Raw genomic sequence first — 55403 nt, 5'->3', positions numbered from 1 at the left:
ATGACAAGGACGTCGGGTCCGCCAACGGAAGTCTGGATAACGGCACGCATGGGAGGTCTCCTGCTTGGTTGCTGCCGCTATCATTTGGATAGTAATATTCTCTTGTCCAGTATGTACCTTCTTGATATATAGGTACCTTATGGATAGTGAAGATAACTCCCCCTTCGGTTATGACGCGTTCCGGCGGACATGTCCGTCGCACACCGTGCTGGAGATGCTGGCCAGCAAATGGGTCTACTTGGTGGTGTGCGCGCTGCGCAAAGGCCGGCTGCGCAATGGCGAGCTTGCCCGCAAGCTCGAAGGCATCACGCCCAAGATGCTGACGCAGACGTTGCGCGTGCTGGAGCGTGACGGGCTGGTGCGGCGTGAAATCTTCCCGGTCATTCCGCCGCGCGTCGAATATGAATTGACCGAACTCGGCCAGAACCTGGCGGGACTGCTCACCCAGATCAGGGCCTGGGCGGAACAGCATGCGCCAGACATCAAGGATGCGCGAGCCAAGGCGATTGCTGTAAATGCAGGGGAATGGGCCGCCTAGGCAGCTCGCCGTTTCCCGGAAACCGCATTCTTTCTGCTTTTACGCAATTCCGGACGGAAAGCCGCCAGACACTTTCCTGGAATTGCTCCAGCTACACGCCGACAGTCCCGGCTTGTTCAACCGATCATGGCGCTGCGGCCGCCGGTCTCGGCTTCGCGAATCTTGGTGTCACGCGATTCCAGCATTTCGGCCTTGGAAAGCTCCGCTTCAGCTTCGCCGAGTAGTGATTCGGCAGCGCTTCGCTGTTGTGCGAGGTCGCTTTGCGAATTTCTGAGGTTGTCGCGGCGCAAGCGCGCCGCCTTGGCGAAGGTCGGATAGGCGAAATGATTGATGTCGGTGATGCCGGCTTTCTTTTCCTCGGCGGTGATTTGAAGCTCCAGTTCGACGGCCATGCGTTCGAACTCGGCGATCATCATGTCGAGTTGCAGCAACTGCCGCCGCTTCTCATTCACCTGAAACTGTTTCAGCCGAACGAGGTTTTCACGTGACTTCATGATTCGGTACTCCCGGAAACGCACACCCGCACATATCGTCCAAACCACCTGGAAACGCCCAGGCGTTGCCCGTGTCCACCGGCTTTCCCCGGACTATAGGAAACAAAACCCTAAAGTTTTTTGCCGGCGGTAACCATTCGTTTACGGGCATTGTTAATCATACGGGTCAGGGCTTAAGGCCGGGTAAAAATTCCGGTCGCCGAAGCGAAGGCGCGTCGATGAGTCCCTGGAGTCGCTTAGTCCAGGTTATTAATGTGTTGCATTAGGAATTTGGGTCTAGGATTCGTTATTAGATTCAAGAGGGTGTAGAAAGGGGTTAAAAAATCTGATACCGTCATGGACGGGAAATTAGGTTTTGTTAACCATTCGATGGCAGCCTCTGCACAAGGCAACCACTGCTCCGGGGCAGGACGGGTCGTGAAATGGTCCGGCAGCAGAAAAGGGGAATGAAATGCGTGTTCTGCTGATAGAAGATGACAGTGCAACCGCACAAAGCATCGAACTGATGCTGAAATCGGAAAGTTTCAATGTCTATACGACGGACCTCGGCGAAGAGGGTGTCGATCTGGGCAAACTTTACGATTACGACATCATCCTTCTCGATCTCAACCTGCCCGACATGTCCGGCTACGAGGTCTTGAGAACGCTTCGTCTCTCCAAGGTGAAGACGCCTATCCTCATCCTCTCCGGCATGGCCGGCATCGAGGACAAGGTCCGCGGCCTGGGCTTCGGTGCCGACGACTACATGACCAAGCCGTTCCACAAGGACGAGCTGGTGGCGCGCATCCACGCCATCGTGCGGCGCTCCAAGGGCCACGCCCAGTCGGTCATCACCACCGGTGACCTGGTGGTCAACCTCGACGCCAAGACCGTTGAGGTCGGCGGCCAGCGCGTGCACCTGACCGGCAAGGAATACCAGATGCTGGAACTGCTCTCGCTGCGCAAGGGCACCACGCTCACCAAGGAAATGTTCCTCAACCATCTCTATGGCGGCATGGACGAGCCGGAGCTGAAGATCATCGACGTCTTCATCTGCAAGCTGCGCAAGAAGCTCGACGCCGCGTCCGGCGGCCAGAACTACATCGAGACGGTCTGGGGCCGCGGCTATGTGCTGCGCGAACCCGAGGACATCCGCGTCAGCGCGTGAGCCGCCCGACTATTGTCATCTTCAATAAAAACCCGGCTTCAGCCGGGTTTTTGCGTCAGCGGTCGCAATGACGGTGGGCTGCCAGAGCAATTCCAGGAAAAGCGTGACACGGTTTTCCGTCCAGAACTTCGCGCAAAAAATGAGATAGGGCGGTTCGGCGTTTCCGTGAAACGGCGAAACGTTCCGGCGTCTCAGGCTGCGATCTTCAGGGTGCGAAAGCGCTCGAGCAGCTGCGGGCGATTGAACGGCTTCAGGAGATAACCCTGGGCGCCCGCGCGCTTGGCCCGCATGATCGACGCGATGTCGAGTTCGACCAGCGAGATCAGGATCTGCGGCTTTATCGGGCTCTCCATGGCGCGTACGCGGCGGATGAGGTCGACCGCCTGGACGTCCGGCAGGGCGCCGTCGACGACGATGATGTCGGGCATGTCGGCGGCGCACATCTCCAGCGCATCAAGCCCGCTGGCCGCTTCGATGACCATCATGTCGGAACCGCCCAGGATGCGTTTTGCAACTTTCCTGATGACGCTTGAATCGTCGACGAACATGCAGCGTTTCATTCCGGGTCCTCTTTGCCCTTGGGCAATCCGGTCGTGCGGGCATCTGCTGCGCACCCTAGACCAATCTGGTAAAGAACCCGGAAAGCCATTGGGTAAAATTTTTGCAAAGATGCGGATGAGGCGCTTTTCTTTGCGGATGCTTCGCTGGCGCTCCCAGCCGAGCCATCACGACAATATTACGGTGCTGAAATACTTTGCTCTGCCGGCAAGTCGGGCGGCTCAGGCAGCCGAAAGTACGATTTCTTCCGCCGTCGCGTGGATCGATATCGTCATGCCGGCCTCGCGGGCCAGAAGCAGCGTGTAGTAGGGCTGCACCGAATGCGCATCGATCGGCTCTTCCGGCTTGTGGCCGGAATGCAGTTCGAGGAATTTCGGCGGCACGCGCAGCATCGGGCCGCTTGCCGATAGGGAAATGCGCGGCTCGGTTTCGAGATTCTCGAGGGTGACGACCAGCTTGCCGCCACGCGGAATGGCGGCGTTGGCGACCAGGATCAGGTTGAGCAGCAGCTTGACCTTGTTCTTGGGCAGCAGCGCCCGCGCCCCGTTCCAGGTCAGCTCCGGCTTTTCATTCTTGAGGAAGGCGATCGCCACCGCTTCGGCATCGCCGGTGTCGATCAGCATGCCGGCCGAACCGGCCGCGCCGAAGGCGATGCGGGCGAACTGCAGCCGGGCCGAGGCGTTCTTGGCGCTCTGGCGAATGAGCCGCATGGCGTCTTCGTCGGCGCCGCCCTCGTCAAGCAGTTCAAGCCCGTTGTTGATCGCGCCGACCGGCGAGATGATGTCGTGGCAGACGCGGCTGCACAGAAGCGCCGCCAGGTCAGGCGCGGAAAGGGTGAACAGATCGGCCATCGGTGAAAATCCCTGCAAAAATCCACAATTCATGGCCGAGCGATTGATTACCGCGCCTGCGCACACGAATCATGCTCCAACCCGAGGCTTTCTGAATACACAGCACTCGTAGGTACAGCAACAAACCCAAAATTTTCGTCTGGCAAGTGGCGTGTTCGCGCAGGCCGCAGCGCCGCGCGACCCCAAAGCCAGCCTTCGAACCGCCATCTTCCTGTGGGAGTTAATGGTTGAAAAAGAATTACGGCATAGTTTGCCCTAACTGTCATCCTTAACGGCCGCCTAAAGAGCCGGACCGGATGCGAGGCGTCGGCGAAAGTGCTCCATGACGGAGATTGGAAGCATGTTTTCCCGATTCTATGACCGGAGTGTCCTCCGTGTCCTCTCAATGGCGATCACGCTCATGGGCGTCCTCGTCTTCTCGACTTCAGCCCTGCGGGCCCAGGAATATACCGCTCAGGAGATTATCGATTCCGGTCACAAGTTCTTCGGCGCGACATCGGGTGGACTCGCCACGGTCGTGGAGAAGATCTTTGCCTCCTACGGCTTGCCCAATGGCTATCTCCTCGGTGAGGAGGGGTCGGGTGCGCTGATCGGCGGCCTGACCTATGGCGAAGGCACGCTCTACACCAAGAATGCCGGCGACCACAAAGTGTTCTGGCAAGGCCCGTCGCTGGGCTGGGATTTCGGCGGCGAGGGGTCCCGGGTGATGATGCTGGTCTACAATCTCGACGATGTCGGCAACCTCTACAACCGCTATGGCGGTGTGGCCGGTTCGGCCTATGTGGTGGCGGGTGTCGGCTTCAATGTGCTGAAGAACAACAATGTGCTTCTGGTACCGATCCGCACCGGTGTCGGCGCCCGGCTCGGCGTCAATCTCGGCTACCTGAAGCTGACCGAACGGGCGACCTGGAATCCATTCTGATTCCAGCCGTCGTCGCCGCAAAGCCGGCTTTTCCGTGGGAATTGTAGGCCTGCGACGCTCCATGCGCCGCGGCAGGCTCTTGCCGCAGCGCCGGATTTCCGCCATGCCAGTATGATGCGGTCCAGTCCAGGTGGTCGCCGCCGATAGCGGGTTGTCTTTTGGTTCAGTCGGTCCTGTTCTTTGCCCTCGGCTTTCTCTGCGCCGGCTTTCTGGCGCTGATCGTGGCCCCGGCCGTCTGGCGGCGTGCGGTCTCCCTGACCCGCCGGCGCATCGAGGCCTCTATCCCGTTGACGCAGGCCGAGATCCAGGCCGACAAGGACCGGATCCGGGCCGAGTACGCCATGTCGACGCGCCGCCTCGAGATGAACGTCAAGGCGTTGCGCGAAAAGGTGGCCGAACAACTCGTCGAGATCACTCGCGGCCACGAGGCGTTGAAGGGGCTGGCGGTCGAACGCACGGACAAGAATCACGCGCTCGCGGAACTCGGCGCCAAAAGCGAAGCATTGCGGCAGCGCGAAGAGGAACTGCACCAGCTTTCGGAGCGGCTCAAGGAAACCGAGCGCAAGTTGGAGAAGCGGGCGCTCGAACTCGAAAAGCTGGAGCATATGTACGACGATGCCAGTTTTGCCTCCAGCAGCCGGCAAATCGAACTCGTGGCGCGTGAGTCCGAATTGCAGAAGCTTGCCAGCGACATCTCGCTGCTGCGCGGCCAGCGCAAGGAAGCGGATCGGCGCAATCAGGAAATCGCGGCCGAAAGCAAGGCCGCGCGCGATGCCCTGAAGGTGGAGAAGAAAAGGTTGGCTGAACTCGACAAGAAGGTCGAACGGCTGCTGGCGACGCTCGCCGACCGCGAGGACAAGCTCGACCGCCGCGAGAAGGAACTGGCGCGGCTGCGCGAAAAGCCGAAGGCCGAGGAGGGCGGACCGGCCTTGCGCCTGGTCGGCAGGCCGGATGAAGCGGGAGGGGACGACGAGGCCAAGAGGCGCGACGACCTGGACCAGGCGATCGCCAAGCTCGACAGCGATCGCGAACGGCTGGAGGCCAGGCTAACGGCGCTGGCGCGCGAGAACAAGCTGCTCAAGGCGGATCTCGGCGCCTTGGCATCGTCGGGTTCGGCGAATGGCAGTGCCGCGCTGCGCGAGCAGATGAACGAGTTGGCGGCTGAAGTCGTCCACCTGACGGCCAAGCTGGAGGGGCCCGATTCGCCGATCGCAAAAGCGCTGGCGGGCCCGCAGGACAGCCGATCCGATGGCGGCAATCTCAGTCTCGCCGACCGCGTGCGGGCCTTGCAGAAGGCGGCCGCGAACTAAGGTGTGTCGAGATTCAGGTGATGCCGGCCTGCAAACGGCGGCTTTCTGCGCTTCCGGTGCTCACGTACCCAAAAGTACGCTCCGCTCCGGTTCTCGAAAGCCACCATTTTAGGCTCGGCCTGACCTGAATCTCAACGCACCTTAAGCGGTGGTGCCGCCGTCACGCTTGTTCAACGATGCGAGAAATGATGCAGGGCGATGGCCGAAGCAGCGGCGACGTTCAGGCTGTCGAAGCCTTTCGACATTGTGATCCGCACTGTCCGCAGGCTGGCTAGCAGGTTTTCGGGCAGGCCTTCGCCCTCGGTGCCGAGATAGAGCGCCAAGCGTTCGGCCGGCCTTGCATCGCGTATGTCGGTTCGTCCGCGCGGCGACAGGGCGAATTGTTCAAAACTCCGTTCGGCGAGCGTTGCGACAAAGCCAGGGGCGTTGCTGAAGGATGCGAACGGGATCTTGAGCGCGGCGCCGACGGAAACGCGAATCGCCTTGCGGTACAGCGGATCGCAGCATGTCGCGTCCATCAGTACCGCATCGGCGCCGAAGGCAGCGGCATTGCGAAAAATCGAACCCATATTGTCGTGGTTGGCGATGCCGACCAGCACCACCACCAGGGCTCGGTCGGGCAAGGCATCCAGCAATGGCCCGGCCGCTTGCGGCGTCTCCTTGCGGCCGATGGCCAGGATGCCGCGATGCATGTGGAAGCCGGCGATCGCGTCCATCACCGCGCTGGTGACGACGTAGACCGGCAGGTCCGCCGGTGCCTTGTACAGGATGTTCCTCAGGCCGCCGAGCCGGTTTTCCAGGACCAGAACGGATTCGGCACCGAAGCGGCCGGACGACAGAAGCAGGTCGAGCACCACCTTGCCTTCGGCGACGAAACGCCCTTGCCGGCCGGCGAGATCGCGTTCGCGGATATCAAGATAGGTGGCGACCCTGGGATCGCCTGGGTCTTCGATGCGAATTGGGTCCATATCCTCCGCCCAAACATCGAGAGCGTGGTTCGTGCGTCGATGACCGCGCGCAAGCCACGTTCCGGAAATCGTCAGCGAGGTAGACGGCCGAGGCCGCGTTCGGTCAAGTGCCGGCGCGGCGCAATCTCTGTGCCATCTGGGACAGATCTTCCTTGCCACCACCGAAAATACCATCCAGCACGACAAGCAACTCCCGCACCGCGTCGGAGTTGCAGGAGTAGTAGATCATCTGGCGGTCGCGGCGGGTTTCCACGAGGTCGAGCGCCCGCAACTTGGCCAGATGCTGCGAGAGGGCGGATTGGCTGAGCATCACCTTTTCGGCGATAGCGCCGACCGACATTTCACCGTCGATCAGATGGCTCATGATCAACAGCCGTTTTTCGTTGCCCATCAGCATCAGAAATTCGGCAGCCGATTCGGCGTTGGCGATTAGCTTTGTCGAGACCATGAATGCCCCATGCTGTTTGTTCATCGAGGCGCCATGGGGGCAATGGTGCCTGAATCCATAAATTCACTAGCGAAAGGCCGCCGACGATTCAGCGCCCTTCGCAAAGGGTAGAACATTTCTTTCAAATCTCAAGTGTTGCTTTCGATCAAATGCAATTAAGTTTCGTTGGTTGCCTGCCCGGCAGCACGGCCGCTCCTGGCCATGGCGACCAGAACGGGTCGCAGGTCCTGTGCCGCCACCAGGGGTTGCGGAAAGAATACCCGGCAAACATTGTCTTTCGACACCAGATCCATGCCATCGGCGTCCAAACCCGCGATGCTCCAGCCGTCGCCGGATGCCCCGGCATAATGGTGCGCATAAACCGCGATCGCGTCGAGATGGTCCGCGTTCATGTGCTCGACGGCGGATTGTTCGCTCGTCGCAAGTTCTTCGACGATAGGCCCGCCGGTGACGAGATCGGAGCGATCGAGCAGATAGGCCTTGCCGAAACCGCCATTGAGGCTGGCGCGCTCCGGCTCGAGGCGAAAGATCGAGAAGTCGCCGAGCCCGGCATAAAGGCTCGCCTTGGGATTGCGGTTGAGATAGCGGCGCTCGGCACGAGCATGCGCGTCAGAGCCACGCTCCAGCCGCGACGCCCGGCAGATCAGGGTCAGGCGCGGATGCGCCAACGGGTCGCCCTTGCCAGGCTCGCCGAGCAGCAGGGAACAGCGTGGATCGGCAAGGATGGCAGGCGTATGCGCCGAGAGCATCGAGACCAGGATCAGCGGCGCGCCGTCGATGTCGGTGGCGACGCCGACCCGGCTTGCCAGCGGCGACCCGGTCTGTACCTCCAGCACCGCCAGTGCGCCGAAGCGGGCACTGCGCAGAAGCGTTTTCGCCAATCGGATTGCCTCGGCGTCGGTCTCGCGGATCACATCCTTCTTTCGGTCGTCCAAAATTCTCGCCCTGCTAAGTTGATTTTTCTATTCCACTTATCGGACGATGATGGCGGTCTTGGCAAGCGTTCCATGCATGTCGCCATCCCATAACTCCCTCGCATTGGTGACTCGAGGCGTGGGCAGGCTCATGGGCGGCATTGCATTACCTCGGCGCCATGCGGATGGCGCCGTCGAGGCGGATGGTTTCGCCGTTCAGCATCTGGTTTTCCACAATGTGGAGGGCAAGGGCGGCATATTCGGATGGTTCGCCGAGGCGGGAGGGGAAGGGCACGGCGGCGCCCAGCGAATCCTGCACGTCCTGCGGCATGCCGGCCATCATCGGGGTCTTGAAGATGCCGGGCGCGATGGTGCAGACCCGAATGCCGGAACGGGCAAGGTCGCGCGCCACCGGCAGTGTCATGCCCACCACGCCGCCCTTGGAGGCGGAGTACGCGGCCTGGCCGATCTGGCCGTCATAGGCGGCGACCGAAGCGGTGTTGACGATGACGCCACGCTCGCCGCCCTGCAGAGGCTCGAGCCTGGCGGCGCGGTCCGCAACGAGGCGGATCATATTGAAGGTGCCGATCAGGTTGACCTCGATCACCTTGCGGTACTGGTCGAGCGGATGGGGGCCATCCTTGCCGATCGTCTTCACGCCAATGGCGATGCCGGCGCAATTGACCAGGATGCGCGGCTCGCCCAGCTTGCTCGCCGTCTCGGCGAGGGCCGCGGTGCCGCTGTCGGCGCTGCTGACGTCGCATTGCACGGCAATGCCGGCGATGTCGGCCGCGACCTTGGCAGCGCGATCGATGCCGACGTCGAAGATGGCGACGCGAGCGCCCTTGGCGGCAAGCGCACGCGCGGTTGCCTCGCCAAGGCCGGAGCCGCCACCGGTCACGATCGCGATCTGGCCGTTCGGATTCATGGCGTCATCCTTTCCTAAAGCGGTTCCAATTCCCGTGGGAAACCGTTTCACACTTTTCCTGGAATTGCTCCAGGAGAACAGGACGGATCAGGCCCGGATCGACAGGCCAGGTCAAGCCACCGCCTAGGCGTGCTCGGCGACCCTGGCCTGGCTGGCATGACCGACCTCGCCCGTGAGCCTGGCAACCGCGCCCGGCGTGATCTCGTGCGACAAAAGGCGGTCGAGGTCGACAGGACGCGGCATCGAGATCTGGCCGCGCGGGATGCGCTTGAAGCCGAGCGGCCCGTAATAGGGCTCGTCGCCGACCAGTATGACGGCCGGCGCGCCGGACTTTGCGGCGGCCTCCAGTGCGATCGCCACCAGCCGGCGGCCGATGCCGAGATTCTTGAAGGCCGGCCGCACGGCAAGCGGCCCGAGCATCAGCGCGCGGCCGGCACCGGCGGCGATGCGGGTCATGCGCACCGAGGCGACGACAATATCGCCGTCGACCGCGACAAAGGACAAGCCACGCTCGTGGCCGCCGGCTTCACGGATCTTGTAGGCGGCAAGCACGAAACGGCCAGGCCCGAAGGCCTCGTCATTGATGGCTTCGATTTCAGGGTCGTGCGCCGGAGTTTCCGGCAGGTATTTCACGTCGGCAAGGCTCATGGTCTTTGCGTTCCGGTAGGGGAGGAAAGGTTGCTGCAAACGGCAGCATTCGCCAGTCAGCGCTTCAAGCGCGGGCGCCCTTTCGTCGTCGGTCAAACCGGATCAAAGCAAAGTCGAACATGCGGAGTGTCCGCTAGCATCAATTTTCGGCCGCCGCAATCGGCGCCTTCGCTGGCCCTACCGATTGACAATCTGTTCAGCCCCGAATGATTTCCGGCCTGCCGCATCGCGCTCTACATCAGGTGGAAACGCGAAAGGACATCTCATGGGATTGCTGGTCGACGGCAAATGGCAGGACCGCTGGTACGGCACCAAGGATAGCGGCGGCAAGTTCGTGCGGCCGCAATCGCAATGGCGCGACTGGATCACGCGCGACGGAACGCCCGCCGGAGACCGCGGCCGCGGTTTCAAGGCCGAGCCCGGCCGTTATCACCTGTATGTCTCGCTCGCCTGTCCGTGGGCGCACCGGACGCTGATCTTTCGCGCGCTGAAGAAGCTCGAAGGCATCATCTCGGTCTCGGTTGTGCATCATTTCATGGGCGCGAATGGCTGGACGTTTCTCGCCGAGGACGGCGCCACCGGCGACACGCTCTACGGCCTCGATTTCCTGCACCAGATCTATACCAGGGCAGATCCGGCCTATTCCGGCCGGGTGACGGTGCCGGTGCTGTGGGACAAGAAGGAGCGGACCATCGTTTCCAATGAGTCTTCCGAAATCATCCGGATGCTCAATTCAGCCTTCGACGAATGGGGGGACGCCAGCCTCGATTTCTATCCTGAAGCGTTGCGGGGTGAGATCGATGCGGTCAACGCGCTGGTCTATCCCGCCATCAACAACGGCGTCTACCGCGCGGGCTTCGCCACCACGCAGGCGGCGTACGAGGAAGCCTTCGGCGAGCTGTTTTCGGCGCTCGACACCCTGGAGGATCGCCTATCCAGGCAACGCTATCTGGTGGGCGATCGCATCACCGAGGCCGACTGGCGGCTGTTCACCACGCTGGTGCGTTTCGACCCGGTCTATGTCGGCCATTTCAAGTGCAATTTGCGCCGCATCGCCGACTATCCGAACCTGTCGAACTATTTGCGCGACCTCTATCAGGTGCCTGGTGTCGCGGGGACGGTGAACCTGCATCACATCAAGGCGCATTATTACGGCAGTCATGAAACGATCAATCCCACACGGATCGTGCCGGTGGGGCCGGAACTGGACTATGGCGCGCCGCATGACCGCGCCCGGTTCGGGGGGCGGGCCTGATCTACCAGTAGGGCGATGTCGGCTCATCCCGAAAAACCTCGGCGATGCGCCGCAGCGTCGCCGGCGTCGTGCCTTCCGGCAAGCGATCCAGCGGGAAGAAGCCGGCCTCGGCGATCTCATGGTCCGGCTGCTTCGGTGCCGTCTGGCTGAAGTGCTCGATCAGGTAGAGGCCGACATGGTCGCGGCGGCTGGAGCGGCGGTTGAAATGCATCGATTTGAGAACCGGCGGTGCTGCCAGCGCGATGTTGCCTTCCTCGGCCAGTTCGCGCGCCAGCGCCTCGGCAAGCGTTTCGCCCGTTTCGACGCCGCCGCCGGGAAGCTGCCAGCCCGGCACATAGGTATGCCGGATGAGGAACACCGAATTGTTGGCGGCATCATGGATGAGGCCGCGCACGCCGAGCGTCATTGGCCGCCGCAGCACGAAATAGAGATGGAACAGTCTGGCGCGCAGCCCCGACCAACCGGTCTGGCGGAAGGCATCTTCCGGATTTGCCATCAGGTGCGAAACCGTGGGTGATAAGGAAACCTTGAGTGGAAAGCGGGACGCTGGTCGCCTATGAGGGATGGATGTTCAGGCTCGCGCATATTTCCGATGTCCATCTGGGGCCGCTCCCCGATGTATCCTATCGCGATCTCGCCTCCAAGCGCGTGCTCGGCTACGTAAACTGGCAGCGCAACCGCCGCCGCCACATGCATGACGCCGTCATCGATGCCATCACCGCCGATATCAAGGCGCAGAACCCCGACCATCTCGCCGTCACAGGCGACCTGGTCAATCTGGCGCTCGACGGCGAGATCGAGATGGCCAAGCACTGGCTGGAGACGTTGGGATCGCCGCATGATGTTTCGGTGGTTCCGGGAAACCACGACGCCTATGTGCCGGGCGCCTTCGACAAGGTCTGCCGCGCATGGGCGGCCTGGATGAGCGGCGACGGCGTCAACGCACCGGTCGACCGCAACGCATTTCCCTATCTGCGCGTGCGCGGCAATGTCGCGCTGATCGGCGTCTCGACGGCGCGGGCCACGGCCCCCTTCATGGCCAACGGCTTCTTCATGGAGGGGCAGGCGGAGCGGCTCGGCAAGATTCTTCGCGACACGGCCGCCCAAGACCTGTTTCGCGCGATCATGATCCACCACCCGCCGGTGCGCGGCGCCGTCTCGCAGCACAAGCGGCTGTTCGGCATCGCCCGCTTCCACAAGATCATCCGCCGGCACGGCGCGGAGCTCGTCCTGCACGGACATTCGCATCTACCGTCGCTGTTCCAGATCGGCCCGCGCGACGCCAAGGTCCCGGTGGTCGGCGTCGCCGCCGCCGGTCAGGCGCCGGGGGGAAAGCATCCGGCGGCACAGTATAATCTGTTCGACATCGATGGCGAAAAGGGCAATTGGCGCATCCGCCTGACCCGGCGCGGCCTGACCGGGCCGGCGATACCGCCTGCCGATCTGCAGACCATGGAACTGGGTGTGGAGGCCAGCGCTTCTATTGCCGCAGGCTGAACACCATAGCCACGAGGCGGTCCCAGAAAAGGGCGACCGACACCGCCAGGCCGACCAGGGCCCCGGCAGCGATCAGGCCAAGGCCTGACAGGAAGGCCGACCAGCTATTGCCGCGCGTCGTCGAGCGCAGCGGCGGCTCGGCTTCCGCCACCTGGGCGCGCTTCATGCCGGCGACGGCCGGTTCGACCCCGCCCTCCATCATCCTCTGCCGCTCGACGATGCGCTCGGCGACATAGCGTGTCACGGAATCGGCAATCGGCTTCATCTCGGTCGATTCGGCAAGCACCACGCGGCCAATACGGGTGTCCTTGAGGAAGCGGTAGGTGCGGCGGTCGCGGCCCATCGCGACATGGCTGACGGCATCGATCCAGAGGCGCGGCTGCAGTCCCGAGGAAACGACGAAATCGAAATTGTCCATGTCGGCGGGCACGTCGGCGAAGACAGGCGCAAGTTCGGCTGCCAGGAGATCGAGGCGCATGCGATGCGCCTCGCGCATGTCGACGACGACATCGTCGCGGTCGGCGAAAGCGTTCTTCACATCACGGATGGCATCGGACAGTTTTCTCGACGGATCGATCTTTTCGCCTGCGTCCTTCATCGGCGTCTGCCTCGCGGGGTTGGTTAACACGCAGTTAACACAGCCGCCGGCAAAATGCACTGGCGAGAAGACGGCGCGCGGCGCGGGGCGCCGTGCGCTGGAAGAACTCAACCAGTCGCGGTGGCGAGTCTCGGGCGAATGGGCCTGGCGCGACGGCTCATGTTGCGCTGGATGATGTTCGCCACCAGATCGGGTGCTTCCTCGACCAGCATATGGCCGGCCTCCAGCACGTGATGCACATGAAAGCGCGCCGGCAGGTCGTCCGCCTGGGTGAAGGGCAGTACCGCGTCATCACTGCCCCACACCACCATCACCGGCATGGCCAGCCTCTCCAACTGGTCGCGCGGGATGACGCCTTGCCGGTCGTCCCTGGTCATGGCGGCGGCGATCTCGACGAGTTTTTCCAGTTGCCCAGGGCGTTGGCGCATGCCGCAGAGGGTGTCGGCGGCGTGATCAAAAGGCCGTGCCCGTGGTCCCGACATGGCGGCAAGGCAGGCGCGGATCTCTGATGGGCTGCGTGCGCAGGCATAGCGGCGCAACAGTGGCCCGTTGATTTCCGGACCGAAGCCGCCGGGCGCCAACAGGGTCAGCGAGGCCACCTTCTCGGGCTCGGCCAGCGCCATCAGCGTCGCCACCGCTCCGCCCATCGAATGGCCAACGAGGTGGATCCGTTTGACCGCGCGCGCCGCAAGGTCGGCAAGAACGGCCCTTGCCGCGACCTTTGCAGGCCCGGCGCCCGGAAAATCGAGCGACAGGCCGTGCCCCGGCAAGTCATAAGCAAGCGTGCGCATGGAAGGCGCGAGCGAGGCGACCACGTCGCGCCAGCCGTCGGAGCAACCGCCGAAACCGTGCAGCAGGACGATGGTCTTCGAGCCAACACCCTGTTCGGTGGCATGGAGCGATGAGATCATGATCGCGGAAGGTGTTAAATTGCGGGAAAACTCGAAATGTGGCTGGATTGCTCCTTGTCCAACCGGATGGCCAGTAAAGTTTTCGCGACTGGCGCCTGGGCGCGAGCATGCCGTTCCGTGGCTTTGCCGGCAAAGCCGGCTAAATCAGCGCGATTGTGGCTTTGTCCGCCGCGCGCGGGCGTCCAACTATCCCATTGGTCCAAACAGGTCCGGTCCATTTGACATCAGCTGGCGTTGCCGAGTCCGGCGGCGCGCAAGGCGCCGACCAGGCGTTCGGTCAGGTCGGCCGGATATTTTCGGTCGATGAAGGTCGCGCGCGGATTGGCGGCGAATCTCGGAAACTTGGCGCTCAGCTCATCGACCAGCTTTCGCGCTTGACCGTCCTGGCCGGAGATCTTGGCGCCGATCAGCCGGGCGGCGAGATAGTGCGATTTGGTTGCGGTCGTTCGCAGGGCGGAACTGGCGATGGCTGCCTTGTTCGTGTCGCCGAGCATGAGTTCGCCGGCGAAAAGCCCGAAATCCCACCAGGTCGGATGGCCGCTGGAGGCGTCCACCGCATGGGCCAGGATCGGCGTTCCCTCGGCGTACCGACCGGTGAAGATCAGCCCATAGCCATAAGCGGCGGCCATGGCGAGATCGTAGGGGTTGAGGTCATAGGCCTTGCGCATCCAGCGCAGGGCCTCGTCGGCGTTGCCGATACGCGAATTGATGTAGCCGTACGAGCGATGCGCGTAGGGGCTGGTCGGCCCCATTTGCACGGCGCGATGGGCGAATGTCACCGCCTTCTCGATCGTCGCGTCCGGCGGATAGGCGTAGTGGTCGTTCACAGCCTCCAGATGCAGCGAGGCAAGCTCCGAATAGACCAGCGGCGATCTGGCGCCATTGTCGGCAAGGGTTTCGAGGCAGCGATAGGCGGCCTCGTGCGTCTTGGCGTTCTGGTCGAGATAATATTTGTCGTTGAGCAACAGGCACTGCGTCAGGGCGGTCTGAATGCCGCTCTGCTCGATATAGCTGTAGATGGTGCCGGACGCGGGAAGGGCGGAACTCAGTATGCCGGCGATACGGTCCTCGACTGCCGATGGCGCGCTGTCGGCCGCGGTCAGGTTGCGTGACAAAAGCACCCGTCCGGTCGCCACGCTCTGCAATTCGATGGTGACGTCGCCAGCATCCGGTCCAGGCAGGACATCGAAGATGAAGCTTGTCGCGCTGGCGACCGAATCGGTCTTGTCGACCGTATCGCGACCGATGAAGTCGATCGTGTCGAAGCCGCTTAGACCGGCGCGCAGCGCTGCGGCGACACGACTGGCGTCGGTGCCGCTGGCCTTGACGGCGATGTAGACGAGCGGCAAGGCCTCGCTCGCAGGCGATGATGCAATGCTGCTGCTCAGGCCTGCGGCCTCGACCGCGGCCGGCATGTCGCCGCCCGCGAGCAGCGCGCCGCTGCCCTGACGCATAATCAGAACTCCGAGCATGGCGATCACCAGGGCGATCGCCATCCAGAAGAACCTGAGATGGCGCGCCACCGAGGGGGCGGCAGAGGGCACGATAGAGGGCAATGCCGCGGCAGGGGCATCGCCGGATGGTTCGGGCGGAGCAGTCGCCGGTTCGGCCTGTCTGGCAGGTTCCACGGTTTCCGGCAAACGGATCGCGTTGAGCTCATAGGCCGGGACGTAACCGCCGCGTGGAATGGCGATGCGGACGGGCTCGGCGATGCCTTCATTGGCGAAATACTGCTGCAGCAGTTCGCGCAGTCTGCCTGCCTGCACTCGCACCACGGCATCGGTCGACGGATCGAAATCGCCGTCCTTGCCGAAGACGTCCATGGCGATGGAAAAGCCCTTCAGCCTGTCGGCTTCGCCGGCCTGCTCGCGTTCGACGAGATAACGGATCAGTTTGCGCGCACGCTCGGACCGTCCGAACGTTTCGCTGGCAAGCAGTCGCTCCAGTGTCTCGCGCACTGCGGGGGCGGCAGGCGTAGCATGCTGCAAGTGTCGATCCTCTCGAAGTCGGCACAGGGTGAAGCACGATCATATAGTGCCCCCATCGCCACACAAGTATGCAGCCCTTATGCGATCGCGTACCTAACCGGATAATTTTCCGGTGGTTAATGACCGGGGCCGCCGCCGATCGCCGAACGATGTGGGTTGATATCGCCAAGCCTTTGTTCCGGCTTGAAAAAATAGCGGCGCGAGAGCCAGTCGAAGCTCTCGCGCCGATAACCGGCAAATGCTACTTGGCCTTGCGGCCGACGATGCGGTTGGCGGCCGAAGTCACCGCTTCCAGCGATGCGGCGACGATGTTGGTGTTGATGCCGGCGCCGAACAGTTTGCCGCCGGGATATTCCATCTCGACGTAGGAAATGGCCGACGCGTTCGAGCCGCGCTGCATCGAGTGCTCGGAGTAGTCGAGCACCGACATCTCGACGCCGACATGGCGCGACAGAGCGTCGACGAAGCCGTCGATCGGACCGGTGCCGGTGCCTGATATGGTCACTTCCTTGCCGTTGTCGAGGATGACCGCCTCGACAACGCGCCGGCCCTTCACCTCGGTATCGGGATAGGTGTGGTGGTCGAGGAATTTCAGGCGCGCGCCCGGCTGGTCGACATAGGTCTCGAGGAAGCGTTCATGAATGCGCTTGGCCGGAACCTCCTTGCCTTCGGCATCGGTGATCGCCTGGATCGCCTGGCTGAACTCGATCTGCAGATTGCGCGGCAGGTTCAAGCCGTAATCGGCCTGCAGCACATAGGCGATGCCGCCCTTGCCCGACTGCGAGTTGATGCGGATGATCGCTTCGTAGCTGCGGCCGACATCGGCCGGGTCGATCGGCAGATAGGGCACTTCCCACAGGCTGGTGTTGGCCTTCTTCAAGGCCTTCATGCCCTTGTTGATCGCATCCTGGTGCGAGCCGGAAAAGGCCGTGTAGACGAGCTCGCCGACATAGGGGTGACGCTCGGGGATCTTCAGCTGGTTCGAATATTCATAGACGTCCTTCATCCGGTTGATGTCGGAGCAGTCGATGCCCGGATCGACGCCTTGCGTATACATGTTGAGCGCCAGGGTGACGATGTCGACATTGCCGGTGCGCTCGCCATTGCCGAACAGCGTGCCTTCGACGCGGTCGGCGCCGGCCATCAGGCCGAGCTCGGTGGTGGCGATGCCGGTGCCGCGGTCATTGTGCGGATGCAGCGAGATGATCAGATTTTCACGGTTGTCGAGATTGCGGCACATCCATTCGATGCGGTCGGCATAGACGTTTGGCGTCGACATCTCGACCGTCGACGGCAGGTTGATGATCAGCTTGTTGTCTGAAGTCGGCCTGACGATCTCGGTGACGGCGTTGCAGATCTCCAGCGCCACTTCGAGCTCGGTGCCGGTAAAGCTCTCCGGCGAATATTCGAAACGGTAGCCGCCGCCGGCCTTGGCCGCCATGTCGGTGATCATCTTGGCGGCGTCGGTGGCGATGCGCTTGATGCCGCCGACATCTTTTTCGAAGACGACGCGGCGCTGCAATTCGCTTGTCGAATTGTAGAAATGCACGATCGGGTTGGTGGCGCCCTTCAGCGCTTCGAAGGTGCGGGTGATCAGCTCGGGCCGGCACTGCACCAGCACCTGCAGCGATACGTCGGCGGGGACGTTGCCTTCCTCGATGCACCAGCGGGCGAAGTCGAAATCGGTCTGCGAGGCCGAGGGGAAGCCGATCTCGATTTCCTTGAAGCCCATGTCGAGCAGCAGGCCGAACATGCGCGCCTTGCGCTCATGACCCATCGGATCGATCAGCGCCTGGTTGCCGTCGCGCAAATCGACCGAGCACCAGATCGGCGCCTTGTCGATCACCTTCGAGGGCCAGGTCCGGTCGGTGAGGCCCACGGTCGGATAGGGCTGATATTTGCTGGCCGCATCCGGCATGCCGCGGGCTGACCCTGTCGTGCCCTGGGCCGACCCGGTCATGCCGTTCGGAGCATTCTTGCCGGCTACCGCGGCATCAGGGCGGATTTCTTCTCGTGCGTTCATCGTCTTGTTCTCCCGGCGGCCCTCGGATCCGTCTTGGACGGATGGGTGGCGAGTGGCGCCTTTACCAGATTTTCGTTCGCTTGATATGACTGCCAAGGAGCATGCGCTTGCGCGGCGGTTCGACCGCCGGGCGCTCCTTCAGCGAACCCGGCGATCGCCGATAAGGCCGAGAAGAAGCAGGGTCGAGGCAAACGCGCGCACGGTCTCGCCGGCAAAGCCGGTCTGACGGGAAGCGGTGGTGGCGCGCGTGTTCATGCCGGCTCTCATACAGGAGCGGCCCGTGAGAGGCAAGCGGGCCGGGATCCGTCGATTGTTATCCCTGATGCGGGTGCTCTTTCCCGCGCGCCGCAAATGCGCCAGACTTGGGCGCCGGAGGGTTGCGGTGCACCATCGCCGGGAAGGGGGTCGTCCATGAATTTCGTGTTCTTCTCGCCGCATTTCCCCGCCAACGGCGCCGATTTCTGCGACCGGCTGAAGAAGGCGGGCGCCACCGTGCTCGGCATTGGCGATGCGCCCCATGACGCGCTGGACGGCAAGCTGAAGGCAGCGCTTTCGGAATATTACCGTGTCGCCGACATGGAGGACTACGATGCGGTGTTCCGGGCGATAGGCCATTTCATCCACAAATGGGGCCGCATCGACCGCTTCGAATCGCTCAACGAGCACTGGCTGGAACTGGAAGCCAACATTCGCACCGATTTCAACATCTACGGCACCAAGCTCGATTTCGTGAAGAACCTGAAGCGCAAGAGCCGCATGCGCGCCTTCTTCCGCAAGAGCGGCGTCGAGACGATCGCGCAGCGCAAATGCTCCGACCGCGCCGGCGCCATGACCTTCATCCGCCGCGTCGGCTATCCCGTCGTGGTGAAGCCGGATTCGGGCTCCGGGGCTTCGAACACCTTCAAGATCTCCAACGCCAGGGAGCTCGACCAGTTCTTCCGGGACAAGCCCGAGGACGTGACCTTTGTCATGGAGCAGTTCATCGAAGGGCTGGTGGTGACCTATGACGGGCTGGTCAACCGCGACGGCGAGGTGGTGCTGGCGGCCAGCCACCGCTATGACCAGAGCGTCATGGAGGTGGTCAACAAGGACCGCCACATGAGCTACACCTGCTTTCCCCGGATCCGACCTGTCGTCGAGGAGGCCGGACGCAAGATCCTGAAGGCGTTCGACGTGCGCGAGCGCTTCTTCCACATCGAGCTGTTCGAGACCAGGGACGACCGGATCATCGCGCTGGAGGTCAACATGCGGCCGCCCGGCGCCTGGATGACCGATGCGATCAACTACACGTTCGATATCGACGTCTACGCGGCATGGGCCGATATGGTGGTCAAGGACGCCGCCGGCGGGCCCTATGAGGGCAAATATTTCACCGCCTATGCCAGCCGCAAGCGGCACCTCCACTATTTGCACAGCCATGAGGACGTGCTAGCGGCGCACCGCGACAAGATCGTCCACCATCAGCCGATAGAAGAGGTTTTCAGCCGCGCCATGGGAAATTACGCCTACCAGATGCGCTCGAAGGATCAGGCTGATCTGCGTGAAGCGGTCGCCTATATCCATGCGGAAAAGGCCTGAAGGCGATGGACATCTCCTATCACAAGCATTTCTCGGGCAAGCTCGGCCGCGACATGGAATACAAGCGCTACGGCCATGCCGGCCGGCCGGTGGTGGTGTTCCCGACCTCGCAGGGAAGGTTCTATCAGTTCGAGGATTCCGGCGGGGTCGGCGCACTGGCCGAATTCGTCGACACCGGCCGCATCCAGCTGTTCACGGTCGACGGCGTCGATTCTGAATCCTTCTTCGACAAGCATCACGACGCCGCGCAGCGCATCGCCCGGCACGAGGCCTATTTCCGCTACGTGCGCGAGGAGGCACTGCCGGAATTCTTGTCCACCGCGGCGGCCGCCAATGGCGGGCGCAAGCTGAAGCCGTTGTTTTCAGGCTGTTCGATGGGCGGCTACCACTCCTCGAACTTCGTCTTCCGCTTTCCGGAGCTGGCCAGCGGCGTCATCTCGCTGTCGGGTGTCTATTCGGCCCGCGATTTCTTCGGCAAGGCGCTGGAGGGCGATATCTTCTACAACTCGCCGCTCGACTATCTGCCCGGCATCGTCGACCCCAAGCTGCTGGCCCGGCTGAAGGCGCTGAGGCTGATCTTCTGCTGCGGGCAGGGCGCCTGGGAAGAGCGCATGCTGGTCGAGACGCGCCAGCTGGAGCAGATACTGCGCGACAAGTCGATTCCGGCCTGGGTCGACTATTGGGGGGGCGATGTCAGCCATGACTGGCCATGGTGGCACAAGCAGCTGGTCTATTTCTTCGGCCGCTGGCTGGATGATGACCTGATGCACAGGCTCGACTGAGGTCCATTGACATCCAGCGGCGGGTCGACTGCCTCGCCATCACTTGGCGGACGCCTGGGCAACTTACCCTTCCTGGCAGACCGGCAGCGAAACAGTCTCGTGTTCAGTCGCCGATCCGCGCCGCAGGCCGAGGAAGACGACAAGGGCGGTGGCGATGGTGATTACGGCCAGCACGACCAGCAGCCGATCGAACGCCGTCTCATAGGCTTGCACCAGCACGCCGGCATTGGCCAATGGCAGATGTTGCGCCGTTTCACCGACATTGCCGGTGACAAGCAACTGCGCCGCGGCGGCCGTATCCGCGGAAGATGCGCCTCGAGGAGCGAGTTGTGTCGCGGTGAAGCCCGACAGGGTCGCCATGACGATGGCCAGCGCCACGCCCTCGCAGGCGACACGGGTGGTGTTGAAGATGCCGACCGCCATGCCGGCGCGCTCCCTCGGCACGACGCTGACGGCGAGCCCGTCCATCAATCCCCAGGGTAGAGCGATGCCGACGCCGATCAGCATCAGCGGCGCCACCAGAGCGACGGCAACCGGTGGTGTCAGGCTCAGCCAGACGAGGCCGGCGGCGGCGATGAGCAGACCGACGCCGCAGATCGTGGCCGGTGCTATCCAGCGCGCCAATTGGCCGGCGAGCAAGGGCAGGATCAGCAGTGGCCCCGACAGGCAGATCATCAATTGTCCGGCCTTGACCTCGCTCATTCCCTGGATGCCGATGAAGCGGATCGGCAAAAGCACCAGCAGGACGACGAAGCCATAGGCTGGTGCCGCCGCCAGGAACTGGACGCCGACGAAGCGGGGAAAGCGAAACAGGGTGAGATCGAGCATCGGCCGGCGCACGCGCCGCTCAACGATGATGAAGGCCGCGAAGAAGAGCACTGCCGCCACCAGCAACGCGATGACGACGGGATCGGTCCAGCCGACCTGCGGCGCCTGCAGCACACCATAGGTCAGCGCGGCCAGCGCGATGGTGAAGGTGCCGGCTCCCGCCCAGTCGAGCACGGTCGCATCCGGGTCGCGCGATTCCCTGATGGTGCGCAGGCCGAGGGCTGCCGCCGCGATCGCGAGCACTGCCACCAGAACAAGGATCGACCGCCAGCCGAATGCGGAGATGAGCAGGCCCGAGGCGATGGGGCCGAAGGCCAGGCCGATGCCGAAACTGGTGCCGAGGAAGGAGAAGGCGCGCAGCCGCAGCGGCCCTTCGAATTCCTGGGCAAGTGCCGAGGCGCCGCCGGCGAAGGCCAAGGCACTGCCGATCCCTTGCGCGGCCCTGAACATGTCGAACCAGGCGATTTCGGGCGCCAGCATCGCGCCGAGTGATGCCACGACAAAAAGGCAGAGGCCGGCAAGGAAGACGCGTTTGCGGCCGTGGTTGTCAGCCAGCGCTCCCGATGCCATCAGGCCGGCGCCGAAGGTCAGCATGAAGGCGTTTGTCACCCAGTTGAGTGCGATCGGGCTGCCGCCGAGATCGGCAGCGATGCGGGAGAGCGCGACGGCCGGGCCGGTGAAGGTCAAGGGCATCGTCATCGCGGCAAGGCATACCGACAAGAGCACGAGCCATCTCGCGGTCGGGCCGGTTGTGGTCTGCAAGGTCATGGATTTTCCTATCTGAAGAAGCATCGCCGGCATGGCGCGTGGGTTGCGGCGCCGGTCGCAGCCACAAGATAGGTCGGTGGCCTTTCAGGAAAAATGCTACTATATCTCCTGATATACCGGACTGAAACGCTCGAATGGGAACGCGATGGATCGTCTCAGTGGCCTCCTGGCTTTCGCCCGCACGGCCGAACTCGGCAGTTTCATCGCCGCCGGGCGTGCGCTCGGCATCTCCGCCTCCGCCGTTGGCAAGAGTGTCGCCAGGCTCGAACAGGAACTCGGCGTGCGCCTCCTGCAGCGCACCACAAGACGCATCGGGCTGACGGAAGAGGGCAGGCTGTTCAACGAGCGGGTGCGCCGCATCCTCGACGACATCGACGATGCCGAGGCGATGCTGTCGCGGACGCGGGAGATGCCGCACGGACGGCTGCGGGTCTCGACCCCGATCGTCACCTATCATCTGCTGCTGCCGGTGTTGTCGGAGTTCATGGCCCGCTATCCCGAGATCGAACTCGATATCGATTTCAACGATCGCATCGTCGATGTCATCGAGGAAGGCATCGACGTCGCCATCCGCAGCGGCGAGCTGCCGGATTCCCGCCTGGTGGCGCGTCCGCTCGCACCGTTCCGGCTGCTGTTGTGCGCCGCGCCTTCCTACCTTGAGCGTCATGGCACGCCGAGGGTGCCGGCCGATCTCGCCCGGCATTTCGGCATCCGCTTCCGCTTCCCCAACAGCGGCAAGCTGCAGGAGTGGCCGTTCATCGCCGATCGCTCCGACCCACGCTCGATGCTGACCTGCAACAACATGGAAGCCTTGAAGGGCGCCACGATCGCCGGCCTTGGTATCGGCTGCATGCCCGATTTCCTGGTCCGGGAAGCGTTGCGTGACGGCAGGCTGTGCACCGTGCTGGACGATCATGTCGATGGCCGTGGCCAGTTCCGGATGCTGTGGCCGTCCAATCGCCATTTGTCGCCGAAGGTGCGCGTCCTCGTCGATTTTCTTCCCGAGCGCCTCGCCGTGGTGCGATAGGCAGGCCCAGGGGGCACGGCCTTCGGCCGGCCCGGGGTCACGGCCACAGGCCGGCCCGGGGTCACGGTCTTCGACCGGCCCGGGGTCACGGTCTTCGACCGGCCAGAGGTCACGGTCTTCGACCGGCCAGAGGTCACGGTCTTCGACCGGCCAGAGGTCACGGTCTTGTGATTTCAGATGCGAAGTCAAACTTTGAAGTTTAGCTTCGTATCTAGTACAAGCCCGCCATGAAAGATCAATTGCCCCCGCAGGACGATCCCAAAGCCGCGCATGCGCTGGCCCTGGCGGCCGAGCTTCGGGTGGTGGCCGGCAGGCTGATCCGGCGGCTGCGCGAACAGGCCGATACCGGTGATCTGACCACTTCGCAGAAGTCGGCGCTGCTGCATCTGGAGCGCGAGGGTCCGGCGACGGTGACGACGCTGGCGCGCGCCCAGGACATGCGTCCGCAGTCGATGGGCGCCATTGTGTCGGCTCTGCAACTGGCCGGTCTGGTGGAAGGCGCGCCGGATCCGGCCGATGGCCGGCAGGTCCTCCTGTCGCTTACGTCTGCTTGCCTGGACATGATCGCGACCGGGCGGGCGGCACGACAGGACTGGTTGTTCCGCGCCATCCAGGCGAACCTTGACCGCGAGGAGCAGGAGCAACTCGCGGGCGCCGTCGAATTGTTGAAACGGCTCGCTGACTCCTGACCCTTCAATATCCACGATCCACGCCGCCCTTCGATCGCCGAAAGGAAGCATAATGGCAGTCACCACGCTTGACCCGAAGACCGCACTCATCGTCATCGATCTGCAAAAGGGCATCGTTTCGCTACCCTGTGCCCATCCCATCGGCGACGTCGTACAGCGGGCCGGCGCGCTCGCCGACGCGTTCCGCGGCCGCGCCTTGCCGGTCGTGCTCGTCAACGTCGCCGGCGCCCCTTCGGGCCGGACGGAGCAGGCGCCGCGCGTGCGGGAATTTCCCGCCGGCTGGACTGATCTTGTCCCTGAGCTGAAGCAGCAGCGGTGGGATCACATCGTGACCAAACGCACTGTGGACGCCTTCGTCAACACCGGCCTCGAAGCCTGGCTGAAGGGCGAGGGCGTCACCCAGGTGGTGATATCAGGCGTCTCCACCAGCATGGGCGTCGAAGCGACCGCCCGTCACGCGCGCGATCTCGGGTTCAACGTTACGCTCGCCATCGATGCCATGACCGATATGAACCTCGATGCCCACACCAACAGCATCGGGCATATTTTCCCCAGGCTGGGCGAAAACGGCACGACACGGGACATCCTCGATCTCTTGGACAAGGGAGGTGCCTGACAATGCAATGGATCGACTGTGTGTCCTATTTCCTTGGTGGCGCCGTGCTGACGAATGCCGTGCCGCATTTCGTCAGCGGCGTGATGGGGCGGCCTTTTCAAAGCCCCTTTGCCCAGCCGCGCGGCCAGGGCCATTCCTCCTCGACAGTGAATGCCCTGTGGGGATTTCTGAACCTGGCGGTCGGTTATCTCCTGGTGGTCCGTGTCGGAGATTTCGACCTGCGATCCACGGCTGATGTCGTCGCATTGGGTTTGGGCACCCTCCTCATGGGGGTAGCAATGGCGCGCATGTTCGGCCGCTTCAACGGCGGCAATGCCCCGGCCGACGGATGAGCGACCCGGCAAAAGGCACGTTCCGTTCGCTGGCCAATTTCAACTACCGGATCTGGGCCGGCGGCGCGATCGTGTCCAATGTGGGAACCTGGATGCAGCGCACCGCCCAGGACTGGCTGGTGCTGACCCAACTGACCCACAACAACGCGACCGCCATGGGTGTGGTGATGGCGCTGCAGTTCGCGCCGCAGATCCTCTTGCTGCCATGGACGGGCTTTGCCGCCGATCATCTCGACCGGCGCAAGCTGCTGTTCGCCACGCAAGCCGCCATGGGCCTGATCGCGCTCGGTCTTGGCCTGCTCACCGTCGCTGGGCTCGTCCAATTGTGGCACGTCTATGTGTTCGCATTCCTGCTTGGCTGCACGACGGCGTTCGACGCACCAGCGCGCCAGACCTTCGTCTCAGATCTGGTCGGCGAGACGGATCTGTCGAATGCCGTGGCGTTGAATTCCACCTCGTTCAATGTCGCGCGCATGATCGGCCCTGCCGTCGCCGGCACCCTTATCGCCTCCGTCGGCTCCGGCTGGGTGTTCCTGATCAACGCGGCATCGTTTGCCGCTGTCCTTGCCTCGCTCGGCCTGCTCCGCCTCAGTGAGCTTCACCTGAAGGACAAGACGCAGCGGAGCCGCGGCAGCCTTGCCGAGGGTTTTGCCTATGTCTGGAAGCGTCCTGACCTTAAAGCCGTCCTTTTGATGCTTTTCCTGATCGGCACGTTCGGGCTCAACTTCCCGATCTTCATTTCGACCATGTCAGTTTCCGTCTTTCACGCGGGTGCCGGCCAGTATGGGCTGTTGACGTCGACCATGGCGATCGGATCGGTCACCGGGGCATTGCTGGCGGCCCGGCGCGAGCAGCCCCGCCTGGCGTTTCTTCTGGCGGGTGCCGCGATCTTCGGCCTTGGCTTCAGCCTGGCCGCGATCATGCCCAATTACTGGCTGTTCGGCCTGGCGCTCGTTGTCATCGGCGTCTCGGCCCAGACGATGACCACTTCGACCATCGGCCTGGTGCAGCTTTCGACCGAACCTGCCATGCGCGGGCGTGTGATGGCGATCCTGCTGGCCACAACGCTGGGCGGTACCGCTCTCGGCGCCCCGGTGGTCGGCTGGGTGGCCGATGATGTCGGTCCACGCTGGGCGCTTGGCGTGGCCGCCATTGCCGGCTTTGCTGCGGCTCTCGTCGGGGTTCGCTATCTCGCGAGGTATCGCCGCTTGCGCGTGCGGATCGAGGCCGGACGTCTCCGCTTCGATCACGATGATGGCAAAGCCGAGCCGGCGGAGGCCGGATAGGGTCTTCTCCGGCGTCCCGATAAAATATGAATACTTAGGTGAAGTTTTTGGTGGAAACCCCGGCGACGCGGTGGTATGCCCCGTGATGGCAACGAGGCTAGGATTTTTCGGCGGCTTCGTTTGAAGCGCTATCGAGTGGGGGTTGCCACGCGACGGGCATGTGGTCACCGCCTATTGGCGCCGCGGCGCGCAAGGCGAGAATGGCGGCGGCGAGGAATAGGGCGCCGATGGCGCTGAGGCCGATCAATCCCGGATGCTCCTGGCCACCAGGCGCGCGACGCTCGGGCCGACGAGCAGCACGATCAGGAAGCGCGCTGACTGCAGCGCCATGACGAAAGAGATGTCGACGTTCTGCGCCGCGGCGGCAATGATGGCCACGCTGTCCATGCCGCCGGGGCTGGTCGCCAGATAGGCCGTCAGCGGATCGATGCCCAGGAGATGGCTGATCAGGAAGGCGAGCCCGCCACAGAATGCGATCAGCGCCACGATCGAGGCGATGATCTGGGGCAAGGCCCGCGTCGCATGGCGCAGGATCGGCCTGGTGAAATTCAGCCCGATCGACCAGCCGACCATGGCGTAGCTGACAGCCAGCAACCAGGGCGGCAACTGCATCTCGACACCCAGGCCGAGATGGATGACGCTGCCGAAGATGAAGGTGCCGAGGAAGAAGGGCGAGGGCAGCCGGCAGAGCTTGCCCGCCAGGCCGCCGACCAGCGCGATTCCTGATGTGGCGGCGAAGGCCTGGGCATCGATCGGCGGAAACCAGATGATGGGCGGTATTTCGATGCCCGACGTGTCGACCCACATCTTGGCGACGATGGCGGCCGTCATCGAAACGAAGATGACGCGCAGATACTGCATGAAGGCGACGAGGCGCTGGTCGGCGCCGAAGGCGCCCGCCATCAGCACCATGGCGGTGGCCGCGCCCGGCGAGGAACCCCAGACGGCGGTGGTGCCGGGCAGGATGCGCCAGCGGCTGATCAGCCAGCCAAGCAGGCTGGAGGCCGCGACCGTGGCGATTACAACGCCCAGGAACAGCGGCCACTCGGCGTAGAAGACGGGAAAGATGTCGGCCGAGATCGATGCGGCGACGAGACAGCCGACAATGGCCTGGGCGGAGCCGAACAGCAGGCGCGGCACGCGCACCGTGGCGCCATTGGTGCCGGCGACGATCGCCGCCAGCATCGGCCCGATCAGCAGCGCCGCCGGCAGAGCGGCGAGCTCGAGCGCACCGGCAAACAGGGTGGAGATGGCGAGCAGGACCAGCCATTGCCAAGGCTTGCCCATCCGCGCCATGCGCTCGGTGGCAGGCTGGTCCGGGGGTGGAGACTCGGCCGAGGAATCCATTCTTCGGTCTTAGACCTGGAGCGGCGTGATGCGAACCCCGCAATGCCGAGAAATGAAGCGCGATTCCAAAGCCTTGATCAGAACTTTCGGATGGGACCAGGGTAACGAGCCACAATATCGTCCGTTGTCGGCAGGGTAATGCCTTCCACGATTGCCATCACGGGTCGCTAGGACTGAGCTTGCGAAACCCGCGGCTATCACCGTTCACCGTATCGATATGACGCGAGATCTGTGCTCGGAGCAGGTATCGAGCCGTCCGTCCGGCTCAGCCCGTCTTGCCGTCGACCAACCCGAAGCCGCCGACGGGGTGGGTCTCCACCTGGAACTCGAAGCCGGCGATGAACGGTCGGGCCTTGGCGATGGCCGCCTGGACTTCCGGAAGCTGCAGTGAAGTCTTGTGACTTTCGGCGTCGGTCCACACTTCGGTGACCCAGATCGCATCGGCATCGGCCGGATCGGTGGCGATGATGTAGCTGAGGCAACCCGGCAAGGCGCCGGTGCTGTCACGCAGCACATCCATGACCGCGTCGCGCTGGCCGCGCGCCGCCCGCATCTTGCCGATCAGTCCATACATTCCTTCGCCTCCCTTTGAAGTCTCCGACAAGAGTATATGGGTCACCAGTATGCAATTGCCCGGTCACGGCATCAACTGGCCGCCATTCACCTCGATCACCTGGCCAGTGATGTAGCCGCTCAAGAGATCGGACGAGAGGAACAGATAGGCGCCGACGCAGTCTTGCGCCGTGCCGGCCCGCCCCTGCGGAATTGTGGCGACCATGCCCTTGATCTGCTCCTCGGTCGAATAGCGCTCGTGGAACGGGGTGAGAATGGTGCCAGGCGCCACGGCGTTGACGCGGATGCCGAAGCCGATCAGCTCCTTGGCCATGCCGCGCGTCACATTGGAGACGAAGGCCTTGGCCGACCCGTAGAGACCGGCACCGCCGCCCGCGCCATTGCGCGCGGCTATCGAGGAGGTGTTGACGATGAAGCCGCCCTGCTTCTTCAGCCACGGGATTGCCTTTCGAGAGGCGGTCAGCACCGAGCGCGCGTTGAGGTCCATCACCGCGTCGTAATGTGCTTCGGTCTGCTCGGCGTAGGGAACCCGGCCGAGCATGCCGCCGGCATTGTTGACCAGTCCGTCGAGACGGCCGAAATGCCGCGCACTGTCCTCGACAACGCGTTCGACATCGGCGGGCAAGGAAAAATCACCCTGGACGAGGAAGACCTCGCCGCCGCTGTCGCGAATGGTCTTGCCCAGTTTCTCGGCGGCCTCTTGGCTTGAATTGTAATGCAGCGCCACCTTGGATTTCTGGGCGGCATAGGCCAGTGCGAGTGCCGCGCCTATGCCGGTCGAGGCGCCGGTGACCAGCACCGCCTTGCCGGCGAGATCGGGGATGGTAAGCGCGGTCGTGGTGGGCACTGTCGGTCCTCCGGAGGGTTCAATGGGAGCTGCCGTTCCAGGTCCCATGGCCGAGACTGTGCACTATGGCCGGAGATAGGCATAGCCCTGGCTTTGCAGTTCCGCGAGCTTGACGACGCCGCCCTTGTCGGCGGCATGGAAGCCGTCGAGCAGGTCGGCGAGCGAAATGTCCATGCCTTGCATGGTGTTGGCGCAGGCCTGCGGCTCGAGCCCCTGCCGCATCAGGCCGGCGAAGCGGCCGGAGACCGCGGCCGATATGCCCTTCGACTTGAAGGCGGCCAGCGCCGGGCCATGCACCACCAGCACGATGTCGACATTGCCGCCGGTGCCCTCATAGTGGTTCTTGATGTTGCCGAGCACGAAATTGACCTTGTCCACATCGCTCAGGTGATAGGCGACCTTCAGCCTGGCGGGCTCGGTGGCCGCCGCCCGCACCGCCCGCAAGCCAAGAAACGTTGCGGTTCCGGCAAGAACCGCGCGGAACATGTCACGCCGGCGCATGGCTTCCTCCTCCAATTTCACCGCGATTTGCATGGCTCCGGCCGCAATACTAGCATAAATTGACGCTGCGTCCTGTCGATGCGAGGAGGGGTCACGTGACGTTCAGGGCAGGGGAATGGAAGATAATTGCGGGCGCTGGATTTGGCGTGGTGCTGCTCTGTTTGTTGTTGGGCACGGCTGTCGCCGGCGACACGCTTAAACTGAGGGAACTCAGCCCGAACGGGGCGGATGCCTGTTTCGGCCGGGTCTATGACGCGGCCCATCTCAAGGCGCATCCGAAGCAGAAGGTGACGCGGATCTTCTTCTACTACGGCCATGATCCGGTCAGCCGGCCGAACGAAGAGCCCACGGCAAACGCCGTCACGTCGTACAATGGCTTTCTCTCCACCACGGTGCGTGGCGCCAAGGCGCCGGAATGGGCCGGCGGCTGGTGCAATCATGAATCCGGGGACGGCACATCAGGTCCAATCCGCTGCGGCATGGATTGCGACCGTACGCTGGCCTCGCTGAAGGTCGACGACAAGGGCCGGCTGCTGCTTTCTGACCTGTCCTCCGATATCTACCTCGATCCGGACTCGGAGGAGCAGCTTGGCAAGGCGGAATACAACCGCCAGGCGCTCGGCCCGGAGGATGACAATTTCCGCCTCGACCCGATGCCGGCCGCGACCTGCAAGGCCGAGTTCGCACGCATCGATCCCATCGATCCGGCGCTCGGGGACCCGTTGCGCGTGCGGCTGAAGCCGGACCAGCCGTTCTGCTATGGGCGGGACTATGACGCGGCGCATATGAGTTCGCACCCCAACCAGCTGACGCAGTCGATCCGGGTGTTCCGCGGACCCGTGGAACTGGCATCCTTCGCCTCAGGGGGCGACGCCGCCAACTGGCCCGACGGCGCTGACATTGCCGTCTCAGTGACGGCCAGAAAGAATGGCGCCAAGGTCACGCAGACCTATTCCTGCCAGGGCGAGGCCGACCAGTGGCGTTGCGCCGCGAGTGCGAAGATGAGCAATTTCTCCTGCGACATCGCGCAGAAGGAGATCTTCCTCAAGCGCGGCGCCAACGGCATGATGATGCTGGCCAACCCCAATAGCAGCCTGGCGATCGTCGATCTGTGCTCGAAGGCCACCGACGGCAAGACGAAGTCGGACGACAAGGTCTATCGGCTGGAGCCTATGCCGCAATCGGCCTGCGCACCTTGAGCTCGGATGGAGGAGCGCAAATGGATAAGGCGAAGGTCTTTTGGTCTGGCCGATCGCAAGCGGTACGTCTGCCGAAGAAATATCGTTTCGAAACCAGCGAGGTTTCAATCCGCCGCGAGGGCCGAGCGGTCGTTCTCGAACCGCTTGCGCAGGATTGGGACTGGCTCGACCGTCTGACTGGACCGCTTGACGATGATTTTGTCGAGGCGGCCTTAGACGGCCGATAGCGACGAATTACTCGGCGCGGACGTTTTCGGGAGCTAAGCCTATCGCCTCGTCATCCTCGGGCGGAGCAGGAGCGCAGCTCCGTCGCGAAGACCCGAGGATCCATGCCGCGACCTGGGACGAAGAATGAAGCGGCGCAGAATTCTGCACCGTAGCAGCGCTTCCGAGACCCGGCATGGATCCTATGGTCTGCGCCGCGTCGCTTCGCTCCTGCTCCGCCCGTGGATGACGAAGTCGAGAGGCTTCGGCTAAATTTCCAAGGTCGTACCAGGAATCGCGTCAGGCGAAAGGCACGGCGGTCGTACCCTTGGGCAACTTCGCCTCATCGTCGGGCTCGACATGGATGGTGACGCGCACCGAGGGGATTTCGGCTTTCAGCGCGTCCTCGATGCGGTCGCAGATGACGTGGCTGGCGCCGACCGACATGTCGGCGTCGACGACCAGATGGAACTCGATGAAGGTGGCGCGGCCGGCGATGCGGGTCTTGAGGTCGTGCACCTCCAGCGCGCCCTTGCAGTTGGCCGAGATGATGTCGCGGATGCGCATATGTTCCTGCGTGTCGACGGCGCGGTCCATCAGCCCGTTCATCGACGACCCGATGACGTGCCAGCCCTGCCACAGGATGTTGAGCGCGACGATGACGGCAAGGGCTGGATCGAGGATCTGCCAGCCGGTCAGGATCGCCCCGACCAGGCCGCCGAAGACGCCGATCGAGGTCACCACATCGGTCATGATGTGATTGCCGTCGGCGACCAGCGCCGGCGACTTCTCGGCCCGGCCGACGCGGATCAGCGTCCAGGCCCAGAAGGCATTGATGGCGGTGGCGACGCCGTTGATGGCAAGCCCTTTCCAGGGCTGCTCGAGCGGCGCCGGCGTTTGCCAGGAGCGCCAGACTTCGTTCAGGATCAAAAGCGCGGCGACGACGATCAGCACGCCTTCAAGCACGGCCGAGAAGTACTCGGCCTTGTGATGGCCGAACGGGTGGTCCTGGTCGGCCGGCTTGTAGCTGACCTGGATCGCCCAGAAGGCGGCGACCGAGGCAATGACGTTGACGATGGATTCCAGCGCGTCCGAATAGAGCGCGACGGAGCCGGTGACGTACCAGGCGGCGACCTTCAGCGCGAGTACGACAAAGGCGATCACGATCGACCAGAAGGCAAGGTTGGCGACCTTGCGCTTGCCGGCGGCTTTCGTCGCGATCGTCATGGCGTTCTCGGCTCCGACCATTTCGTCAGGCTGCCTTTTCCTTTGCCTTGCGCGGCAAATGGGCGACGATGTTCTCGATGATGCGCATGCCGGCATTGTGGCCGAGCGTCATGATCGATTCCGGGTGGAACTGCACCGCGGCGATCGGCTCCTTGCGATGTTCGAAGGCCATGATCACGCCGTCCTCTGTCTCCGCCGTGACGATGAAGTCATCGGGCAGCCGCACCGGATCGGCGAAGATCGAGTGGTAGCGGCCGACGGTGACTTCCTTGGGCAGGCCGGAGAAGATGATGCCCGGCTTGGAGACGCGGATGCGCGAGGGTTTGCCGTGCATCGGGATATGCAGCTGCCGCAGTTCCCCGCCATAGGCCTCGGCCAGCGCCTGAAGGCCGAGGCAGACACCGAAGATCGGCAGGTCGCGGGCGCGCGCCTTCTTGATGGTGGCGGCGCAGTCGAAACCCTTCGGCGTGCCGGGTCCGGGCGATAGTACGACGAGATCCGGCTTCAGCCGCTCGAAGACTTCCTCCGGCACCGGCGTGCGCACGGTCGAGACATTGGCGCCGGTCTGGCGGAAGTAGTTGGCCAGCGTGTGGACGAAACTATCCTCGTGGTCGACGAGCAGGATGTTGACGCCGTCGCCGACGCGCGCGGTGGTGCGCTCGGTGCTGGCGGAATTGCCCGTCTTGGCGTCGCGGATGGCGGAGAGCATGGCGGATGCCTTCAATTCGGTTTCGGCTTCTTCTTCCTCGGGGATGCTGTCGAACAGCAATGTGGCGCCGGCGCGCACCTCGGCGATGCCGTCCTTGATGCGGATGGTGCGCAGCGTCAGGCCGGTGTTCATGTCGCCGTTGAAATTGACCATGCCGATGGCGCCGCCATACCAGGCGCGGGGGCTTTTCTCGTTCTGCTCGATGAAGCGCATCGCCCACAGTTTCGGCGCGCCGGTGACGGTGACCGCCCAGGCATGCGAGAGGAAGGCATCGAAGGCATCCATGCCTTCGCGCAGCCGGCCCTCGATATGATCCACGGTATGGATCAGGCGCGAATACATCTCGATCTGGCGGCGGCCGATGACGCGTACCGAGCCCGGCTCGCAGACCCGCGACTTGTCGTTGCGGTCGACGTCCGAGCACATTGTGAGCTCGGATTCGTCCTTCTTGGAGTTGAGCAGCTTCAGGATCTGCTCGCTGTCGGAAATGGCGTCGTCGCCGCGCTTGATGGTGCCGGAGATCGGGCAGGTCTCGACACGGCGGCCGTTGACGCGCACGAACATTTCCGGCGAGGCGCCGATCAGGTATTCGCCTTCGCCCAGATTGATGAAGAACGAATAGGGCGAAGGGTTGATCGACTTCAGCTTGCGCGAAATCTCGGATGGCTGCGTCTCGCAACGCTCGTAGAACATCTGGCCGGGAACGACCTCGAACAGGTCGCCGCGCTTGAACGAGTCCATCGCGCGCCGCACAAGGTTGGCATATTCGCCGGGCTCATGGTCGCCGCGCGGCGGGATGCGGTCGGCGGTCTGGAACGGCTCGGCGATTTCGTCGCGCTGCAAGCCCTCGGTCGAAAAACCCTCGCCTGAATAATCATAGCGGTCGGTCCAGGCCTTGGCCGAATAGTGGTCGACGACCAGGATCTCGTCAGGCAGGAACAGCACCAGGTCGCGCTGGCTCTCCCTGCGCTCGAGCTTGTAGTCGACCGGGTCGAACTGGAAGGCCAGGTCGTAGCCGAAGGCGCCATAGAGGCCGAGATTGGCGTCTTCCGCCGTCTTGAACAAAGCGGTGATGGCACGCAGCACGGTAAAGACCGAAGGCACGCGGCTGCGTTCCTCTTCAGTGAAGACACGGCCCGGTTTGGCGACATCGAGGCGGATCAGCTTGCTGGTCGTCTCGGCGATGGTGACATCAGCCAGGCCGCTCAGCGTCTTGCCGATGACCGGCAACAGCGCTTCGCCACGCCCGTTCAGCGCCTCGATGCGCATGGCGCGACCGCGCGCGGAGATGACCAGAGGCGGGTCGATGATGGCCGTGTCCCAGCGCGTATAGCGGCCGGGATATTCGTAATTCGAGGAAAACACGGCACCGCGGCGCGAATTCAGCCCGTCGACGTAAGTGTCGATCGCGCCTGCATAGGGCCGGTCGTGGCGCTCGCGGGTGATGGTGATGCCACCTGCGGTCACGAAGCTTTCCGCGCCGTTTTCCAGAACCTTCATCGTCATTGCCGTCTCCATCTGGCTTGTTGGGCAACGGACCCGGGACTGGCTTGGAAAAAACAAATGGCCGCCCGGACTTTCCGTTGCGGCCACCCTCTCTTTTCACGCACGCGCGTTCGAACAGGCCGCTGTCAGCAGGCCCACCACCAAATGGTCTTGGTCGAACGCATGTTCATGGCAAAATCCATAGCGGCGAAAAACTGGATGCGCAACTGATTTGAAAAGCCTCTTCGGTGGCCGCCGCTTCCCAGGTTCATGGCACATCGCCAGGGCCGGCGGTCGCGTCTAGGCTGGACCTTCAACACTGCGAAGACGGGAAACACCAATGACCGAACAGGCCGAGCGCGCGCGGACGTTCCATTCCCTTCACGTCAAGGGCAACCCCATCGTTCTCTACAATGCCTGGGATCCGGGCTCTGCCAAGATCGTCGAGAAGGCCGGCGCCAAGGCCATCGCTACCGGAAGCTGGCCGGTCGCGGCAGCGTTCGGCTATGCCGACGGCGAGAAGATCCCGCTGGAGCTGGCGCTCGACAATATCAAGCGTATCGTGGCGGCGGTAGACCTGCCGGTGACGATGGACCTCGAAGGCGGTTATGGTGTCGAACCGGGGGTCGTTGCCCAGACGGTGACACAGGCCTTGCAGGCTGGTGCCATCGGCTTCAATTTCGAAGACCAGATCGTTGGCGGCATGGGCCTGCACGACATCGGCATGCAGGTGAAGCGGGTCGAAGCGGCCGCCGCTGCCGTCAAGGCCTCCGGTATTCCGGCTTTCCTCAACGCCCGCACCGACATCTTCCTCAAGGCCAAGCCCGATGCGCATGACAAGGCGCTGCTCGACCAAGCGATCGAGCGGGCGCATGCCTATGAAAAGGCCGGAGCAAGCGGCTTCTTCGCGCCGGGTCTCGGCGACGAGGGCCTCATCGAGGCGCTCTGCAAGGCCACGGCACTGCCGGTCAACATCATCGCATTGGCACATGTGCCGCCGCGCCAGCGGCTGGCCGAACTCGGCGTCGCCCGTATCAGCCATGGCCCGGTGCCCTACCGGCAGATGGCGGAATGGCTGGAGGCCAAGGCGCGGCTGGCCATTTCTGGCTAGGTCAATCCTCGAGCGTACCCGACCTTGCGTCGGCGCTCTTCCTGTCGCCGACCAGCTTCAGAAGATCCTCGCCGGCGCGGATGATGCGGCGCGAGCGGCGGGTCAGGATGATGCCGTCCTGCGGCGCGAACACTTCCGTGCGGCCATCGGCTTCGCCCGGCGCGTGGACGATGGTGGCGAGGCGCGTGCCCCTGGCGACACGGTCGCCGGGCTTGACGTCATAGAGCACAGCACCCGCCCGGGGCGCGGGCATCATATCGATGTTTTCCAGGGGGGCCACGGTGCCGGTGAAGGGGCCGGGTGCGGGGAGCGCGCTGTCGGCGATCACGCCGCGCGCCACCAGCAGCCGGTAGAGGCCTTCGGCATCGGCTTTGGCCAGGACGCCATCGACATCGAGGATACCGCGATACTCGACCGTGGTGGCGACACGGCGGTCGAACTTGGCCACATCGGCGGGAACGTTCTGGTACGGCATGATCGAAGCGCCCTCGAAGGTGCCGTCGGTATCCTCGCTCCACAGCACGACCGCATCGACGCCCATGGCTGCGGCGCAATCGGCCATGGCCGGCCACAGGCTGGTGTGGACGTAGAGATAGGCAAGACCTTCGTCATCGCAGTGCAGGTCGAGCACGATGTCGTGGCCCAGCGACAGCTGCACCAGGCGTGACTTCAGCCGCTGGTCGGCGCCGCCAAACGAGGTGTCCGGCAAGAGCTTGGCGTCGGGCGCCGCAAGCAGCGGAAAGCCGCGGTTGAAGTTGGTGCGGGTGCCCAGATGGAAGCGGCCCTGGTGCTCGCCGAAATGATATTGCGCGCGGCCGATCGGGTTGGCCCATGGCACGATGGTGATACTGCCCTTGATGCGGCCTTCGGCCTCCGCCTTGTTCAGCGCCGGCATCAGCGCGTCGATGGCGACGACGCCTGGCAGTTCACCGGCATGGAGTGCCGCCTGCAGATAGGCCGAGGGCGCCGCCTTGTCGCCGCCTGTGAAGCGGAATACCGGGAATTCGTAGGAAACGCCTTCGCTGTCACCGGCGATGCGTTCGATCGATTTCTGCATGACTTCCTCCATCAAGAGCAAGAAGACATGCCCATTTGAGGCTGTCGATGTCGATTGGTCCAGCCGGCCGCGCTATGGGCGCAAGCTTTCCATCCCTCTGACGGAAGAGACGTCTATTCCGCGGCAGCCTGGAGCGGGACAGGCGCGCGCCGGTCCAATGCCTGCGACAGCACTGCCACGGTGACGGCCAGCAAGGCGAGCACCGCGCCGACCAGCGGCAGATTGGCGTAGGAAACGCCGGCCGACAGGGCCACGCCGCCAATCCAGGCGCCGCCGGCATTGCCGACATTGAAGGCGCCCTGGTTCAGCGTGGCGGCAAGGTTTGGCCCTTCCGAGGCCGCCTCGACGACGCGGATCTGCAGTGGCGGCACGACGACGAAGATGAGCAATCCCCACAGGAAGACGATGCCGACGGCCACACTTGCGATGGCGCCGAACTGCATGAAACCGACAAACAGCACCGCCATCAACAGCAGCGTGCCGATGACGGTCGGCATCAGCTTCCAGTCGGCCAGCCGCCCACCAATGATGTTGCCGATCGTCATGCCGGCGCCGAACAACAGGAGCACCCAGGTAACGGCGGAGGTCGACAGGCCGGACACGTCGGTCAGGTAGGGCTTGATGTAGGTGAACACGGCAAACAGGCTGGCCGAGGCCAGCGAGGCGATCAGCATCGCCAGCCAGACCTGCAACCTGCCGAGCACGCGCAACTCGCCGCGCAGGCCACCGCCGCTCGGCTCAGTGACATCGGACGGCACCAGCCAGGCGATGGCCGCGACCGAGATCAGACCGATGCCGACCACGGCGATGAATGTGGAGCGCCAGCCGAACGCTTCGCCAAGGGCTGTGCCGGCGGGAACGCCCAGAATGTTCGAAAGCGTCAGGCCGGCGAACATCAGCGCCATGGCGCTGGCGCGCTTGTTGCGCGGCACCAGGCTCGCAGCAACGACCGAGCCGATGCCGAAGAAGGCGCCGTGCCCAAAAGCGGTGAAGACACGCGCCGCCATCAGCGTCCAATAATCAGGCGCGATGGCGCAAAACAGATTGCCGACGACGAATGAAGCCGTCAGCCCGACCAGCACCGGCTTGCGCGGCAGATGCGCGGTGGCCATGGCGACGATCGGTGCCCCGAAGACGACGCCCAAGGCATAGCCCGTGACCAGCAGGCCGGCCGACGGGATCGACACGCGAAGGTCGGCGGCGACCTCCGGCAGCAGGCCCATTATGACGAACTCGGTGGTGCCGATGCAGAAAGACGCAATGGCAAGCGCAAGGATCGGCAAGGGCATGGGACGTCCAGACTGAATCGGTTCAATTTTTAGTCTGCGCGAGGAGCCGTGCCGGGCGCAATGTATATTGCTGCATTGCAGCGATGCAGAAAGCGTGGAGCAGATTGAAACGAGGCGCCGCAGCGCCTCGTTGGTGATCAGCCTTGGGGGAACAAGCTTTTCCCGATCATGGCGCCTTCGGCAAGGCATAGGCGATGATGTAATCGCCACGATCGGGTGACTGACGCGCGCCACCCGCCGACACCACGACGAACTGGCGGCCGCTTTCGGGCGAGGTGTAGGTCATCGGCGTTGCCTGCGCGCCGACCGGCAGGCGGCCTTTCCAAAGCTCCTCGCCGGTGGCGACGTCGATGGCGCGCAGATAGTAGTCCTGTGTGCCGGCATAGAAGACGAGCCCGCCCGCCGTCGTCACAGGGCCGCCGAGCGACGGCATGCCGATCGGGATCCGCAGGCCGGTCTTCATCTCGAGCGGGCCGGTGTCCTGCAGCGTGCCGGCCGGAATCTGCCAGACGAGTTTTCGCGTGTTCAGGTCGATGGCGCTGATCGTGCCGTAGGGCGGCTGGTGGCAGGGCACGCCGAGCGGCGACATGAAGCCGTTCTTGAGCGCGCCATACGGCGTGCCGAGCTGGGTGCCCAGACCGTCATGCGCCGCCGAGGGGCCATAATTGTCGGCCACGGAGCGCGGCAGCAATTCGACGAATTGCGGCATGCGGATATCGTTGACGATCAGGTAGCCATTGGCCTCGTCGATCGAGGCGCTGCCCCAGTTCATGCCGCCATAATAGCCGGGAAACTGCAGCGAACGCGTCGGACCTGGAGGGGTGAACTCGCCCTCGTAGCGCAGCTTCTTGAAGCCGATACGGCAATAGAGCTGGTCGAACGGGGTGGCGCCCCACATGCTGGCCTCGGTGAAAGGCTGATCGCCGATCGAAGGCATGCCGACCGAATAGGGCTGGGTCGGCGACAGGAAATCCTCCTTGGCGCCGCCATCCTGCGGCACCGGCTTTTCCTGCACCTCGGCGATCGCCTTGCCGTCGCGGCGGTCGAGCATGAAGATCTGGCCGCGCTTGGTGACCTGGATCAGCGCCGGTACCTTTCCGCCCTTGCCGTCGGGCACGTCATAGAGCGCCGGCTGCGAGGGAAGGTCATAATCCCACAGGTCATGATGCACGGTCTGGAATTTCCAGCGTTCGCGGCCGGTGGCGATGTCGAGCGCGACGACTGAAGCGGTGTAGTCCTCCGCCGCCTTGCTGCGCTCGGCGCCGAAGAAGTCGGGCGTGGCGTTGCCGGTCGGCAAATAGACGAGGCCGAGCGCGTCGTCATAGCTCGGCGTCGACCACACGTTGGGCGTGCCGCGCGTGTAGCTCTGGCCTTCCGGCGGCAGTTTGGTGATCGCCGGATTGCCAAGGTCCCAGGCCCATACCAAATCGCCTGTCCTGGCGTTGAAGGCCCTGACGGCGCCGGACGGCTCGCCGGTCTCGACATTGTCCCAGACCCAGCCGCCGACCATGATCAGGTCGCGCATGACGGTGGGCGCCGACGTCTGGAAATAGAAACCGGCCTTCACCTCGCCCATGCCTTGCTTGAGGTCGACGGTGCCGCCCTGGCCGAAGTCGGCGCAGGGCTGGCCGGTCTTGGCATCGATCTCGATCAGCCGCGCATCGATGGTGGTCATGACGATGCGTCCGGCACAGACCGCTGGGGCGCCACTGGCCGCGGCTTCGGCCGCCGGCTCGTAGTAGCTGACGCCACGGCAGCGCTGCCACAGCGGCGCCGAAGCCTTCGGGTCGAATTTCCAGCGCGGCTCGCCGGTTTCGGCATTGAGCGCGTTGACGACATTTTTCGAGGAGCAGGTGTAGACCGTGTCGCCGATCTGCAGCGGCGTGTTCTGGTCCTCGGCGCCCTTGACCGGTATATCGCTGGTGCGGAAGGTCCAGGCGACCTTGAGGTCCTTCACATTGTCCTTGTTGATCTGGCCGATCGGCGCATAGCGCGTACCGGCGGGCGTGCGGCCGTAATGGCGCCAGTCGGTGCTGGAGGCGGCCGCGGCAAGTGGCGGCGCTTCGCTGGCGGCGACCGTATCGCGGATCACGCCATGCGGCTGGAAGGCGTAGGCGGCGGTGGCGATCAGGCCGAGCACGAGGACACCGGCAACGGCGAACGGGCCGCGCTTGCCGCCGCCCGATGACGGGAACAGCGGCGCCAGCAGGAGGGCGATCACCGCCAGCACCGCTGGCGCGACCAGCCGCGGCACCAGCGGCCAGAAGTTCAGCCCGGCCTCCCACAATGCCCAGGCAATGGTGGCGAGGAAGATGAGGAGGTAGAGCCAGAAGCCCGCGCGCCGGCGCAAGGCGAAGAGGAAACCGGAAACGATGATGCCGGCGCCTGCCAGCGCGTAATACCAGGAGCCGCCAAGACCGATGAGCTGGACGCCGCCATAGAGCAGCGGCAGGCCGATGATCATCAGCACCAGGCCGAAAAGCACGAGCAGCCAGATGCCGCCAGAGCTGTTGGAATCTTGTTTCGACATATCGGTCCTCACGCTTTTCCGGGGCGGCGCCTCGCGGTCGCGGCGGCCGAACGGGCCGTCAGGGCGATCTTTGGAGCTCGGTCGTCGGCTTCCGGTTCTTGGCGATTGGGGCTTCGCCAGGGAAAAGAATTTTATCGCAACCTAATAAATAGCATGTTATCTTTTTCGCCATGCCCAAGCAAGACCCGGATCGTGCCAGATTTGGCCAACTGGTTATATCAGTCGCAAGGCTTTGGCGGCGCGCGGCCGACAAGGCGCTCGACGATTGCGGTCTGTCGCATGCCACCGCCATGCCACTGGTGATGCTGTCGCGGCTGGGTGACAATCGGCGCCAAGGTGTCCTCGCCGATCATCTCGGTTTCGAAGGGCCGTCCCTGGTGCGCATCGTCGACCTGCTGGTCGAGGAGGGGCTGGTGACGCGCACCGAGGATGCCGCCGACAGGCGGGCCAAGATCCTGTCGCTCACCGATGCGGGGCGCGGCCGTGTGACCGAGATCGAGCGCCTGCTGGCGGTGCTGCGCGCCGATCTGCTCAGTGATGTCGGTGACGACGAGCTGAAAGGGGCGATGCTGCTGCTCGGCCGGCTGGAGACGAAGCTGAGCGGGCCGGATAGCGAATAGATTTCAGACCAGCGGCTTCAGTTCCTGCGCGATCGTGGGCAGCAGTTCCGACACGGTGGGGTGGATGTGCACCGCGCGGGCCAGAGTGTCGACGGACGCCTTGGCGTACATCAGGTCGAGCACGCAATGCACCGCCTCGTCGCCGCCCGGGCCGAGCACCGAGCAGCCGAGGATCTCGCGCGTGTCGGCATCGACAAGGATCTTCATGAACCCTTGCGTCTCGCCCTTTTCGACGGCACGGCCGACGCGCGTCATCGGCCGCTGGCCGACCAGCGCGCGGCGTCCGGATTTCCTTACGGCTGCCTCGGTCATGCCGCAGCGGCCGAGCGGCGGGTCGATGTAGAGCGCGTAAGCCTCGATGCGGTCGCTGACCTTGCGCGGATCATTGTCGAGCAGATTGGCGGCGACGATCTCGTAGTCGTTGTAGGAGGTATGGGTGAAAGCGCCCTTGCCGTTGCAGTCGCCCATCGCCCAGATGCCTGGCACGCTGGTGCGCAGCTGATCGTCGACGATGACGAAGCCACGCCTGTCAACCGTGACGCCGGCTTTGTCGAGGCCGAGATCGTCGGTGTTGGGGGTGCGTCCCAGCGCCAGCAGAACGTGAGAACCGACGGCCGGCTGCTTGCCGGCCGAGAAGGTCACCGCGATGTCGTTGCCTCGCTTGGCGAAGCCGATGCCGTCGGCGCCGACATGGACCGCGATGCCTTCGTTCTCGAGGATCGACAGGATGGTGGCCGAGACGTCTTCGTCCTCGCGGCCGGTCAGGCGCGGGCTCTTCTCGATGACGGTGACGTCAGAGCCGAAACGACGGAACATCTGCGCGAATTCGAGCGAGATGTAGCTGCCGCCGACGACGATGAGATGGCGTGGCAGCACGTCGAGATCCATCATCGAGGAATTGGTCAGGTAGTCGATGTCGTTAATGCCGGGCAGGTCAGGCACCGAGGCACGGCCGCCGGTGTTCAGGAAGATCTTTTCGGCGGTCAGAACCTCGTTGCCGACGCGCACCGTGTTGGCGGATTCGAAGCGCGCATGGCCGCGATAGAGCGTGCAGCCTTTCATGCCGGCGATCCATGTTTCCAGATTGCCGCGGGCGTCGTTGGTCACCTTGTCCTTGCGCGCCTTGATCCGTTGATAATCCACACCGACAGGGCCACCGAGCGTGACGCCATAGTCGGCGGCACGCCTCGCCAGATGCGCGGCATAGGCGCTGGCGACCATGGTCTTGGTCGGCATGCAGCCCGTGTTGACGCAGGTGCCGCCGACCAGCTTGCGCTCGATCAGCGCCACGCTCATGCCAGCGGCGGCCAGGCGGCCCGCCAATGGCGACCCCGCCTGGCCGGCGCCGATGATGATGGCGTCGAAGGTCTTTGCGTTTAGGCTCTGGGCCGTCATGCCACCGCCGCCACGATCAGCAGGCCGCCGATGATCGCCACCGCGTCCTCGATGAAGGCGGCGGGCGGATCGTTGCCGAAGGCCGCCGCCAGCCGGCCGCGCGCTTCGGCGCCGCCCAACGTGCCGATGACCGCGCCGATGGCGCCGGCGATCAGGCCGCCTATGGTGGAACCGCCGGTCGCACCGATCACCGCGCCGCTGAAAGCACCAAGCAGGATGCGGGCACCGAACTGCTGCGGCACCTTGCGGCTTGGCGTCGACGGCAGCTGGTCGGCGACGAGCTCGACGATGGCCAGGATGGTGAAGATGCCGACGGCCGCCCAATGGCTCATGAAGCTCGCCCAGGTGCCGGCAACCGGCAGCCAGCCGAGATAGGCGCCCCAGGCGACGGCCGCCGGCGCGGTCATGGCGCGCAGGCCGGCAATGACGCCGATCAGAAGTGCAAGAAGCAAGAGCATGTTGATCCCCTCGATCATCGGCCAGAACGGCCTCGAAACGGCAGGCTACCATAGGTCCGATATTTGATCAGTACTCGGATTGATGCTTTTGTGCCGGCCGAACTCATGCATTTCAAAGACGTCGATGGGAGACCACGCCATGGCCAGAAGCGAGCGCGCGAAGATGGCGGCCGGCGAATGGTACACTTGCCTCGACGACGAGTTGGAGGCGCTGCGCGTCACGGCGCGCGAAGCCGTGTTCGAGCACAATTCATTGCCGCCAAAGCAGCGCGGCAATCTCGGGCCGGGCCTGAAGGCATTGCTCGGCGGGGTGGGCGAGGGCGCCCGCATCGAGGCGCCGTTCCACTGCGCCTATGGCTTCAACATCGTTCTCGACGATGGGGTCTTCCTCAATGCCGGCTGCATCATACTCGACACGGCAAGCGTGCGCATCGGCAAGGGAACGCTGCTTGGCCCCAATGTGCAGATCTATTGCGCCGAGCACCACAAGGAAGCCGCTGGGCGACAGGCGGGGCTTGAGATCGCCAGGCCGGTCGAGATCGGTGCCCATGCCTGGATCGGCGGCAGCGCCATCATCCTTGGCGGCGTCAGCATCGGTGAGGGCGCCATCGTCGGCGCCGGTGCCGTGGTGACGCGCGATGTGCCCGCGAACGAGACGGTGGTCGGCAATCCGGCGCGACCGGTCAAGCGTCGTTGACGTTACACCCTGGGAAACCGGATCGTTGCCTCAAAACCATCCTGCCGGCCGGATGCTGGCGAGTTCACAGGACCAGCGTCGCATCGATCTGTTGCAGGATCTTGTTGACGATGGCCAATCCGAGGCCCGACCCCTCCGCACGAGTCGCGCCGCGTTCGTACCGTTTTGACCAAGCTCTCCGGGGCGGGAACCACCGGACCTTGGTTGATCACACTGAGCCGGGCGTCCTCGTCGATGCGCACGACAACCTCGCCGATGCCTGGTGGGGCGTGGCCTGGGTCGAGGACACGCACAAGATCCCGGGCAATGGTATCCTGGTGCTGATCGGGCTTCATGTCGGCGGCGTGCTGCTGGCCAGCCTGCGTCACCACGAGACTCTGGTTCGCGCCATGATCACGGGCGCAAGCGTGCGCCATCGTCGCAAGACGTTGCCTGATCCAGGCGGTTGGAATGCAAAGGCGCCGTATCGATACGGCGCCTTTGCCGCTCAGGATGAAAGGACGTGCGCCACGCGCGTGCCCTGATCGGCCCGCCTGGAAAACTCCCGCCGGTATTGCGCCGGCGATGTCCTCAGCCTCGCGGCGAAATGCTGGCGCAGCGATGTGGCGCTGCCGAAGCCGGCCTCGAAGGCCACGACATCCATCGATTTCTCCGTGGCTTCCAGCAACCGCTGCGCCAGTTCGATGCGCTGGCTGGTCAGCCAATCGCCAAAACTGGTGCCGATCGATTTCTGGAAGCGGCGGGTGAAGGTGCGCCGAGTGAGGCCGGCCAATTCGGCGACGCTGTCGAGGCTGTGCGTTTCGCCGAGCGTCGCGCGCACCGCGTCAAGCGCCTGGGTGAAGCGGTCGGCATTCGCGCTTCTTGCCACGGGGCGTTCGATGAACTGCGCCTGCCCGCCCTGCCGGTGCGGTGAGAGCACGACGTGCCGGGCGAGCCGCAGTGCCGCCTCCGCGCCATAGCGGGCACGCACGATATGCAGGCAGCAATCCAACCCGGCCGCGACCCCGGCGGAAGTGACGATATCGCCGTCATCGACATAGAGCACATCGGCATCGACCGAGATGTCGGGATGCAAGGCCTGCAACTGGTCCGTATAGGCCCAATGCGTGGTCGCCTTCCGGCCCGATAGCAGGCCGGCCGCGGCAATGGCAAAGGTGCCGAGGCACAGGCCGACGATCAACGCCCCGCGCCGGTGCGCGCGGCACAGCGCTTCTTTGATCGGCCTGGCAAGCGGGGCTTCGAGATCCTTCCAGCTCGGGATGATGACGATGTCGGCGTCGTCGAGCGCGGAGAGTCCATGTGGGACAAGGATACTCAGCCCGGCATCCGTCTCGATCATACCTGCCTCGGCCCCGCAGACGCGAAAATCAAAGCGCGGCAGGCCAAGTCTGGTGCGGTCGGCGCCGAACACCAGGCAAGGCACGGAGAGATGGAACGGACTGATGCCGTCGAAGGCGAGGACGGCAATGATCGGGGCGGTCATGGGCGTTTCCAGTGTGGGAAGCCTGATTGTCCCAATTCTTTCGAATGATGTCAATCGGGCCACTTTTGGCCGCTTGTCGACCGGTCTAATTTCAGCCCATCGCATTCAAGCCGGAAGGAAAACACCATGTCCGACAGAGCCAACACCACACCGCGCCGCGCACTCGTCGTCGTGGATGTCCAGAACGACTACGATGGCGGCAACCTGGCTATCCAGCATCCGCCGTTTCGCGACACCGTCGTCAATGTCGCGCGCGCAATGGACGCCGCGGCCGCCGCCGGCATCAAGGTGGTTGTCATCAAGCAGATGGCCCCCGAGACGTCACCGATCTTCGCCAAGGGCAGCCATGGCGGCGAACTGCATCCGGAGATCGCCAGGCGCGGCCGCGACCATTATGTCGAGAAGATGCTGCCCTCGGCGTTCACCGGCACGGACCTCGAGGACTGGCTGCGCGCCAATGCCATCGATACGATCACGGTCGTCGGCTACATGACGCATAATTGCGACCTGTCGACCATCATCCACGCCGTGCATATGGGGTTTGCCGTCGAGTTCCTGTCCGATGCGACAGGCTCGGTGCCCTATGCCAACAGCGCAGGCTATGCCTCGGCCGAGGAGATCCACCGCGTGGTCACGATCATTCTTCAGTCGCGCTTCGCCGCGGTGCTGAAGACCGCCGAATGGGCCGAGTGCCTGAAGACCGGTGTCCTCCCGGAGCGCGACACGATCCACGCCTCCAATCAGCGGGCGCTGGCGCGCAACGCCGCGTAGGACTATCCGCAAACAAAAAGGGCGCCGCATAGCCGCGGCGCCCTTTGCGATTTCGAATTGAAGGATTTTAGAACAAGCCTTCGATCTGGCCGGCCTCGTTGAGGAAGATCTTTTCCGAGGACGGCGCCTTGGGCAGGCCGGGCATGGTCATGACCTCGCCGCAGATGATGACGACGAAGCCGGCACCCGCCGAAAGCCTGACCTCGCGGACCGGCACGGTGTGGCCGGTCGGCGCGCCGCGCAGGTTCGGGTCGGTCGAGAAGGAGTACTGGGTCTTGGCCATGCAGACCGGCAGATTGCCGTAGCCGGCGTCTTCCCAGGCCTTGAGCTGGTCGCGCACCGACTTGTCGGCGATCGCCTCCGAGCCGCGATAGATGCGCTGGACGATGGTGTTGATCTTCTCGAACAGCGGCATGGCATCGGGATAGAGCGGCGCGAACTGCGAGGCACCGGATTCGGCAAGCGCCACCACCTTGTTGGCGAGGTCCTCGATGCCGGCCGAGCCCTTGGCCCAATGCTTGCACAGGATCGCCTCTTCGCCCATCGAGGCGACGTAGTCCTTCATCGCCTGGATTTCGGCGTCGGTATCGGAATAGAAGTGGTTGATGGCAACCACCGCCGGCACGCCGAACTGCCTGATGTTCTCGATGTGACGGCCGAGATTGGCGCAACCCTTCTTCACCGCCTCGATGTTTTCCTTGCCGAGGTCTTCCTTCTTGACGCCGCCATTCATCTTCATGGCGCGCACGGTGGCCACGATGACGGCCGCCGCCGGCTTGAGGCCGGCCTTGCGGCACTTGATGTCGAAGAATTTCTCGGCGCCAAGGTCGGCGCCGAAACCGGCTTCGGTGACGACATAGTCGGCGAGCTTCAGCGCCGTCGTGGTGGCGACGACCGAGTTGCAGCCATGCGCGATGTTGGCGAACGGGCCGCCATGGACGAAGGCCGGGTTGTTCTCCAGCGTCTGCACCAAGTTCGGCTGCATGGCGTCCTTCAGAAGCACGGCCATGGCGCCGTCGGCCTTGAGGTCCCGGGCATAGACCGGCGACTTGTCGCGGCGGTAGGCGACGATGATGTCGCCGAGGCGCTTCTCAAGGTCCTTCAGGTCGGTGGCAAGGCACAGGATCGCCATGACTTCCGAAGCGACGGTGATGTCGAAGCCGGCCTCGCGCGGGAAACCGTTGGCGACGCCGCCGAGCGAGCAGATGATTTCGCGCAGCGCCCGGTCGTTCATGTCCATGACGCGGCGCCACACCACGCGGCGGGTGTCGATGCCGAGCTCATTGCCCCAGTAGATGTGGTTGTCGATCAGCGCCGAAAGCAGATTGTGCGCGGTGGTGATGGCATGGAAGTCGCCGGTGAAATGGAGGTTCATGTCCTCCATCGGCACCACCTGTGCGTAGCCGCCGCCCGCGGCACCGCCCTTGACGCCGAAATTCGGGCCAAGCGAGGCTTCGCGTATGCAGACGATCGCCTTCTTGCCGATGCGGTTGAGGCCGTCGCCGAGGCCGACCGTGGTGGTGGTCTTGCCTTCGCCGGCCGGGGTCGGGTTGATAGCGGTGACCAGGATCAGCTTGCCGTCCTTGTTGCCCTTCACCGACTTTATGAACTCGGCCGATATCTTGGCCTTGTCGTGGCCATAGGGCAGCAGGTGCTCGGTCGGGATGCCGATCTTCTGGCCGATCTCCTGGATCTGCTTTTTCTTGGCGGCGCGCGCGATCTCGATGTCGGACTTCACTTCGGCCATAACGGCTTTCCTCTGGATTGGACGGTGGAGGGGACGGGGTTGATCTCTATCGCAAGCAGGTTGGAACCGGGAGCGCGGGCATGTTCTAACCCTGTCGCTGCCGTGGCGTCAACTTTCATGCAACTATGTTTCCTATAGAGAAAATTCCTCTGCGGTCGGCCGACCTGCTCTCGGTTCCTTCTGGCTCCGCTTGCCGCGCCGTATAGAAGCCAGAGCAGGGGCGCTTCCGCCGTCTCAAAACAGCCGCACAATGCACGGAATGCGACAGAAGCGACGGCGCAAATTCGCCATCGCCGGGCGAACGCTACTGTGTCAGCACGTTGCTGATTTCGACCATGTTGGAGCGCACGCGCAGGATGTAGAAGCCCATCGTCGTCAGATGCGTGGGCAGCAGCCAGCCATCCTCGCGGCCATTGGCGATGATGAAGGGCTGGATGCGCAGGGCCGAGACGAATTGCGCGTCCATCGTGTCCCACAGGCTCTGCAGGTGCTTTTCCTTGATGACGTCCTCGAAATCGGCCTGGGCGCCCTTCATCAGTCCGTAGTAGGCATATAGCTGGCCGTAGGCGAACCAGTAACGGTCGTCGGCGCGGGTGTCGAACCAGCCATTGTTGTGGTTCTCGGCGCGCTCCTTGAGGATGGCCGAGGTCGAGCCGATGTCCGAAGCGATGCGGTCGATATACTGCTTCAGATTGTCGGCGCGGGCATCGAAGGTGGCCTGGCAGGTGGCCAGCCGTGCGTTGAACGAGCGCAGCTTGCGCACCGCGTCACGATAATAGCTCGGCGTCGGCGTCTTCGGACCGAACGGGCTCACGCCGAAATACCAGGTGTATTCGTCGAACTGCAGATTGCCGCGCGCATCCTGCAGGTCGGCATCGATCTGCGAGGTCGTGCGCACGCGGCCGAGATTGTCGGCAAGCTCGGTCGCCGTGCGCCGCACCGCCTGGTTGATGCCACGCTGGAACGAGGCCTTGTTGTCCATCCACGGCGTGTTGTCCCAGTCGATGCCGAACAGGCCAAGCTTGTAGAGGATCATCGACGAGATCCAGGCATTCTGGTTGACGTTGAAGTCGGTCAGGTCCGCCGCCACCTGGGCGATGCCCGAGTTGCCGCAAGTCTTGGCCGTGTCGGTGCCGGTGCCCGCGGCCACCTGCTCACCGGCGGAAACATTGCGCTTCTCGAAAGTGTAGGTGTCCGGATAGTCGGGGTTGAAATTGTTCCACCACTGGGTGGCGTAGAAGAAGTTGGCGTAGAGGCCGATCAAGACCAGCAGGGCCAGGCCGACCATCGCCTTGAGGATCCAGCCGCGCTGCGCGTACCAGCGCCCGGCCCACAGGAACGGCCACAGGATGACGCCGATCAAAAGGCCGATGCCGCGGCCGATCCATTGGAAAATCCGGACGAAGAAGTTCACGATCGGATCGAGCATGGCTGTGTCACCCCTCAGCATGATGCCAAAAAGTTGCAGACTTTTTGGATAACATCATGCGCCAAAACAATAAGTCAGAACGAAATGACGGGTTCATTTCGTTCTAGTCAGTCAGGCCGTAGAGGCGTGTGCGAAACGCCACCTTGTCCTTCAAATATGTGGTTTTCAGAACGTCCACAACATGCGATCGCCAGGCGTCGCTGAAGCCCTCATAGTCCTTGTAGAAGCCCTGCTTGTTGAAGATATAGCGCGAGACGAAGTCGGTCGGCACGAAATCCGAGATCAGCCGGTTGGTCAGCCAGGCGTCGGGATGGTCCGGCTTGGCACGGATCACCAGGAAGCGCTGTTGCGGGAACACATCCTCGATCTTGAGATGGCCAAGCTGGGCGATTTCGCGCTTGGCGGCGTTGAGGAAGGGAAAGTTGCCGTCCCTGGTGATCAGGTCTGCGTGGCTCTGGATCCAGGTCTGCAGCCAGACCTTGTCGACATCGGTCAGATTGCGGTTCGGCTCGGCGTCGCGAATCAGCGCACGCACCACCATCTCAGCCCGGTGCTCGAGATAGCCGGACGCCTCGATCCAGGAGGCGCGCGGCAACTCGATGCGGCCGGTGCTGGCCAGGAACTTGAACACCTTGTCGGCGTCGTTGATCGAGAGATAGCTCACCTGCCACGGCCGCGAGCGGCGGAAGCCCGGCGCGGCGGGATCGCTGATCACCGTCGTCATGTCGGGATCGACGAACACGTAGAGCCCGCCAAAATGGCTGGTCCAGTAGGCGTTGTGGCGGAAGATCACCTGGTCGGGCACCAGCGCGTTCTCGCGGATATCGCCGCAGACCTTCGCCAGGTCCACCATGCGGGTCAGCATGGCATTGTCGCGCCAGGCATCCGGCTCCTGCTTCAGCCGGTCGACCAGCTTGCCGAGTTCGGCGGCCTTGCCCAGCACATCCTCCGCCGACAGCACCTTGAACTCGACCTGGTTGATCGACAGCAAGTCCTCAATGTCGTTGACCTTGGGAACGGAGTCTTCGATCTCGCCGTAGATGACGTCCTTGATGGTCAGCGCGTCGATGGCACGCTGGTTCTTGGACATGAACTCGAACATCAGCTGCGAGGTGTTGGAGAAGGCGGTGTGCACCACCGGCAGGTCGATCTGCGACGGCGTCAGGATGATGAAGCGGCGATTGACCTCGTTGGGGTCGAGATAATCATAGTCGCCGCATTCCTCGGCCACTTCGGGCGAGAAGCCCGTGCGGTCGATCTGGAAACTCTTGAGCCTGGTCGGCTTGAGGCCGAAGGCGGCCAGCGCTTTGTTGTAGCGCTGGATGAGATGCGGCTCGTCGACGGGCAGCAGCCGGCCGTAGATCAGCTCGTTGTCGCGAAGGAGGTCGGGTCTTTTGCTCACCTTTCCTTCTCCCCGCTTACGGGGAGAAGGTGCCCGAAGGGCGGATGAGGGGCGCGGTCTTCCCTTCTCCCCTTGTGGGAGAAGGTGGATCGGCGCGTAGCGCCGAGACGGATGAGGGGTGCGCCACAGAGTACCGTCGGCGCCAAGCTGGAACACCCCTCATCCGTCGCCTTCGGCGACACCTTCTCCCACAAGGGGAGAAGGGAAGGCGGGCTCACCTCACGCATTCCACAGCCCCTTCTTCTTCATCTCCTCCATCTCGCGCGCGGCCCGTTCGCGCAGGCGGGCGTCGCGCAGCAGCTTTTCCACGGCGGCGTCGTCGGACTTGTCGGAATAGCGGAACTCGCTGTCAGCGTAGCGGTTGATCTCCTGCATGACCATGTCCATCGAGAACGGACCGCGCAGTTCCTCGATCATGGCCTTCTTCTCGTCGTAGCCCTTGTGCATGAAGGCTTCCGGCTTCTCGAACCAGTCGTCGGGAAGCTCGATGTCCATGGCGCGCATCTTGATGGCGTCGGTGACGTTCTTGATGGCGCGACCGGTGAAGCGTGGCTCGGCATCCTTGATCAGGTGCAAGTAGGTGCCGATGTCGGCCATCGTCTTGGGCGCGCCATTTTCCTTCATGTAGCGCTCATAGACCTTCATCAGCCCGTCTTCCCGCGGCTTCTCGTGTTCCTCATAAGCCTCGGTAACGGCGCGCTGGATCTCCTGCGCGGCGTAGAGTTCGTGATCGCCGAGCGGTATCTTGTGGTTCTTGCCGGCGAGCAGCACGAAAATGTCGATATAGTCGTCGCGGGTCTGCGGTCCGTCGACCAGCCAGCGGGCGCCGGCGCGCTGGCGCAGCGCATCATCGACGTTTTCGGGATAGTTGGAGAACATGCCGAACGAGCAGTTGCCGCGCACCACCGTAGCCGCGCCGGCGAAGGCATCCATCAAGACGCCGGTGATCTCCTGCTGGCCGGCCGAGGCGCGGTCGTCGGAGCGGCGTGCCGCCACCTGGTCGATGTCGTCGATGGTGCCGAAGCCGATGACGCGCGGGTTCAAGACATTGTTGATGAACTGGCGGCAGTTCTGGCCTGACTTGCCCTGGTAGGACGAGATCTGGTCGACGCCGAAATTCTCATAGGCGAAAGGATAGCCGGCGACCTGGCAGTAGCCGTTGACGAGACCGGCGATCATCTGGATAAGCGTCGTCTTGCCGGTGCCGGGCGCGCCGTCGCCGATGAAGGTGAACAGGAAGCCGCCGAGCTCGACGAACGGGTTCAGCTCGCGCTCGAAATCATAGGCCATCAGCATCTTGGCAAGCTTGACCGACTGGTACTTGGCGATGTGGTTGCCGACGACCTCTTCGGGCTTCTTGAAGGTCATCACCAGCGGCTTGGAGCGCTTGCCCGGCGCGACGTCGAAGCCGTCGAGGGTGAAGTCGTCGGCGTCGATGCGGATATGGGCGTTCTCGAACGGGCCGATGCCGTCGAAGCGGCCTTTGCGGGCCAGCAACCCGTCGATGGCGACGCGGGCGAAGGCGCGTGCCCGCGTCACCAGGTCGGCATCGTCCTTCGAGCCCGCTATCGCCTTGTCGAGGCCGGCCAGGATCGACTTCACCGCATCCTGCGGCGTGTCGAACAGAAAATCCGGCTCGGGGATGTCGTTGGGCGCCTCGCCGTCGCTGTCGATAAGCTGGAACAGATAGGAGGCGAGGCTGAAAGCCGAGATGTAGGCCGAGGCCGACAGGAGTTTCTTGAAGGCCGACGCCTCGTCGCCCTCGAGCGGGGCGCGGGTGTTTTTCGCCTGCAGGCTTTCGAGGTCTGACCCCTCGGCGAAGACATCCGATATGGCGAGCGCGATTGCCGCGCCGCGCCGGGCGCGGAACAGAAGCGTATGCTGCGGGATGGTGAGCAACTGGTCGTCGGGATGGACGGCGCCAACGGTCTTCGACAGCTCGACCTCGCGCGTGCGGCGCACCGAGCCGACCGAGACGGTGGAGACGAAGCGGCGGTTGGTGCCGGCCAATGCCGTGCCGGATTCGCGCGAAGGATCCTCCAGCACGACGATGCGGGTGATGAAGCTCTGCGCAGTGGCGCGGTGCTTCTCGATCGCCGCTTCCGGGATGGTGGTCAGGCCGGTGTCCATGAAGGATGCTCCGTGGTGTTACGGTCAGACGTCTGAGATGACCTGCCCATTGGACAGGATGTGAACCTTGTAGCCGCCGAAGATCTTCTGTGCCTCGCCGGCGGCGTAGAGCGCCTGGTAGGCCTCGTGCGGGATCAGCGCGTGGTTCTCGTAACTCGACACGCCCTGGCGCGCGGCTTCCAGGTCATCGGTGTTGATGAAGAATTCCTGCGTCGTCTTTTCGCTGGAAAACAGCCCCTTGCGGCCGGGCTTCTCGCCCTTGGAGTAGACCTCCTGGATGGTCCAGGTCAGCAGCCAGGCGTTTTCCGGTTTGCGCACCTTGGCCAGCACCTCGGTCACCGTCGAATTGTTGTCGGTAATGCCCGCGGAATAGAAGGGGCCGAGCACGACACGGCGCAACTGCTTGGGGTGCAGGGGTTCGAAATCCTTGTCGAGGTTGACCGCGATCGTCGCCGGCGACAGCGTGTAGGCGGAATTCTTCTCGGTGAAATCGTCGAAACGGTGCGCAAGCTCGGGATTGAGCAGGCCGTCGACCGGCAGCGGGATGTCGACCTTTTCGTTGAGCTTGCCGTCCCGGTCGACGAGCTGGCGGATCATGCTTTCAGAAGAATCCTCCACCGTCACCATGTAGACCAGCGGCAGGTTGGCGCTGCCGTCGAAGGTGGCCCAATGGACGAGATAATAGGGCCGTGCCGTCTTCGGGTTGACGGAGACCTTGGCGGTCTGCGCCAGGGTGAAGGGACCGAAGGTCTGCTCGCTCCTGACGTCCTCGAGGTAGAGCCGCTCGGCCATCGACTTCTGCAACGCCTCGGGGAATTCCTTGTGGCGCAGGATGAAGTCGGCCATCTCCTCGCGCAGCTCGCCGGCCAACGGGATGTTGGCAAGGCGCGCATCAGCCTGCCGGCGGTCGTTCTCCAGTTCGAGCAGGTTCTGGAACACCGGGAAACCGCTTTCGGCGCGCGAAATGCGGAACGTGTCCATGAAGCCCAGCCGGTTGCGCCAACAGGAGAAGGACTTGTCGAGCCGGGCGATATATTCGGCAACGATCTTGGCGACGATGCCGTGCCGGTAGAGCGGCGAGCGGTCGTCGCGCATGAACACTTCAAGGCCGCTGAGCGCGGCCGTTATTGCCGAGAAATACCGCGCCGCCGCGTCGTTTTCGGGGGTCATGCTGTCAGCCCTGGGATTGTCGCACCGGTGCGCGCGGCAATTATGACTGCACGTAGTTGGCCGAATTGTGCTTCTTCAGCACCTCGTCGAAGCGGCGGGCAAAGGCGTCGTCGGCGAGCTTCTTGCGGCGCTGGATATCGGCGCTGGCGACCATGTTCTTCTCATGCATCTCGAGCAGGTCGCCGATGTGCTTCTGCGAGGCGGCACCGATGCCGGCCATGGTTTCTTCCGCCGTATTGTCGACCTGACTGCCCAGCGTGTTGATCTTGTGGGCGACGTCCTGCTGGGCCGCGGTCTTCAGCGAATCTTCCAGCGCCTTGTAGAGCACGATGCGCTGCTCGGTATCGATGGTCAGCTTGTTGATCAGCGTCGACTGCGCGGCGATCTGGTTGTTGAGCGAATCGACGAAAGTCTGGAACATCGAGGTATAGCGCTCCAGCGTCTGGCTTTCGGCGAGCAGTTCCTGCTCCTTGGCCTGCTTCTCATTGTATTCGGTGGCGAGCTTGGAGCGTTCGCCCTCGAGCTGCGTGCGGTCCTTCTGGCTGGTCGAGGCGGCGATCTTGTTCTCGATGTCGAGCAGCATCGGGTTGAGTTCCTCGATGCGCTTCTGCACGGCTTCGAGGTTGGTCATGGTGGTCTTGCGGCGCTCGATCACCTGCGACAGGCTCGTCTCGGAAGTCTTGTAGCGCTGGTCGAGAACCTCTTTCTGCGCCTTCAGGATGCCGACGATGGTGTCGGACTTGGCGAGAAGTTCCTGCAGGTTGCCGGCCAGCGACATGTTGCGCACGCGGTCAGTGCGCAGGCGCTGTTTGCGCTGGCTGGAGAAGACGCCGACGAAGTTCTCCCAGCCGGTATAGTTCTTCATGCTCTCGAACTCGGCGCCAAAGACGTTGGTGGCGTCCTCAAGGCCAATGATCAGGTCGGCGATGTTGCCTTCCATCACCTTCTGCTGCTTCAGCACATCCTCGATGCGGGCGTTCTCGATGTCGAAATTGGCGTCGCCGATCTTCTTGTCGGCGGTGGCGAGTGTGTCGAGCACGGTGCCGGACTGCTCGATCTTGGTTCGCATGTCCTGGACGACCTGCTTGGTCTTGGCAATTTCGGCGTCGAAATTCTGCAATGTCGCCATAGGGGCCTCCCGCATCGGCTTCCGGTCGCTGGTTGCGAACAGCGGCGAATATATGTGGGGCTTCCGGGGATTGAAAGACGTGAAGACAAGGGTCGCATGAAAACAAAGGAATCCGCCAGGGCCTTGAAAGACAATGCAGGTGGGGTCATGGCGTGATTAGCCGGTCCGTCGGGGCTGGTTCAACTGCCATTGAACTTTCATGCCGCTAAAACAGTCGGCCCCCAACGGCGCGGAAATGCTGAATTCGAAAGGGGATTGGACCGGTTGCAGGCAAACAGATCGATGCGGTCGCGCGCGCCGGCGCGCGCTCAGGGCTTCGGATCGGCCTTCAGATAGGCAATGACATTGGCGATGTCGTCGTCATTGGCCAGGCCGCCAAAAGCCATTTTGTTGCCGGGAACCTTGAGCTTGGGAGCCTTGAGATATTCGGCAAGATTGGCCTCGTCCCAGACGAGACCAGCAGCGCCCGCACCCTTCATCGCTTCGGAATAATGGCCAAGGAAGCTCTCGGCTGTACCGGCGGTGCGGCCGACCACACCCATGAGGTGCGGGCCGACCTTGTCGCGGTCGCTGGCCGCTTCGTGACAGGCTATGCACCGGTTGAAGACGTGCTTGCCCTGCACGGGGTCGCCGGCATGGGCGGCAATGGAGGTGGCAAGCAGAAGAAGGCTGGCTTTGGAAACGGCTCGAAGCATGGCTGACCCCGAAGAGCTTGGCTGACGGCCTTATAGGACCGAGGCCTTAACAAACGCTGCATCGTGGCGGGTTGGCAAGGCGGACCTTCGGCCGATCTCCCGCGACCGGAGGATGACTCAGGCCTGCGCCAGATCGCGGCGCAGGAAGTCGTGCAGCCGATCGACCGCCGGTGTCGTTGACAGCGGGTTGCGCAGGATGCCTATTTCGAGATCCGGCAGCACTGGAAGACCTTCATTGCCGCCGATGATGCGCAGCGACGGCGGCACGCTGCGCTGCGCCAAACCGGCGACCGC

Annotated in this window: 56 protein-coding genes (2 of these 56 running past the window's edge); 20 read left to right on the top strand and 36 right to left on the bottom strand. The window is 63.6% G+C overall.

What is annotated here, in order from left to right:
• Positions 1-50, bottom strand: the 5' end (the start) of a protein-coding gene (locus AC07SZ_RS21600; protein ID WP_056578136.1) for an NADP-dependent oxidoreductase. The gene continues 877 nt to the left of window position 1, outside the view; only the first 50 of its 927 coding nucleotides appear in the window; the start codon lies at positions 48-50; the stop codon falls past the left edge of the window.
• Between the two features lie 89 nt (positions 51-139).
• On the opposite strand from AC07SZ_RS21600, the gene AC07SZ_RS21595 reads away from it, so the two are divergent.
• Entirely contained in the window at positions 140-538 is a 399-nt protein-coding gene (locus AC07SZ_RS21595; protein WP_056578134.1) for a winged helix-turn-helix transcriptional regulator, read from the top strand.
• Positions 539-654: 116 nt separating this feature from the next.
• Here AC07SZ_RS21595 and AC07SZ_RS21590 read toward each other — a convergent pair whose 3' ends face one another.
• On the bottom strand, positions 655-1032 hold the full coding sequence (locus AC07SZ_RS21590) for a hypothetical protein (protein ID WP_056578132.1): 378 nt from the start codon (positions 1030-1032) through the stop codon (positions 655-657).
• A 451-nt stretch (positions 1033-1483) separates the two neighbouring features.
• Between AC07SZ_RS21590 and ctrA the strand changes: the two genes are divergently transcribed.
• Positions 1484-2179, top strand: a complete 696-nt coding sequence (ctrA, locus tag AC07SZ_RS21585) for a response regulator transcription factor CtrA (protein WP_006203583.1) — start codon at positions 1484-1486, stop codon at positions 2177-2179.
• Between the two features lie 191 nt (positions 2180-2370).
• On the opposite strand, the gene AC07SZ_RS21580 is transcribed toward ctrA, so the two are convergent.
• On the bottom strand, positions 2371-2739 hold the full coding sequence (locus AC07SZ_RS21580; RefSeq protein WP_056578130.1) for a response regulator: 369 nt from the start codon (positions 2737-2739) through the stop codon (positions 2371-2373).
• A 219-nt stretch (positions 2740-2958) separates the two neighbouring features.
• Entirely contained in the window at positions 2959-3588 is a 630-nt protein-coding gene (chpT, locus tag AC07SZ_RS21575) for a histidine phosphotransferase ChpT (protein WP_019860754.1), read from the bottom strand.
• A gap of 385 nt (positions 3589-3973) precedes the next feature.
• Here chpT and AC07SZ_RS21570 point away from each other — a divergent pair, with 385 nt between their 5' ends.
• Positions 3974-4510, top strand: coding sequence for a DUF1134 domain-containing protein (locus AC07SZ_RS21570; RefSeq protein ID WP_244494150.1), 537 nt, complete (start codon positions 3974-3976; stop codon positions 4508-4510).
• Positions 4511-4668: 158 nt separating this feature from the next.
• Positions 4669-5820: a coiled-coil domain-containing protein gene (locus AC07SZ_RS21565; protein WP_494915726.1), complete on the top strand. Its 1152-nt coding sequence runs from the start codon at positions 4669-4671 to the stop codon at positions 5818-5820.
• Positions 5821-5990: 170 nt separating this feature from the next.
• On the opposite strand, the gene AC07SZ_RS21560 is transcribed toward AC07SZ_RS21565, so the two are convergent.
• The 5 genes from AC07SZ_RS21560 to AC07SZ_RS21540 all read right to left on the bottom strand — a co-directional run bounded on the left by AC07SZ_RS21560 (position 5991) and on the right by AC07SZ_RS21540 (position 9726).
• Positions 5991-6788, bottom strand: coding sequence for a TrmH family RNA methyltransferase (locus AC07SZ_RS21560; RefSeq protein WP_494915725.1), 798 nt, complete (start codon positions 6786-6788; stop codon positions 5991-5993).
• A gap of 103 nt (positions 6789-6891) precedes the next feature.
• On the bottom strand, positions 6892-7236 hold the full coding sequence (locus tag AC07SZ_RS21555; protein ID WP_056578376.1) for an ArsR/SmtB family transcription factor: 345 nt from the start codon (positions 7234-7236) through the stop codon (positions 6892-6894).
• A gap of 155 nt (positions 7237-7391) precedes the next feature.
• A complete protein-coding gene (locus AC07SZ_RS21550) occupies positions 7392-8171 on the bottom strand; it encodes a HugZ family pyridoxamine 5'-phosphate oxidase (RefSeq protein ID WP_056578122.1) in 780 nt (259 codons plus the stop codon).
• A 145-nt stretch (positions 8172-8316) separates the two neighbouring features.
• Positions 8317-9078: a 3-hydroxyacyl-CoA dehydrogenase gene (locus tag AC07SZ_RS21545; protein WP_056578120.1), complete on the bottom strand. Its 762-nt coding sequence runs from the start codon at positions 9076-9078 to the stop codon at positions 8317-8319.
• Positions 9079-9201: 123 nt separating this feature from the next.
• On the bottom strand, positions 9202-9726 hold the full coding sequence (locus AC07SZ_RS21540) for a GNAT family N-acetyltransferase (RefSeq protein ID WP_056578374.1): 525 nt from the start codon (positions 9724-9726) through the stop codon (positions 9202-9204).
• Between the two features lie 265 nt (positions 9727-9991).
• Between AC07SZ_RS21540 and AC07SZ_RS21535 the strand changes: the two genes are divergently transcribed.
• The gene (locus AC07SZ_RS21535) at positions 9992-10981 is read left to right on the top strand and encodes a glutathione S-transferase family protein (RefSeq protein WP_494915723.1); all 990 of its coding nucleotides are present in this window, start codon (positions 9992-9994) and stop codon (positions 10979-10981) included.
• A 1-nt stretch (position 10982) separates the two neighbouring features.
• On the opposite strand, the gene AC07SZ_RS21530 is transcribed toward AC07SZ_RS21535, so the two are convergent.
• Entirely contained in the window at positions 10983-11477 is a 495-nt protein-coding gene (locus AC07SZ_RS21530; protein WP_056578117.1) for an NUDIX domain-containing protein, read from the bottom strand.
• 71 nt (positions 11478-11548) lie between these two features.
• Here AC07SZ_RS21530 and AC07SZ_RS21525 point away from each other — a divergent pair, with 71 nt between their 5' ends.
• On the top strand, positions 11549-12478 hold the full coding sequence (locus tag AC07SZ_RS21525; protein WP_494915782.1) for a metallophosphoesterase family protein: 930 nt from the start codon (positions 11549-11551) through the stop codon (positions 12476-12478).
• Here AC07SZ_RS21525 and AC07SZ_RS21520 read toward each other — a convergent pair.
• The 4 genes from AC07SZ_RS21520 to leuA all read right to left on the bottom strand — a co-directional run bounded on the left by AC07SZ_RS21520 (position 12462) and on the right by leuA (position 17893).
• Positions 12462-13076: a hypothetical protein gene (locus tag AC07SZ_RS21520; protein ID WP_056578113.1), complete on the bottom strand. Its 615-nt coding sequence runs from the start codon at positions 13074-13076 to the stop codon at positions 12462-12464. The genes AC07SZ_RS21525 and AC07SZ_RS21520 overlap by 17 nt on opposite strands.
• A gap of 107 nt (positions 13077-13183) precedes the next feature.
• Positions 13184-13987 (bottom strand): alpha/beta fold hydrolase, encoded by an 804-nt coding sequence (locus tag AC07SZ_RS21515; protein ID WP_056578111.1) that lies wholly within the window; start codon positions 13985-13987, stop codon positions 13184-13186.
• 224 nt (positions 13988-14211) lie between these two features.
• The gene (locus tag AC07SZ_RS21510) at positions 14212-15975 is read right to left on the bottom strand and encodes a tetratricopeptide repeat protein (protein WP_494915720.1); all 1764 of its coding nucleotides are present in this window, start codon (positions 15973-15975) and stop codon (positions 14212-14214) included.
• A 241-nt stretch (positions 15976-16216) separates the two neighbouring features.
• Positions 16217-17893, bottom strand: coding sequence for a 2-isopropylmalate synthase (gene leuA / locus AC07SZ_RS21505; protein ID WP_056578372.1), 1677 nt, complete (start codon positions 17891-17893; stop codon positions 16217-16219).
• A gap of 516 nt (positions 17894-18409) precedes the next feature.
• Here leuA and AC07SZ_RS21500 point away from each other — a divergent pair.
• The gene (locus AC07SZ_RS21500; RefSeq protein WP_056578107.1) at positions 18410-19576 is read left to right on the top strand and encodes an ATP-grasp domain-containing protein; all 1167 of its coding nucleotides are present in this window, start codon (positions 18410-18412) and stop codon (positions 19574-19576) included.
• A gap of 5 nt (positions 19577-19581) precedes the next feature.
• Entirely contained in the window at positions 19582-20358 is a 777-nt protein-coding gene (locus AC07SZ_RS21495; RefSeq protein WP_056578104.1) for an esterase family protein, read from the top strand.
• 63 nt (positions 20359-20421) lie between these two features.
• Here AC07SZ_RS21495 and AC07SZ_RS21490 read toward each other — a convergent pair whose 3' ends face one another.
• A complete protein-coding gene (locus AC07SZ_RS21490) occupies positions 20422-21954 on the bottom strand; it encodes an MFS transporter (protein WP_494915718.1) in 1533 nt (510 codons plus the stop codon).
• A gap of 145 nt (positions 21955-22099) precedes the next feature.
• Between AC07SZ_RS21490 and AC07SZ_RS21485 the strand changes: the two genes are divergently transcribed.
• The 5 genes from AC07SZ_RS21485 (at position 22100) to AC07SZ_RS21465 (ending at position 25904) form a co-directional block, all read left to right on the top strand.
• A complete protein-coding gene (locus AC07SZ_RS21485; RefSeq protein ID WP_494915716.1) occupies positions 22100-22981 on the top strand; it encodes a LysR family transcriptional regulator in 882 nt (293 codons plus the stop codon).
• Positions 22982-23220: 239 nt separating this feature from the next.
• Complete coding sequence (locus AC07SZ_RS21480) at positions 23221-23670, top strand: MarR family winged helix-turn-helix transcriptional regulator (protein ID WP_494915714.1); 450 nt, start codon at positions 23221-23223, stop codon at positions 23668-23670.
• 52 nt (positions 23671-23722) lie between these two features.
• Positions 23723-24286, top strand: coding sequence for a cysteine hydrolase family protein (locus AC07SZ_RS21475; protein WP_065005139.1), 564 nt, complete (start codon positions 23723-23725; stop codon positions 24284-24286).
• Positions 24287-24288: 2 nt separating this feature from the next.
• Positions 24289-24618: a hypothetical protein gene (locus AC07SZ_RS21470; protein WP_056578096.1), complete on the top strand. Its 330-nt coding sequence runs from the start codon at positions 24289-24291 to the stop codon at positions 24616-24618.
• The gene (locus AC07SZ_RS21465; protein WP_056578094.1) at positions 24615-25904 is read left to right on the top strand and encodes an MFS transporter; all 1290 of its coding nucleotides are present in this window, start codon (positions 24615-24617) and stop codon (positions 25902-25904) included. The genes AC07SZ_RS21470 and AC07SZ_RS21465 overlap by 4 nt, the downstream gene beginning before the upstream one ends.
• A 243-nt stretch (positions 25905-26147) precedes the next feature.
• Here the strand turns inward: AC07SZ_RS21465 and AC07SZ_RS21460 are convergent, their stop codons facing one another.
• The 4 genes from AC07SZ_RS21460 to AC07SZ_RS21445 all read right to left on the bottom strand — a co-directional run bounded on the left by AC07SZ_RS21460 (position 26148) and on the right by AC07SZ_RS21445 (position 29172).
• The gene (locus AC07SZ_RS21460; RefSeq protein WP_172372280.1) at positions 26148-27251 is read right to left on the bottom strand and encodes an AbrB family transcriptional regulator; all 1104 of its coding nucleotides are present in this window, start codon (positions 27249-27251) and stop codon (positions 26148-26150) included.
• A 265-nt stretch (positions 27252-27516) separates the two neighbouring features.
• Positions 27517-27825, bottom strand: a complete 309-nt coding sequence (locus AC07SZ_RS21455; protein WP_056578090.1) for a putative quinol monooxygenase — start codon at positions 27823-27825, stop codon at positions 27517-27519.
• A 63-nt stretch (positions 27826-27888) separates the two neighbouring features.
• Positions 27889-28671 carry an SDR family NAD(P)-dependent oxidoreductase gene (locus tag AC07SZ_RS21450; RefSeq protein ID WP_056578089.1) on the bottom strand — a complete coding sequence of 261 codons (783 nt, stop codon included), beginning with the start codon at positions 28669-28671 and terminating at the stop codon, positions 27889-27891.
• Positions 28672-28734: 63 nt separating this feature from the next.
• Positions 28735-29172, bottom strand: a complete 438-nt coding sequence (locus AC07SZ_RS21445; RefSeq protein ID WP_056578369.1) for a DsrE family protein — start codon at positions 29170-29172, stop codon at positions 28735-28737.
• A 95-nt stretch (positions 29173-29267) separates the two neighbouring features.
• On the opposite strand from AC07SZ_RS21445, the gene AC07SZ_RS21440 reads away from it, so the two are divergent.
• Complete coding sequence (locus AC07SZ_RS21440) at positions 29268-30371, top strand: hypothetical protein (RefSeq protein ID WP_494915713.1); 1104 nt, start codon at positions 29268-29270, stop codon at positions 30369-30371.
• 20 nt (positions 30372-30391) lie between these two features.
• Positions 30392-30598 (top strand): antitoxin, encoded by a 207-nt coding sequence (locus tag AC07SZ_RS21435; protein ID WP_027030711.1) that lies wholly within the window; start codon positions 30392-30394, stop codon positions 30596-30598.
• Positions 30599-30875: 277 nt separating this feature from the next.
• Here AC07SZ_RS21435 and AC07SZ_RS21430 read toward each other — a convergent pair whose 3' ends face one another.
• The 3 genes from AC07SZ_RS21430 to AC07SZ_RS21420 form a co-directional block, all read right to left on the bottom strand.
• Positions 30876-31823: a cation diffusion facilitator family transporter gene (locus AC07SZ_RS21430; RefSeq protein ID WP_056578085.1), complete on the bottom strand. Its 948-nt coding sequence runs from the start codon at positions 31821-31823 to the stop codon at positions 30876-30878.
• Positions 31824-31827: 4 nt separating this feature from the next.
• Positions 31828-34017 (bottom strand): anthranilate synthase, encoded by a 2190-nt coding sequence (locus AC07SZ_RS21425; RefSeq protein WP_494915712.1) that lies wholly within the window; start codon positions 34015-34017, stop codon positions 31828-31830.
• 125 nt (positions 34018-34142) lie between these two features.
• A complete protein-coding gene (locus AC07SZ_RS21420) occupies positions 34143-34268 on the bottom strand; it encodes a hypothetical protein (RefSeq protein WP_494915711.1) in 126 nt (41 codons plus the stop codon).
• Between the two features lie 68 nt (positions 34269-34336).
• Between AC07SZ_RS21420 and AC07SZ_RS21415 the strand changes: the two genes are divergently transcribed.
• Positions 34337-35107: an isocitrate lyase/PEP mutase family protein gene (locus AC07SZ_RS21415; protein WP_056578083.1), complete on the top strand. Its 771-nt coding sequence runs from the start codon at positions 34337-34339 to the stop codon at positions 35105-35107.
• A 1-nt stretch (position 35108) separates the two neighbouring features.
• Here the strand turns inward: AC07SZ_RS21415 and AC07SZ_RS21410 are convergent, their stop codons facing one another.
• From AC07SZ_RS21410 to AC07SZ_RS21400, 3 genes are all read right to left on the bottom strand, one after another.
• Complete coding sequence (locus AC07SZ_RS21410; RefSeq protein ID WP_056578365.1) at positions 35109-36164, bottom strand: succinylglutamate desuccinylase/aspartoacylase family protein; 1056 nt, start codon at positions 36162-36164, stop codon at positions 35109-35111.
• 113 nt (positions 36165-36277) lie between these two features.
• Complete coding sequence (locus AC07SZ_RS21405; RefSeq protein ID WP_065005141.1) at positions 36278-37453, bottom strand: MFS transporter; 1176 nt, start codon at positions 37451-37453, stop codon at positions 36278-36280.
• Positions 37454-37619: 166 nt separating this feature from the next.
• Entirely contained in the window at positions 37620-39983 is a 2364-nt protein-coding gene (locus AC07SZ_RS21400) for a membrane-bound PQQ-dependent dehydrogenase, glucose/quinate/shikimate family (RefSeq protein ID WP_494915710.1), read from the bottom strand.
• 170 nt (positions 39984-40153) lie between these two features.
• Here AC07SZ_RS21400 and AC07SZ_RS21395 point away from each other — a divergent pair, with 170 nt between their 5' ends.
• Positions 40154-40603, top strand: coding sequence for a MarR family winged helix-turn-helix transcriptional regulator (locus tag AC07SZ_RS21395; protein WP_494915709.1), 450 nt, complete (start codon positions 40154-40156; stop codon positions 40601-40603).
• Positions 40604-40606: 3 nt separating this feature from the next.
• Here AC07SZ_RS21395 and AC07SZ_RS21390 read toward each other — a convergent pair whose 3' ends face one another.
• Both AC07SZ_RS21390 and AC07SZ_RS21385 read right to left on the bottom strand, forming a co-directional pair.
• Positions 40607-41998, bottom strand: a complete 1392-nt coding sequence (locus AC07SZ_RS21390) for an FAD-containing oxidoreductase (protein ID WP_494915708.1) — start codon at positions 41996-41998, stop codon at positions 40607-40609.
• A complete protein-coding gene (locus AC07SZ_RS21385) occupies positions 41995-42456 on the bottom strand; it encodes a DUF4126 domain-containing protein (protein WP_172372308.1) in 462 nt (153 codons plus the stop codon). Before AC07SZ_RS21385 ends, AC07SZ_RS21390 begins: the two co-directional genes overlap by 4 nt.
• 139 nt (positions 42457-42595) lie before the next feature.
• On the opposite strand from AC07SZ_RS21385, the gene AC07SZ_RS21380 reads away from it, so the two are divergent.
• Both AC07SZ_RS21380 and AC07SZ_RS21375 read left to right on the top strand, forming a co-directional pair.
• Positions 42596-43153, top strand: coding sequence for a sugar O-acetyltransferase (locus tag AC07SZ_RS21380; RefSeq protein WP_494915707.1), 558 nt, complete (start codon positions 42596-42598; stop codon positions 43151-43153).
• A 200-nt stretch (positions 43154-43353) separates the two neighbouring features.
• On the top strand, positions 43354-43677 hold the full coding sequence (locus AC07SZ_RS21375) for a hypothetical protein (protein ID WP_494915706.1): 324 nt from the start codon (positions 43354-43356) through the stop codon (positions 43675-43677).
• Here AC07SZ_RS21375 and AC07SZ_RS21370 read toward each other — a convergent pair.
• On the bottom strand, positions 43641-44636 hold the full coding sequence (locus AC07SZ_RS21370) for a GlxA family transcriptional regulator (RefSeq protein ID WP_056578070.1): 996 nt from the start codon (positions 44634-44636) through the stop codon (positions 43641-43643). The genes AC07SZ_RS21375 and AC07SZ_RS21370 overlap by 37 nt on opposite strands.
• A 126-nt stretch (positions 44637-44762) precedes the next feature.
• On the opposite strand from AC07SZ_RS21370, the gene AC07SZ_RS21365 reads away from it, so the two are divergent.
• Positions 44763-45407 (top strand): cysteine hydrolase family protein, encoded by a 645-nt coding sequence (locus AC07SZ_RS21365; RefSeq protein ID WP_494915705.1) that lies wholly within the window; start codon positions 44763-44765, stop codon positions 45405-45407.
• 67 nt (positions 45408-45474) lie between these two features.
• On the opposite strand, the gene AC07SZ_RS21360 is transcribed toward AC07SZ_RS21365, so the two are convergent.
• From AC07SZ_RS21360 to AC07SZ_RS21325, 8 genes are all read right to left on the bottom strand, one after another.
• Entirely contained in the window at positions 45475-47154 is a 1680-nt protein-coding gene (locus AC07SZ_RS21360; protein WP_056578065.1) for a formate--tetrahydrofolate ligase, read from the bottom strand.
• 304 nt (positions 47155-47458) lie between these two features.
• Complete coding sequence (locus AC07SZ_RS21355) at positions 47459-48583, bottom strand: DUF2333 family protein (protein WP_056578063.1); 1125 nt, start codon at positions 48581-48583, stop codon at positions 47459-47461.
• 103 nt (positions 48584-48686) lie between these two features.
• The gene (locus AC07SZ_RS21350; protein WP_494915704.1) at positions 48687-49985 is read right to left on the bottom strand and encodes a DUF6638 family protein; all 1299 of its coding nucleotides are present in this window, start codon (positions 49983-49985) and stop codon (positions 48687-48689) included.
• A 219-nt stretch (positions 49986-50204) separates the two neighbouring features.
• Positions 50205-52115, bottom strand: coding sequence for an AAA family ATPase (locus AC07SZ_RS21345; RefSeq protein WP_056578060.1), 1911 nt, complete (start codon positions 52113-52115; stop codon positions 50205-50207).
• A gap of 24 nt (positions 52116-52139) precedes the next feature.
• Positions 52140-53285 carry a hypothetical protein gene (locus AC07SZ_RS21340; RefSeq protein ID WP_056578058.1) on the bottom strand — a complete coding sequence of 382 codons (1146 nt, stop codon included), beginning with the start codon at positions 53283-53285 and terminating at the stop codon, positions 52140-52142.
• Positions 53286-53325: 40 nt separating this feature from the next.
• Positions 53326-54414, bottom strand: coding sequence for a hypothetical protein (locus AC07SZ_RS21335; protein ID WP_056578056.1), 1089 nt, complete (start codon positions 54412-54414; stop codon positions 53326-53328).
• Between the two features lie 308 nt (positions 54415-54722).
• Positions 54723-55109, bottom strand: a complete 387-nt coding sequence (locus AC07SZ_RS21330) for a c-type cytochrome (RefSeq protein ID WP_172372312.1) — start codon at positions 55107-55109, stop codon at positions 54723-54725.
• 117 nt (positions 55110-55226) lie between these two features.
• Positions 55227-55403, bottom strand: partial view of a LysR substrate-binding domain-containing protein gene (locus AC07SZ_RS21325; protein WP_172372314.1) — the end only. Its footprint extends 678 nt past the window's final position; the window shows 177 of its 855 coding nt (coding positions 679-855); its start codon lies off the right edge, out of view; it ends in the stop codon at positions 55227-55229.

The organism is Mesorhizobium sp. GW821-FHT07A06 (assembly GCF_059419085.1).
The sequence above is the reverse complement of the archived record's forward strand: the minus strand, read 5'-3'. Positions and strand labels throughout refer to the sequence as shown.

Coding starts and splice junctions, on each gene's coding strand:
- AC07SZ_RS21595 (WP_056578134.1), top strand. CDS start 140: ATGGATAGTGAAGATAACTCCCCCTTCGGTTATGACGCGTTCCGGCGG.
- AC07SZ_RS21590 (WP_056578132.1), bottom strand. CDS start 1,032: ATGAAGTCACGTGAAAACCTCGTTCGGCTGAAACAGTTTCAGGTGAAT.
- ctrA (WP_006203583.1), top strand. CDS start 1,484: ATGCGTGTTCTGCTGATAGAAGATGACAGTGCAACCGCACAAAGCATC.
- AC07SZ_RS21580 (WP_056578130.1), bottom strand. CDS start 2,739: ATGAAACGCTGCATGTTCGTCGACGATTCAAGCGTCATCAGGAAAGTT.
- chpT (WP_019860754.1), bottom strand. CDS start 3,588: ATGGCCGATCTGTTCACCCTTTCCGCGCCTGACCTGGCGGCGCTTCTG.
- AC07SZ_RS21570 (WP_244494150.1), top strand. CDS start 3,974: ATGGCGATCACGCTCATGGGCGTCCTCGTCTTCTCGACTTCAGCCCTG.
- AC07SZ_RS21560 (WP_494915725.1), bottom strand. CDS start 6,788: ATGGACCCAATTCGCATCGAAGACCCAGGCGATCCCAGGGTCGCCACC.
- AC07SZ_RS21555 (WP_056578376.1), bottom strand. CDS start 7,236: ATGGTCTCGACAAAGCTAATCGCCAACGCCGAATCGGCTGCCGAATTT.
- AC07SZ_RS21545 (WP_056578120.1), bottom strand. CDS start 9,078: ATGAATCCGAACGGCCAGATCGCGATCGTGACCGGTGGCGGCTCCGGC.
- AC07SZ_RS21540 (WP_056578374.1), bottom strand. CDS start 9,726: ATGAGCCTTGCCGACGTGAAATACCTGCCGGAAACTCCGGCGCACGAC.
- AC07SZ_RS21535 (WP_494915723.1), top strand. CDS start 9,992: ATGGGATTGCTGGTCGACGGCAAATGGCAGGACCGCTGGTACGGCACC.
- AC07SZ_RS21530 (WP_056578117.1), bottom strand. CDS start 11,477: ATGGCAAATCCGGAAGATGCCTTCCGCCAGACCGGTTGGTCGGGGCTG.
- AC07SZ_RS21525 (WP_494915782.1), top strand. CDS start 11,549: ATGTTCAGGCTCGCGCATATTTCCGATGTCCATCTGGGGCCGCTCCCC.
- AC07SZ_RS21520 (WP_056578113.1), bottom strand. CDS start 13,076: ATGAAGGACGCAGGCGAAAAGATCGATCCGTCGAGAAAACTGTCCGAT.
- AC07SZ_RS21515 (WP_056578111.1), bottom strand. CDS start 13,987: ATGATCTCATCGCTCCATGCCACCGAACAGGGTGTTGGCTCGAAGACC.
- leuA (WP_056578372.1), bottom strand. CDS start 17,893: ATGCCGGATGCGGCCAGCAAATATCAGCCCTATCCGACCGTGGGCCTC.
- AC07SZ_RS21500 (WP_056578107.1), top strand. CDS start 18,410: ATGAATTTCGTGTTCTTCTCGCCGCATTTCCCCGCCAACGGCGCCGAT.
- AC07SZ_RS21495 (WP_056578104.1), top strand. CDS start 19,582: ATGGACATCTCCTATCACAAGCATTTCTCGGGCAAGCTCGGCCGCGAC.
- AC07SZ_RS21490 (WP_494915718.1), bottom strand. CDS start 21,954: ATGACCTTGCAGACCACAACCGGCCCGACCGCGAGATGGCTCGTGCTC.
- AC07SZ_RS21485 (WP_494915716.1), top strand. CDS start 22,100: ATGGATCGTCTCAGTGGCCTCCTGGCTTTCGCCCGCACGGCCGAACTC.
- AC07SZ_RS21475 (WP_065005139.1), top strand. CDS start 23,723: ATGGCAGTCACCACGCTTGACCCGAAGACCGCACTCATCGTCATCGAT.
- AC07SZ_RS21470 (WP_056578096.1), top strand. CDS start 24,289: ATGCAATGGATCGACTGTGTGTCCTATTTCCTTGGTGGCGCCGTGCTG.
- AC07SZ_RS21465 (WP_056578094.1), top strand. CDS start 24,615: ATGAGCGACCCGGCAAAAGGCACGTTCCGTTCGCTGGCCAATTTCAAC.
- AC07SZ_RS21460 (WP_172372280.1), bottom strand. CDS start 27,251: ATGGATTCCTCGGCCGAGTCTCCACCCCCGGACCAGCCTGCCACCGAG.
- AC07SZ_RS21455 (WP_056578090.1), bottom strand. CDS start 27,825: ATGTATGGACTGATCGGCAAGATGCGGGCGGCGCGCGGCCAGCGCGAC.
- AC07SZ_RS21445 (WP_056578369.1), bottom strand. CDS start 29,172: ATGCGCCGGCGTGACATGTTCCGCGCGGTTCTTGCCGGAACCGCAACG.
- AC07SZ_RS21435 (WP_027030711.1), top strand. CDS start 30,392: ATGGATAAGGCGAAGGTCTTTTGGTCTGGCCGATCGCAAGCGGTACGT.
- AC07SZ_RS21430 (WP_056578085.1), bottom strand. CDS start 31,823: ATGGTCGGAGCCGAGAACGCCATGACGATCGCGACGAAAGCCGCCGGC.
- AC07SZ_RS21425 (WP_494915712.1), bottom strand. CDS start 34,017: ATGACGATGAAGGTTCTGGAAAACGGCGCGGAAAGCTTCGTGACCGCA.
- AC07SZ_RS21420 (WP_494915711.1), bottom strand. CDS start 34,268: ATGAACCTGGGAAGCGGCGGCCACCGAAGAGGCTTTTCAAATCAGTTG.
- AC07SZ_RS21415 (WP_056578083.1), top strand. CDS start 34,337: ATGACCGAACAGGCCGAGCGCGCGCGGACGTTCCATTCCCTTCACGTC.
- AC07SZ_RS21410 (WP_056578365.1), bottom strand. CDS start 36,164: ATGCAGAAATCGATCGAACGCATCGCCGGTGACAGCGAAGGCGTTTCC.
- AC07SZ_RS21405 (WP_065005141.1), bottom strand. CDS start 37,453: ATGCCCTTGCCGATCCTTGCGCTTGCCATTGCGTCTTTCTGCATCGGC.
- AC07SZ_RS21400 (WP_494915710.1), bottom strand. CDS start 39,983: ATGTCGAAACAAGATTCCAACAGCTCTGGCGGCATCTGGCTGCTCGTG.
- AC07SZ_RS21395 (WP_494915709.1), top strand. CDS start 40,154: ATGCCCAAGCAAGACCCGGATCGTGCCAGATTTGGCCAACTGGTTATA.
- AC07SZ_RS21390 (WP_494915708.1), bottom strand. CDS start 41,998: ATGACGGCCCAGAGCCTAAACGCAAAGACCTTCGACGCCATCATCATC.
- AC07SZ_RS21385 (WP_172372308.1), bottom strand. CDS start 42,456: ATGCTCTTGCTTCTTGCACTTCTGATCGGCGTCATTGCCGGCCTGCGC.
- AC07SZ_RS21380 (WP_494915707.1), top strand. CDS start 42,596: ATGGCCAGAAGCGAGCGCGCGAAGATGGCGGCCGGCGAATGGTACACT.
- AC07SZ_RS21370 (WP_056578070.1), bottom strand. CDS start 44,636: ATGACCGCCCCGATCATTGCCGTCCTCGCCTTCGACGGCATCAGTCCG.
- AC07SZ_RS21365 (WP_494915705.1), top strand. CDS start 44,763: ATGTCCGACAGAGCCAACACCACACCGCGCCGCGCACTCGTCGTCGTG.
- AC07SZ_RS21360 (WP_056578065.1), bottom strand. CDS start 47,154: ATGGCCGAAGTGAAGTCCGACATCGAGATCGCGCGCGCCGCCAAGAAA.
- AC07SZ_RS21355 (WP_056578063.1), bottom strand. CDS start 48,583: ATGCTCGATCCGATCGTGAACTTCTTCGTCCGGATTTTCCAATGGATC.
- AC07SZ_RS21345 (WP_056578060.1), bottom strand. CDS start 52,115: ATGGACACCGGCCTGACCACCATCCCGGAAGCGGCGATCGAGAAGCAC.
- AC07SZ_RS21340 (WP_056578058.1), bottom strand. CDS start 53,285: ATGACCCCCGAAAACGACGCGGCGGCGCGGTATTTCTCGGCAATAACG.
- AC07SZ_RS21335 (WP_056578056.1), bottom strand. CDS start 54,414: ATGGCGACATTGCAGAATTTCGACGCCGAAATTGCCAAGACCAAGCAG.
- AC07SZ_RS21330 (WP_172372312.1), bottom strand. CDS start 55,109: ATGCTTCGAGCCGTTTCCAAAGCCAGCCTTCTTCTGCTTGCCACCTCC.